The organism is Plantibacter sp. VKM Ac-2880, from assembly GCF_015351235.1.
Taxonomy (GTDB): Bacteria; Actinomycetota; Actinomycetes; order Actinomycetales; family Microbacteriaceae; genus Plantibacter.
On sequence record NZ_JADKSJ010000003.1, the window covers coordinates 54,280 to 107,898 of the forward strand.

A 53,619-nucleotide genomic window follows, 5' to 3' on the forward strand; every position below is an offset into this window, starting at 1 on the left:
AGAGGACATCTGACATGGGGAACGCCGTCTACGAAGAGCGAAGCAACGACCGGTGGGCTGGCTACGGCGTGCCGGCCGTATGCGACCTCGACGGATGCACCACGGGAATCGACCGCGGGCTCGGCTACAAGTGCGAAGCTGGCCACGCGGATGAAGACGCCTGGCTCGAACTGCCCGAGGACCAGCGCGATCCCGAGTTCGAGGACTCGGGATGCGGCTTGTTCTTCTGCACGGAGCACCTGTACCGCGCCAAGCTCCACGCCGACGCGACGGCGAAACCGGACACCGCAGAGTGGAACGCGCACATGCTCACCGACGAGAGCTGGCGCCAGTGGCGAGAAGAGAATCCCGCACGGGTCGAAGCGCTACAGCTGGCGGCCGGATCAGGCACTGCCGACCTCGTGTCCGGCTCATGAGCGCCAAGATCACCACCCTGCGTCCATGGGGTCCGCGTGAAGCGCACAGCCCGAACGGTGGCTACGGTCCGACCTGCGACTGGGGCGGCTGTGATGACTACACCGAAGCTGTCGTGCTCGTCGACGGGCAGTGGATCTCGATGTGCGCCCCGCACAGCGTCGAGCAGCTCGGAGGACGTGCTCCGCTCCAAGACAACCCGGAATCGCGGCTGGAGTGCGTCGCAGACGCCAGCCCGTCGAAGCCCGCACCGGTGAGAGCGGCAGTCCAGTGGGTACCTTCCGGCAACCCGCTGGACGGCATCCCCGCCGAGGTGGTCCGCCTGCTCGCCGCCGACGACGGACGAACGTTCGGCTACGGCTACGGACCAGGCCGGTCGATGATCTTCCGTCACGAACACGGGGAGGTATCGCTGCTCCCCGGACAACGGATCGCCAAGGGACAGGGAGCTGCCCACCTCCGCACCAACACGGACAGGCCATCGATCAGCTCTCTGCGGCTGGTCCAGCAAGACCCCATGATCCTCGAGGCCCTCGCCTCAGCCAGGGACGCAGGACTCATCGTGGAGATCAAGCCAAGCGCCAACGGCCGCGACGTCACCGTCCTCATCCGCTCGCGTGCCGCCGAGACGCGCGCCGGCGCAGTCGCGTCCTAAGTCGGCGACCGCGCCTTGAGCCGCGGCACCGCAGTAGACGAGTGCGCGGCGCCGTCCTGGCTCTAGGCTGGCCGGATGTGCGGACGTTTCGTCGTGACCGAATCCAGCTCGGCCCTGCTCGCGGACCTCGTGACCGACTTCGAGCCCCCTCGGCCGAACTACAACGTCGCCCCCACAACATCGGTGACGGTCGCGCGAACCTGGGAAGGTGAGCGCACCGCGCCGGCGGTCCGGTGGGGGTTCGTGCCGAGCTGGGCGAAGAACTTCACCAAGCATCGGCCACAACCGATCAACGCACGACTGGAGACTGCGTCAAAATCGCCGTTGTTCCGCAAGGCGTTTGCAGTTGGCCGGGCCCTGGTGCCTGCCGCCGGGTACTACGAATGGACCGTCACCGAGACGGGCAAACAACCGCACTTCATCCACGACGAGAGTGCGCCGCAGGCCATGGCCGGCCTCGTGAGCGCCTGGCCGGATCCCGCGAAGGACGAGGACGACCCCGACAAGTGGCGGTTGTCTATGGCCATCATCACCCGCGACTCGCATGTGGCGCCGGGGGAGGTGCACGACCGCATGCCGGCATGTCTGACGCCGGACGCGTACGACGACTGGCTGGGCGATCACCTCTCCGTCGACGAGCTCCTGCAGCTGCTCGACCGGGAGTCGTACGCCGTCGCGCACGACCTCACCCACTACGAGGTCACCCGCGACGTGAACAGCGTCCGCAACAACGGGCCCCACCTGATCGAGCCGCTGCCGTGACGCACGAGATCACCTACAAACGAGGCTCGGCACCGGAGGGAGAGCCGCACGACGCGCTGGTGCAGTTCGGCGCTGCTCAGCTCCGCGCAAACGCGGTGGAGGGCGGTCTGTATCTTGCGCATGTCGAGACTCCAGAGGAGCTGCAGCGCACTGGCATCGCCTCTGCGTTGTTCGCACGGCTCCACCAGGAACAACCGACGGTGATCGAGTTCTGGACTCACGCCGCCAGCCTCGACATGGATCACTTCCTCCGCCATCTGCGCTCGACCTACTCGTCCCTGACGTTCCACGCCATCGGAGACGACGACGACGACCTCGCCGATGTCGAGTACGGCTCGTAGGCTTGAGCGGTGAAGATCCTCGCTACCGTACGTGACCGCGCCGCCATTGAGGTCGAGGTGTCCGCACCCGATGTCGCTGGCATGCGATCCACGGTGCTCGCCGAGCGAACAGATGGCCATGAGCTCGCAGCGCTGCGTGGCAGAGGCCGCGTCGATGGGAACCTCGGGGGCACCGCGGTGTCCCGTCTCAGTGTGCCGGCGGGGAGTAGTACGGCCTAGCCGTGGAGCCGTTGACGATCAATCTCTGTGCGCTGTTGACGCTGCGCATCCACTGGTCTTGTAGGGGCATGGGCTGGGGCGTGCGTCAGGGTCGAGCGCGCGCACGGTGATTTCCGCTGATGCCTGGTAGGGAGGGTGTGTGGTTCACACGCTGCCGATGGGCGAGGGGCTCTTCCCCCGCGTGGATGCGGCCTTGGCTGGGCGACGCTGGCGGGGTCGTCCGGCGGTCAGCATCATGATCACTCCCGTTGCGCCGAGCGCGCTGGTGAGAGCTGTCAGGGTTATCCATAGGTCCATTGGTCATCGAACGGTGCTCGTCCGCCTCCTTCACTGGAGGGACGCCGGTCGGGGCTGATCGTGACGTGATTTGCCGAATGAAAGCGCTCTAGGGGTTCATGAGCAGCCATGCGAGGGTGGCGAGGAAGATGAGGCTGAGCACGGCACCCACGATCGGCCCGACGGCTGACCATCTGGCCAGATGGCACCGGGTTGCCGGCTCATCCTGATGCCCTGTGCTGCGAGCAGTAGCGGTACTCAGCAGGCGAGCACTGAGCAGGTCCACGTTCCTCTATCTCGCGCAGCTGATGCGATGAGGGAGTTAGAGACCGCAGCGATAACGATACTGAGGATTGCGCAAGCCCGCTCCGAGAATGGTTCGTTCTTCGCGCCCATGGTCATGCGTTAGCGACTGACCTTCGCGAACCGTTCTCCCGAGTCGGAAGTCCACCTGGGGATGAAAGTGTGATGAGGCACCTTGTGGCGGGGGAGCTGATGCGGTTCGGTGAGAACATTCGTTGTGAGCATTTCGGGATCGCGGCGAACGGTGGTCCGCACGTCCGCCGAGGAGCGGGGTTGTCCGGGTGAGTGATACCCCGGATCAACCCCGCTTTCCCGTGACGGCTGCGAACACTCAGCCGAGGCGCCAAGAGTCGGCAACGCGAAGCGCTTGCTCGAGACTATGAACGCCGAGCTTCTTGTACAGGGAAGCGAGATGGCTTTTCGCCGTGTGTGGGGACACATGCAATGCCGCGGCGACTTCCTTGATCGAGCGGTGCTGGTCGAGCACGTCGAGGACTTCGCGCTCCCGTCTGGTGAGTCGGATGGCCTCGGCTCTTGAGTAGACCTCGTCCGGCAGCTCGCACGGTAGTGATACTTTTCGGGCGAGCTCGCTTCGGATGCTCGGATGAGCTTCGACGACTTCGCGGAAGCTGTGTGTTCGGAGGACGGATTCGGCTGCCCGCTCGAGTGATTCGGCGGAAGAGGAGGTGTCACCGAGGATGTGTTCTGCGGCCGCCTTGATGATCAGCAGCGCTGGTGCCGTGCGGTGGCGGCCGCCGTGGAGCTGCTGCGCAGCGGAGACGAGGCTCAGCGCACGTTCTGGTCGCCCGGTGAGGAGAGCGAGGCGTGCTTTCGCTGACCAGACCGCTTCGTGCGCGCTTGTCGCTGCTGGGTCTCGCAGGACGTGTGCTGCAGCTTGATAGTTCTGTGTGGCCATGTAGAGGTTCGCGAGATCCACACGAAGCGTGCTCCCCGCAAGTGTGCCCGCGCTTGTCAAGTCTCGGTGATGGTCCAGCACGTCCTCGAGCACAGCTGCGGCGAATGGTTGTTCAGATCCGGTCAACGCTGCTTTCGCGTGGATGTGGGAGCTGATCCACCAAAACTCGCCCGCGCCAAACTCTTGGTCGCTGCTCTCAACGTCCGTCGTCGCAAAGCTCCCCAGCGCGATGAGTGTTTTGGCGTACTCCGCAACGGTGCAGTAGAACGCATGCATCGGGCCGGTCGCCTGGTCTGAGCGCGGAACCTCCTTGAGGACGAGCTCAGCTTGCGCGAAGTTGCCGAGGAGCGCGTAGGCAAGCGCCGCGAAGTTGCTGACGTGCGGGGCACAGGGGTGGCCCGTGGCCTCGGCGCGTCGGGTCCCCTCCATGAAGATTCCGATAGTGTCGCGTAAGTTGCCGCGGAGCAATTTGACCAGCCCTATTCTGATGAACACGGACGGGAGAATGTCGTCGAACCCGTCGGTGTCCTTCGACTCGGCTATCAACCGCAGCGAAGCGTCCGCTTCTTCGTCGGCGTCTGCGATTCGGCCGGCGGCGATGAGGGCGCGCAGCTGGGTCTGCATGACCCCGAGACGGTCCCGGGCCGCTGGGACATCTTGCTCCTCAACCCAAGCAGCGAAGCGGTCGAATATGGCGGCGGGAATGAGTGCGTATGGGTTCGTTGCCGCCTGGGCAATGGCTCCAGCCATGAGGTACCGGGGGTTCTCCCACAACCACACCTCCGGAGCTGCGGCGAAGCCCTCCAGCAGCGCTTCGGGTTCAACGAGCAGACGTGCGAAGAAGCTGGTGTCGACGGCAGCAGCGAATGCGGCCCAGTCCTGCGATTGCGCCATTGCGCTCATACTCAGCCTAGGCATGGAGTCCCCTCTGGACGCAGAGAGGTCGCCGGGGCAATCTCATCGCAGACAGGGTCCGGGTATGCGTTGTGTGCTCACGGTAGACCCCCTGCTCACTTGCAGGGCCACCCAGTGCCAAGTCGTGACCGTATCCGGGTAGTTCCGGCAGAACTCCCAGTAGTTTCAACAATCGACTGGAGGCGGTCTCCGAGACGAGCGCCTCGCGGGTCTCGTCGGCCACCACGTTCCACCGCATCGACATGCGCGCTTCTCCCTTGATCGCGGCATCCGAACAGGTGAAAACAGCGCGAGGTCACACCGTCCTCGGACACACAAATGAGTTCCGGATTGGTACGACGACCAAGAACACAGATGAGCGTAGGGGCCGAGTAAGGGCTTCCCCTACCATGATGAAACTCATCCCGGTATGAAGTCGAGGTGAAATGGGGGGCATGTTTCCCCCCGTTCCTAGGAAAAAACAACACCTGTCAATTTACTGAGAACGCTGGTCGACCCTTGCGTGTTGGTCTTTCGGCGACTCGTGCACTCGTACCGCGACAGGAAGATCCCGACATGAACAGACTCCGCCCAACCTCCGGACCACCCGGAGCTGTCCAACTCGGTCAGGATCTACGCCTCGCCGCATTCAGTACGCCGTTTCGAGGATCAGCGCTGCTGCTAGCGCTCGCAGTGCTCGCCTCTTCGCTCTTCGGCCTCGGGCTGGCTGCGTTCGGCGGTGCCTCCACGGCTAACGCGGCCCCTGGGGATGCGTTTCCGCCCAGCGAGCCGCTCGTTTTCGTTGCACAAGGTAACCCGACAACCCTCTACAAGTCGACGACTAATGCCGCTGGCGATGTGACCTTCGCTGCGGAGGGGCCGACGTCCGCCTCCGTCTACAACGCGATCTCCTACAACACCGCCGATAACTACCTCTACGGCATCATCGTGCCCGGATCCCCCGGGCCCATCCCCGGGAACTCGTTGATCCGGATCGGTGAGGGCGGCGTCGTCACCCAGGTCGGCACGGCTACCTTCTCCCCAGGCCCTTGGAACGTCGGTGCATTCGGGCCGAACGGGTACCTCTACATCACTAGTTCTGTAGCGGGCACAGATACGACAATGCTCGCAATCGACGTCACCACCGGCACGATTGCGCAAACCATCACGCTTAGCGCCCCCAATACGACTTCGGACCTCACCTTCGCCAACGGGTACTTCTGGGGTGTTACGAACGCTGGCTTGTCAACTCAAGGCATCGTTCGCATCGACCCGGTCTCTGGAGGTCTCTCCACCTTGCCCTTGCCCGCCGGCATGGCGCTGGACTCGCAGGGCTTCGGTGCCGCGTGGACCTTCGGCAACGGAAACCTGGGCTTCTCTGCCAACACCTCCGGTACCGTATACCAGCTCTCTGTCGTAGACCCCGCCGCTTCCGCTCCGACAATCACCCTGGTCTCGACGAAATCTGGACCAGCCAGCGGGAACAACGATGGAGCGGCCTCCCCGGGTCTACCGACCGACCTCGCGATTGTGAAGACAGGGCCCGCGACGTTCACTCCGGACGCAGGAACGTTCACGTACACGCTCACAGTCACGAACAACGGTCCGGGCAATTCCAGCGGGTACGTGGTGGACGACTCTGTGCCGGCACCGCTAACCAATGTCGCATCACCGGACGCTGCGTGCACGGTTACGGGCAACGACGTGCAGTGCACCGGTGGTACCCTCGCTGTCGGCGCCTCTGCCAGCTTCACAATCACCGCAGCGATTCCCGCGGGCGTTACCTCCCCCATCCAGAACACAGCGACCGTGACCGCGAACGAGGCCGACCCGGTCGCAGAGAACAACACGTCGTCCACGACGGCCGTCCCCAGCAGCATCACGGTCCTGAAGTCCGCCGGCACGCCGGAGGACGTCAACGGTAATGGGCTCACCGACGTCGGCGACACTATTCAATACAGCTTCCTGGTCACCAACACTGGACAAGTTGCACTGTCATCGATCACTGTCAACGATGCGAAGGCTGGGGCGGTGACATGTCCCGAGGCCACGCTGGTTCCTGGCGCTGACGAAACGTGTGAAGCAGCCGCGGTATACACGGTTACTGCTGATGATGAGGCTGCTGGTTCGGTCGATAACACGGCGACCGCGTCTGGTACGCCGCCAGGGTCGACGACCCCGATTACGTCGACCCCGTCGACCACGACCACACCGGTTGAGGCTGCGGATCCGTCGTTGACGGTGGACAAGTCCGCGTCGCCTGATGGCGCGTCGACGTTCACGGTGGGGCGGACGATCACGTACTCGTTCCTCGTGACGAACACCGGCAATGTGCCGCTTGACGACATCTCGATCGATGAGACTGCGTTCGATGGTTCCGGTCAGATCTCTGAGGCAGTCTGCCCGCCGGCTCGTCTGGCTGTTGCTGACACGGTGACTTGTACCGCGTCGTACACGGTGACGCAGGCCGATGTTGACAACGGTGGCATCACGAACACTGCGATCGCGAACGGAACCCCTCCGGGTTCTGCGACTCCCGTGCCGTCGAACCCGGACACGGTGGTTGTGCCAGCACCCAACTCTCCGTCGATGACCATTGTGAAGTCCGCGGACCCGGCCTCGGCCGGGAAGGTCGGTGACACCATCACGTACACGTTCGTGCTGACCAACACCGGCAACGTCACCTTGACGGATGTCACCGTGAACGAGGGCGAGTTCTCTGGAACCGGTGAGCTTTCTGAGATCAGCTACCCCACGAGGACGCTGGCGCCAGGAGAGTCCACTTCCGCGACGGCGACGTATGTGTTGACGCAGGCGGATGTTGACGCTGGCGCGGTCACGAACTCGGCGACGGGAACTGGGACTCCGCCCAGCGGTCCGCCGCTGGATCCGACCCCGCCGTCGGAGACGACCGTGCTCATCGAGCCGGACCCGTCGCTTGCGATTGTGAAGTCGGCTGACCCGACGACGGTCGCTGCTGCAGGTGATGTGGTGACGTACTCCTTCGTGGTCACGAACACCGGCAACGTCACCCTCACTGGCGTCACGGTCGCTGAGACTGCGTTTTCCGGGACCGGCACCGCACCGATGATCACGTGCCCTGTTGGCCTTGCTTCGATGGCACCCGGTGCGGTGGAAACCTGCACCGCAACGTATACCGCCACGCAGGCTGATGTTGACGCCGGCTCGATCACGAACAGTGCAACCGCGACAGGCACCCCGCCCACAGGTCCGGCAATCACCACGTCGCCGTCGTCCGCGACCGTCACTGCCGGCCCGACCCCGGGACTCACGATTGTGAAGTCCGCGGACCCGGCCTCGGCCGGGAAGGTCGGTGACACCATCACGTACACGTTCGTGCTGACCAACACCGGCAACGTCACCTTGACGGATGTCACCGTGAACGAGGGCGAGTTCTCTGGAACCGGTGAGCTTTCTGAGATCAGCTACCCCACGAGGACGCTGGCGCCAGGAGAGTCCACTTCCGCGACGGCGACGTATGTGTTGACGCAGGCGGATGTTGACGCTGGCGCGGTCACGAACTCGGCGACGGGAACTGGGACTCCGCCCAGCGGTCCGCCGCTGGATCCGACCCCGCCGTCGGAGACGACCGTGCTCATCGAGCCGGACCCGTCGATGACCATCGTGAAGTCGGTGTCTCCTGGCGATGCTACGAACTTCAAGGTCGGTCAGGAACTTACGTACTCGTTCGTGGTCACCAACACCGGTAACACGACGCTGACGAACGTCACCGTCAACGAGGGCGAGTTCACCGGATCCGGGACGCTGTCGGAGATCACCTACCCCAAGCGCACTCTGGTGCCGGGGGAGGCGCTCACCGCGACGGCCACGTATGTGCTCACGCAGGCAGACGTGGACAACGGGCAGGTCCGGAACACGGCAACGGCAACAGCGACCCCGCCGGACCCGAACACCCCGCCGCCGACAACACCACCGTCGGAGGTGAACGTTCCTTTGGACCCCAAGCCCAGCGTCACCATCGTGAAGTCCGCGAACCGTGATGCGGTGACCGCTGCCGGCCAGGTCGTGCAGTACTCGTTCCTGATCACCAACACCGGCAATGTCACCCTGCGCGACGTCACCGTTGCTGAGGGTACCTTCACCGGCACCGGACAGCTGTCCGCGGTGAGCTACTCGACACGGGTCCTGGTGCCGGGCGAGTCGACTGTTGCGACGGCCAGCTATACCGTCACCGCGGCCGATCTGCTGAACGGCCCGATCAAGAACACCGCGACCGCGACCGGCACCCCGCCCGGAGGAACCCCGATCGATTCGCCGCCGTCGAGCGTGTCGATCTCGGTGCCACCGAAGCCGCCGCTGGCCTCGACCGGTGTCGAAGGAACCAGCCTCCTCATCGGCGGCTCTCTCGTGCTGCTGCTCCTTGGAGGTGCGCTGGTGATCCGGAACCGCCGACACAGCAGCATGCGCTAACCACCAGCCGCCGTCCGCTCACCACGCGGACGGAGGCCCGCATCACGAACTGGTGGTAGCTCCGGAACGCTCAGGGCTGCCACCAGTTTCGTCTCACCCGGAAGCCGACCCCTCATGCGTCGCACCACCACCAGCAAGATGTTCCTCGCCTCAACCATCCTGCTCGCCGGCACCCTGACTGGGTGCACCAACAACACCCCTGACAACCGCTCGAGCGCAACACCCGCCGTGACCAGTACACCGCTGTACTCCGCCGAGGGGCTCCCGCCCGGAGCGGTCGGCGCGACCGAGATCCCAACCGATGTCCCCAACGACCCCAAAGCCCGCAAGAACGTCTCGACCACCAGTTGCACAGCAACGGACGACGGCTGGACCATGACTGGGACCATCGCCAACACCACCAAGAACGACACCAGTTACACCCTCACGGTGTTCTTCACCACCGCCACCGCCACCATCCTCGCCACAACGACGACGGTCGTGGACGTTCCTGCCGGAGAAATCAGGTACTGGGACGGGACTGCGGCCTTCGCCGCGCCCGACGGCACCAAATGTGTTCTCCGCGGCGTCGCAGCTTCCTGATCGTTATGAGCGCGAATACCGCCCCCGTTCCCGTGGCATCGAGGCGACTCGTTTCGAGGGTCACCTGGCGTCATGACGCGCGTCAACGTAAGACGCAAGCCTCCCTCGAACACACCATCCTGACGTTCGCGGCTGAGCGACCATCGACCAAGCTGTCGGTTACCGAGATCACCGACAACGCCGGCATCAACCGCTCCACGTTCTACGCGCATACCCCCAACCCGACCGCGTTCCTCCGTGCAGCCATGCGGCGTCGTTTGGAGTGGACCTCACGGGAACAGATCTCAGGCCCTCTTTCGGTTCATGAGCTGATCGAGCAACTGCTCGACCATGTGCGGCATCACCAGCAGGTCTACGTGACCGCGCAACAAGATCCTGCGGCACACGCGGCGCTGCGAGATGGTCTGGCCGACTTCACCCAAATGCGGCTGATCGGAACACCGTTCCGGCTTCCTGCACCTGTGGCCTCCCTGATCGCCGTGACCATCACTCACGCCATCTATCCGGAATCGCCCGCGGGCACCGGCTACACCGCCGAAGCCAGTGTCGGCCTCATGCGAGAAGGAGCTCGCACCGTCACCCACCTGCTCGAGCAGGAACCGATGGTGGAGCTCGACGAGCAAACGCGATCGGCATCAAAACCTGCACCTCGGGAGGTAACGCCGCGACGAGCTGAGATTCAGAAGGTGCCGACTACGCCCGCGCCACAGAGAAGCGCTCCAAGCGTACTCACCACCACGGCACTGCACAGAGCAAAGGAGAGAGTCATGCCGCCACGACGCGACGACAGCCCTTGGGTGCGACTTCGAGCAGCTATCGAGGCTGACTTCGTTGATGGTCTTCAGCGCCCCCTCACAATGAATCATCTCGGGGTCCGCCTGCACATGAGCAACACCTCGATCACACGCCGCATCGTGAGCGGCGTATTCACTGCCCAGCTGGTCGACAAAGTGTGGGTCATTGACGTTGAAGCAAGTCGAGCAGCGATCGGCGCTGCGATGTGGACTATCACCGAACGGCGGAAGGACAGACACCGCAACGAACTAGTTCACTAGGCCAGGAAATGGCTTTTGCCCGCTGTGATGAGTGCTCTCTGCTTCCGCACATCTCATTAGCCGCGCACACGCCTATCCACGGACAATGGCATTGTGGACGAGGTTCATTGCGATCTGTGCGATGAGCGTCGGGGACCCAAACGCACGGGTGGTGTAGCCGCTGGTCGAGATGGAGATGTCCCGGTGCTCGGCCAGGGGGAGGAGCGTCTCGGTGACCTCCTCTGTGACGAGGGAAGAGGTCGACTGGCTCTGAAAGGAAGACTCTCCGCTCGGCTCGGCTGAAGAGAAGAAGTGCTTCAGCCAGAGCGATTGCTCGATCGTTTACTGCTTCGAGTTGGTTGAAGACAGCGGTGGCGTCTCGGTCGGGGGCTGCAAGTGCTACCTCGAGAACTGTCCGCGTGATACTGAGGGGCGTTCTGAGCTCGTGGGAGGTGTTGGCTGCGAAGCGTTGTCCTTCTGCGACTTACCGATGGTCTCCGAATCTCATCGGCGCGAGCAGACGCGGAAACCGTGAGCGGTGCTCATCCAGTGGTGGAATCCCAACGCGAGTGCGAGGTGTGTCACCAGCAAAAGGGGTAGTGCCCCTGAGTCGGGAACCGTGGAGTTCAGCTAGCGGTGTAGCCAGGCGCTGAAGCCCTGAGGTGTGTTCGTCCACTGTCGGAATCCTGACGCGAGCGCGAAGTACGGCAGAAGAAGGGCTGCGGCCACCGCGAGCAGCCAGACCGGATGCCCGAGCACGATGACAACGATCCCAGCGGCAACGGCTGCGGCGACCCAGATGGCCACGGCGGTTCGCTTCCGTCGGAATCGGGTTTCAGGACTATTACGCATCTCATCTCCCATGGCGCGAGGTTAGGCTTCGGAACAGGAGTTCGCCTGTGAAAAAGTGAGTGGTGAGGATCTCGCGCACTACCGGGGGCTCCCTGATCATCCAGCGCGCCAGAGGGGTAACCCAGGATCGACGCTGAGGCCTGCCGCGCGCTCCGTTGGAACGACGGGGAGATGCGCCTTTTCACGCGCGGTGGGTGGTCAGCAGGCGGATGGAGGGTGTCGGAACACCGACTGCCACGGTGCGCGCGCGTACGACGGACAGCCGCTGGCTTCGGTAGCAGCGTCACGCGTCAACAACCTCCTGGCCAGCAACAGCTAGGGTGTGTCTGACAATACTGGCCGTTCTGTCCAAGGTCACCTGATGCTTGGTTCGCAGGTCGGGTGCATGGCACCTCAACTCGGCTGAAGCGGATCGGTTGCGCGGGTGTTGTAACGGTGGGCGGTCTCGGGGCATGTACTGGGTATGAGACCTCTTGCTCGAGATCCTGACCGCGAGCGGCGATTCGCCGTCCTCTACAACACCGCGTACACGGACGTGTTGCGTTTCGTACGCCGCCGTTCGCCTCTAGATGTGGCCGAGGACCTCGCTCACGACGCATTCTTGATCGCGTGGCACCGCTTCGACCAGGTGCCGCGAGATCCCGACGGGGCCCGGGCATGGCTGTTCACGACAGCCCGCAACTGCATCTTGGCCAATTATCGTACGCGACAACGCTACGAGCAGCTCGGCATCCGCATCGCCGATTCCACACCTCACATTTCTGGGGAAGACGCCTCGTCCGCGGCGTTCCGCCTCGACCTGATCGCCGCGTGGAAGACACTTCCGCCCGCGCAGCAAGAAGTGCTCGCGTTGGCGCTGTGGGAACAACTGCCCGCGAAGGCATCCGGACAGGTGCTCGGCATCAGCGCCGCAGCCTACCGGGTCCGGCTCCACCGCGCCCGGACGGCGCTGCGCGCAGCGCTCGGCGGGGAACCCAGCCTCTCACCCACAGCTATCGCCCCTCAAACGGCGGTTGCGACTCGACCTTCTGCGACGACCACGGAGATGACCGCATGAACCAGCACGACCTCAACAACACCCTCCACGCTCTCGACGCCGCGCCCGAACCGGTACTGGATGACACGGCTCGTCGCCGCGTAGCGAACGGTCTGGACCAGATCCTGGCCTCCACACCGGAGCACGTCGACACTGGACGCCGGCCCCTTCGACGCTGGGCGCTGCCTCTCGTCGGCCTTGCCGCAGCGACCGTGACCGGCATGGCGCTTATCAGCACGATCACTCCCACTCCCGCCTATGCGTCCTGGACCCCGACCCCCGTCACCCTGACGGCAGCTGAACTCGCAATCGCCGGGCCAGCCTGCACGAGCGCCGGCGGGCGCCCGGACGCGGACGTTGTTCTCGCGGAACGGCGTGGCGAGTGGGTCGCAATCGCGGCGCTGACCGACGAACCTGGCACGATCTCGTGCCTGCTGTATCTCCCCGAAGGCGCGATGCAAGCGGAGCATGTCAGCGCCGGCTTTGGGGGCGGCCAAGGCGCGATCCCGACCGCAGGACAGTTCACAGGAGGCTCTATCGCGCAGTTCTCCGAGACGGGGTTTCTTGGGATCGCGGTTGTACCCACGGTCGCGATCGTCGTCGGTGACGTCGGCCCGGACGTGACAGCGGTGGACATTACCATCACCACGGGAGATGTCGTCACTGCGACCGTCGCCGACGGTCACTACATTGCTTGGTGGCCAGGCAGCGCGTTCGGTGATGGCACCGAGGGCAACGGCGGTCCTCGCCCGGACTTGCGTTACCGCCTCACACTGGTCGACGGACGCACCATTGACAACGCGCAGGCAACCCTCCCGCAGTGATGGACAGGACGAGGCCAACCTGGGTGCTTTGTCCTCGGCAGCAGCGTTGGTGACGCTTCGGGTCTTGTGTCAGGAGGAGGCCTCGTTCGGACCAGCTTTGCTGTGTGACTACGGCAGCCTGTCGAGGTCGAAGGGCTGCTCGGGCGTCCGGCTTCCCGAGAGCTGTCTACTCGCTGGCGCTCGAGCGTACCGCGGAGGAAATGATCGCTCTCCGGGTGGCGATGGTACCAATAGTAAGGGCGGTCACGAGCGCGCTGAAACTGACCAACGCGGCCCCTGCCGCCCAGATCGTGAATTCGCCGGGCGTCCCTGCGTCGGTGGCCTGGAACTGCGCGCCGGTGAGGATGGCGGCGATGACGAGAGCCCAAAGAGCGGTTAGTGTCGCACCGTATGCGAGCCACGGCAGGCGCTTGGAGCCGACCCGATCGGCAACAGTATTCGCCGCATGATTGGCGAGGCTGAGCACCCCGACGGTCGAGACGATTGATGCGAGGGCGCCCACAACGTGGATGACTGGATCCCAGGGTCCGGAGGGCGGAACGTTCGAAACGAGCAGCAGTCCCATCGCAAGCATGGGAACACCCAGGGCGAGTTGGGCTGCGATCCTAGCCGGGGTCAGGCGCATTCTGGTGATCATTGTGTCTCCTCGTTTGGATACTTCCAGAGTGCACCCAACCCAGCGTCCGCGCGTCCGGCTTCAGGATGATCCCGATCATCCCGCGAGACGAGGTGGTGATTCTTGAAAGGATCGCTCGATGCTCCGACGACATCACCGCGGGACGAAGGACGCGGCTCCGTCGAGACAGAGATCGCTTGAGACGCCAAAACGGCGTGCGCGACTGCTAGCTCGAGATTGGCTTGCTTGCGACGGTGACGTGAGGGTAGAACAGGACGCAGGGCGACGAATTCGTGCGATCGTGCAGCTTCGAGGGCCTCGTCGCCGGCGCTCCTGGGACAGAGGTATCAGGGCGCTTGGGTCTTTTCCAAGGGCAATCCTCTCGCTGAGGCGATGATGTTGCCTGGGCTTATTGGGTGTCGGGGCTAACGGTGGGTGGTTCCTGGGAGCGATGGCCCGGGGTTGGCGCCAGGGAGGATGACCGACACTTTGAGTCCTCCGGAGGGCTGTGGCGATATGGTTAGGCGTCCATCATGTGCATGCACGATGCTCTTTACGATCGCGAGGCCCAGGCCCGTGCCGTTGTGTCCGCCTCGGATGCGATCCGTGCCTCGTCTAAAGGGTTCTGTCAGCGTCATCGCGAGTTCAGGCGATGCCGGTGCGCCTGTGTTTTCAACGGACAATGTCGCTAGGTCTGGGCCGTTGCTTGAGGAGATTAGTGTGGTTGTAACGTGGACTGTGGCGCCCTGAACATTGTGGACAATGGCAATGTGGACGAGGTTCATTGCGATCTGTGCGATGAGCGTCGGGGACCCGAACGCACGGGTGGTATAGCCGCCGGTCGAGATGGAGATGTCCCGGTGCTCGGCCAGGGGGAGGAGCGTCTCGGTGACCTCCTCTGCGACGAGAGAGGTCGACTGCCTCTGAGAGAAAGACTCTCCGCTCGGCTCGGCTGAAGAGAAGAAGCGCTTCAGTCAGAGCGATTGCTCGATCGTTTACTGCTTCGAGTTGGTTGAAGGCAGCGGTAGCGTCTCGGTCGGGGTCTGCACGTGCCACCTCGAGAACTGTCCGCGTGATACTGAGGGGCGTTCTGAGTTCGTGGGAGGCGTTGGCTGCAAAGCGTTGTCCTTCTGCGACTTGAGCTTCGACGCGTTCGAGCATGACATCGAAGGCGTCGGCAAGTTCGCGGAACTCGTCCGTTCGACCTTTGAGGTGTATCCGGTGCGAGAGATGCCCGGATGTTGCTTTGCTCGTTGCGTCGCGGATGCGGGTCAGCGGAGCGAGCATGACGCCGGCGAGGAGCCAGCCGCCCACGAGTCCGACGAGAAGGATTACGGCCATGAGCGCTCCGGCTCGCGGGAAAAACGCTTTGATGAGCGCGATCCATGGAGGCGTCCGAGTCGGGCATCAAAGCGGTGGTTCCCGCTGCTGATGATCAGAAGCCCACCGGAGATACCGTGGATCACGTGGCGGAAGGCAGGAGGTCTCGACGTTCCCGGATACAAGGGCTGAGTACGTCAACCTGAACCCGCCCCACTCGGTGTGATGCCCGCCCAGGTTGTTGATTCTGCTGATGGGCGGGCCGCTGATTGCGGAGTGGAACCTGTGGTGATTATCCCGCCCTGCCATCATTTCGGGCGATCTCTCTCGATACCGTCGAGGGCGACCGGTCGATGCTCGTCGCGATCGTCCGGGCCGTTGCTCCCGCGGCTGACCTCTTCCCTCTCCTGCGAGCTCAGCTGTCGTTGGTTACGGCGTCGCTTCGGGGGCGGATGCCACCGTGGAAAGCCAGTACTGCCCGCACTGACGACGGACTCGCGCCCAGAGCACGGCCGATCAGCCAGCCCGGCTCACCCCGCCGCTACCTATCCCACAGCGCATCCTCTTGCCCGCTCGTGAACCTCACACGCACCTCCGGACCAATCATCTCGGGTGGTATGTTGACCAGTTGAGACCGCCACCGTTAACGGGTCGGCTTCGTCCACACGAGCGCATACCTCCACAGGGGCAGCCGTCGCCAGTTCGCTCCCGGCAGGACTCGGGCGGCGCTCCTTCGCACGTCGGCGTACGTGTGCAGTGGTGGCGCCGTCGGTGCGGAGTGTTCCCAGACGCCGAAACGTCGAGCGAGACGTCGATGCTGAATGAGTCCCGCAATGTCGTAGGCATGGTCGAGCAGTCGGGATGATCGGGCCAGACCGATGACAGCGACGGTGCCACCCGGGGTGGCGAGTTCGGCGAGTCGAGTCAGCGTTCTATCGAGGTCGGGCAGGTGGTGGATCGTCGCGACGGAAGCCACCACGTCGAACGAGGCAGGCATGAGCGGATAGGTCATGACGTCGCCCTCGACCCAGGTGACGTCCGGCTGCTGGCGACGAGCTGATTCGAGTACGTGAGCGTCAGGATCAATTCCGGTCACCTGAGGCACGAGCTCGCGCAGCTCCATCGCCAGGAGCCCGTCTCCGGTACCGGCGTCGAGCGCGGTGCGTGCTCCGGCCGGCACGACGTCGAGGATGTGCCGGTGGTAGTGGATGTTGTGGTTCCAGCGGACCGCCGGTGCATCTTCCATCGGTCAAGTCTGCCTGGTCTCCAGCGACGGCTGCAATCGGTCGTTTACGGTGGGAGCCGTGTATGGGTCGGATGACGAACGGGAAGCGCTGACGGCGGCCGAGCGGTGCGGCATGTGCGCAGACACGCGCTTGGCGAACGAGCCCAGTGCCCTCGTCGCAGCGACCGGCACGAGCTGCGTACGGCTCGCTCGGAATCAACACCCTGCCGAATACAGCCTTGTCATCTTTGAGAACCGGTGATCGACATGTCGGGACTCCCTCCAGACGAATTCGCGAGGCTATAGGCAGATGTGCAACGAGCGGCGTGCGTCATCGTTGAAGTCTTCCGAGTGTCAGAACTGCTGTCCGCGAAACTGTCCGGGATCGAGATCCGGCCCGCGCTCTTGAAAGCGAAAAGTCCTGAACACCGTTTTGAACGGTGTGGAAATTGTCCGAGAACGGCCAGTATTTGCCGCGCGTAGCCACCCCGCTCCCGTCGGCCTGATGTGGAACCTACGAATGATGGTGATTTTCATCACAACTGCATCTATCTCGATGATGCGCCGTCCGGAAGCGTCTCGCTCACCTTCACCTCGATGAGCTTCCGGAGCGAGGAGGTCTCGGTCGTGAGTGCTTCGATGTGCGCACTGGTGATCGCTTCGGTTACGGCCTCCTTTTGCTCGACGCGCTCGACGATCCATGAGGCGAGAGTGGCAGCGACGACGCCGATGAGGGCGATCCCGCCGATCATGACTCCGACGGCAACCAACTGTCCGGTGTACGTCGCGGGGAAGCCGACGGTGGTGATGGTGGTGATGGCGGCGAATGCCCGCCAGAGGGCTTGGCCGAGTGTCTGGATTGAGCCGTCGCCGCCGCGTTCAGCGTCAAGGACCGCAAGACCCGCGACGTACACCAGGAGGGTGGATGCGCCGGCGGCATAGATGATGACCCGTCCTCGGAAGGCGGCGCCGGCGGTCCGGTTCAGGATCGCCAGGAGCGTGACGAGCCGGAGCAGGCGCAATGGCCGGAGCATCGGGAGGACGACGATCGCGAGGTCGAGAAGGTGTGTGTAGAACCATCGCCATCGTGGTCTCGCGAGCACGAGATTGACGACGTAGTCGGCCGCGAAGGCCACCCACGTCGCCGCGATGATGACCTCGGCGACGCTTCCGCCGGGTTCGGCGATCACCTCGTAGGAGTATGCCGCGAGGAAGACGACTGCAGCGATCGTGAGGGGCCATTCAGTGAGCTTCTGCCAACGTGCCTGAGTCATGCCGCGAGCGTATCTGGAGGAGCCATCCGCGTTAGCGTGGGTGGCGGACTATTCTTGCGCCGTTTGATCGTGCGCACAGAAGGCCTTCGGAGTCATTCCCGCTTGCTCGCTGCGCTGGAATCCGTGCCGTCGGAGCATCAACCATGCATGGTCGCTGCTACTGCGACATACCAGCGGCTGTGCGCGTCGGACGCGACATTGGCCGTTATCACACTCGTCTGGATGTGATTCGGGGTGACAACACCTGCTCATCCCGCGCGACCCGCGGAAACCTCCGAGCCAGCGGCATCAAAGCTGTGATCCCCGAGCCCGACGATCAGAAAGACCACCGAAAACGCTGCGGATCGCCCGACGGAAGACCATTGGGTATGGTCGTTGCCGGTTCCAAGGCCCGAACCTGATCGAACGCCTCTTCTGCGATATCAAGCAGTGGCGCTGTCTTGCCACCCGCTACCATAAGCAGTTCCCGACCTACGGCGCTGCCATCCTCCTCAACACCGCTTGGACGAAGGAACTGTTAGCGCTTCTAAAGATCAAAGCGATGCGGGATGACGCCATCTTTCTCTCCGTAGGGGATGAAGCCCATGGCCGAGTAGTAGGCCAGCGCGCCCACGTTGTCGGCGCCGATACTTGCGTCGACATGTCGCAACCCGGCGGCCTTCGCGGCAGACAACGAGATGGCGAAAAGGCGTCGCCCTACGCCGCTCCGCCCAACACCGGGGTGAATATGCGTGCCGATGATTCCCCACCCCGATGGTACGCCGTAGGGGTTGCCCGGCCACGCGCGTTTGAGCGACTGGAAACCGACGATGCGGCCGTCCTGATCAGCAACCGTGCACGCGACAGTGCGCTCAACGTCAAGGTAACGTTCCCTGATCAGCGTGACATCCACAGGATTCGCCCGGAGCCCAGCGCGATAGATCGCATTCTGCACCTCTGCCATGTCCTCGGCGTCAGTAGGGTCGGCATTCCGAAACTCAATCACAGGTCAAGCTTCTCATCTCTTCTGAAGCTCCTGCTGTCGGACTGCACAACTGCTCCCTCGCTCAGTAGTTCGGCCACGGCAACGTCGGTCAGACACGCCCTAAGTATGATGTCCCCGAGGAGTACGGGAACTTCGGCGATCAACAACATCTATGTGAGCTGCTTTACCTCCTAGGTTCGCGCGCGGCCCACGTCTGTCATCGGTTCATGGTCCGGCCACTGCTCTCGTCTCCTGGCCAGGAGATGTTCTTGATGGTTGCTGGCACTCCGTGCGCGGCCATCGCTCGAGCTGGTGACCGCTCCCTTTCAACCAGGCAGGCAGGCGGGGATCTGCCCAACCGGGGCCGATCTGCGCTCACCACACAAACGAGTGTCTGGGCCGGGCCAGCGATGTGCGTGTCATTCGGCGCACGCGGCCGTTGCCGGGGCATGAGCATGTGCCCTGCACAATGGGCATATGACGATAACAATGCGAGTGGCTACGGTCGCAGACGAAGGGTGGCTCTTCCAGCTCCACGAGGATGCCCACCGAGATCTAGTTGAGGCGGCCTACGGGCCGTGGGTCACGGCGCAGCAGGAGGAATTCTTTCGCCCGCTTATCGATGACCATGAGGTGTTCGTTATTGAGCAGGGAGGAGTTGCCGTCGGTGCGGCGTATCTGGGTATCCGAGGCGGTGACACCTGGCTCGAACTCATCGAGGTGACTCCGTCTCGTCAGGGTGAGGGGATCGGTGCTGCCGTCCTCAGCTGGGTCGTTGAGAGGTCCGAGCTAGCAGGGCGAGGGACGCTGCTTCAGGTCCATAAGCTCAATGCACGAGCGAGGCGCCTGTATGAACGGGAAGGTTTCACGGTCAATGGTGCGACGGACACGCACCATCTGTTCCGTCACGCATAGTCCTGGCGCGGACCGTTGGCAAGTGGCACGACGGGGGGATCCTGGTACTGGGCCTCGACGAGATTCTCGTGCTCGCCGACGAAATCGTTGGGCTGCGGGTTAGGCCAGTTCGACTCGCGCCGCTCGAGCCGCATCTCCGGTCTCCGATGGCCCCAAGCCACGCCGGTAGCGTGAGGCAGTTGAGCCGAGGGGGCTACCTATGGATACGGTCCGTTGTGGTGCTGCCGTCGGCGTGGATTGCGTATCGCGCATGGCGGCGCGTCAGGCAGCATCACGGACGTTCTCCGAACCGTGGCGACAAAGCCCATCGTTGTCGCGACGCTCCTTCTCCTCGCCTCGCGGCTTTCGCCCCCTTGCCACGATTCTCCTGAACCCAGTAATCGCGGCTGGATCCGCTACTCTAACGATCTACATCTCACACACCGTGGCGAGTGTCCCGACTACCTTCCTCATCATGGCCGAAAAAGACCCCGCAACGATTCCATGGTGAGGGCTGGTGCCCGGGGCATATGCCCTCCAAATCGCCACTGTTCTGCTCTTCGGGCCGCTCCTTAGTCGGCTGCGCCGACGAGGACCTGGCGAGATCGCTATGAGCTCTCTCGCGTATCTCGGTGCGAAGCGGCGCCGCTGATGATTTCAGCGCGCGTCCGCTGGCACGGCGAGGCCGTTGCGCGTGATCAGGCAATGCCGGGTGACGGGCTTGAGTTCGGCCGCCGCCGTTCGTCGTTCGTCGCCGCTCAGCTCTTGTCGCCCGGATTCACCGTCGGTGGCGAAACAGATGACCCGCTGCTCAACGCTGAAGGGCCGGTCACATGGTGCAGGAACGGAGAGTCTTGCCCCCACTGTCTCTCCGGACCCTAGCCATCCGATGCAGGCTCTCGTCGGGTGATGACCTGCCCACAGCATAGACCCCGCGAACACCCCGCGTCCGGTCGGATGCGCGAACAGTGCCGCAGGGGAGTCGCCTCGCTGATCGGTGCTGCGCCCGGCGGGTGGGCGCGCGTATGGTGTGGCGCACGACGCACGCCTAGACCCTGCCTGCGAAGAAAATGTCATCTCGCCCCAGGGTTCGGGAGTTCCCGTGTCCAGTTCGTCGACTCCACCGATCAGTTTTCATATCGTCAGCAGCACCGGCAGAGCGTACCTGTTCCAGCGCCTGCTTTTCTTCGTCGAGCGGTGGAGCACTGAGGACATCGACGGGAAACAGTGGACTATCTGGCGAGCGGCGGACGAATGGTGGTCTATCGACGCTCCGACGAGCGTCGGAATCACTCCGGTATCGAAGGATCCATACCAGCTTGCGACGTGGCTGGTCGGCACCTTAGAGGCTCAGCGTCGGGACGCTTAGAGCCGCGAGTACGGCCGAAGTGGTCGCGAAGGCGACGCACTGGGATCCCCTTCGGGCTTGCGCGGGATGAGCCTGCAGCGCGACCCAGCGGGGTAGTCACACATCGGGACTACCAACGAGGGATCGTCAGGGAGCCGGACGAGGGATTGTCGAGAAGTCGGATGACGGGCCAGGTGGCGCGGACTGGATCGGAGTAACGGTGCCAGCGTGTCGGTTGTGCACAGCCGTGCGGTCGTCGCCAGGGATGGCGGCGTCGAGGAAGGCGGCTCAGTGGCGCAGGATGTTTCTGCTTCGTAGGGGTCGGGGCTCAGGATTGCAGAGGTTGGATGGATTCACGGGGTGCTTTCTATTTGGAAACTACATGCTAAACTGAATGCATGGCTACTTCCTCTGATCCTTCTCGCGACCTCGCTCTGGCATCCTCCCTCGCTCAGCAAGCTCGTCGCAGCTTCGTTATGCCCAGGTGGTACGCAATCTGGAGCACGGTTGCGTTCTTGTTCGGCGCTGGGCTGATGGCTCTTGGTATCGCCGTCGGATGGTTTCTCCCATTCCTAGGCGCGATGATCCTGATGGCCAACGTCATCGCGTTTCCGCTTCTGCTCGTGTCGTGGCGAGCTCAAGGCGTTGTGCCTCGCGCAGGGCGTCTGGCCAGCAGCAGATACTGGCGCGTGGCACCGATCATCGTTCCTCTTTCGCTCATACTCGGATTCCTAGCCTTCGCCCTTCCGAACCCGCTGGTCTGGGTGATGGCTGCGGTGGTGATTCCGATGGCTGGGGAGCATGTCTATCGACTGCGCGCATGGGCAAGCCGATGAAGCCAGAGAGGAGCGCATCGAATCCCCGTGACGTGAATGAGGCCTTCGGCACCCTGCCGCGGCTCAAGGTGACAGCGTTCCTATCGGGATGCGACGAAGCCGAATTCGCAGTCATCGCCGCAGCCACAGGTGTGGCGGCGTCCGCGCTCTCAAAGGCCTCGTCTCACCTTGAAGAACTCGGGTACCTCAAAGCGAAAAAAGGACACGTGGGCAAGCGCCCCCGGACGTGGTTGCGACTGACCGACAACGGCCGCGAGGCCTTCGAAAGGCACCTGCGGGCTCTCGAAGCGCTGACTGCAATCGCCGGCCGTGCAAGTGAACCCGCGCAGCCTGCCGACTCGTAGACGGTGCGCTGATGATCGTTCCACCCAGCACAGGTTCTCCGAGAAACCGGAGGTCGCTCACTGACCTCGGTAAAAGTAATGGAGACCGTTCGAGCAGAAGTGATGGCCGGAACGCTACCGCTCTTCTCTCCGAAAATCTGTGTCTCTGTTGCCACCGCATCAAACACCCGCGTTGGGCCGGTGGACATCATCGAGCTGTCAACAGGTCGGGGCCATCGCACACGCAGCAACTATTGGCCGGGTCAGATCTCCGAGACAAACTGAGACACGGACCGCGTGACCACTGCTTGTTCGACTATCAGGATGAAATTGCATCTTTTGGTTAGGTCGGTCGGCCCGCATGGAGCGGGATGACCTCGGTGGTCAGATTGACCCTGATGCTGATGATCCGCGTGGTTCCAGGCTGGGAGAACCTGAGATAGACGGGATCTGTTGCGCTGCGCGACTTCTCGATCTGTCGTTGCGCAAAGCGCGCGAGCGCGGGAGAGGGAAGGCGGTGGACCGCGCCATTGTGGATCACTGCCCAGCCTCCGTCCATCACATGTCCTGTTGCGTTGCGTGGTGGCGGTTGTTCCGCTGTTTGGTGGGGAAGGGACGGGTGGTGCGGATGGTATCTCCGCACCACCCGCGGAGCCACCCGAGGCTCCACGACAGGGATTTCTCCCTGCCGTATTGGTGCCGAACCCGATTCGACACCAATCGTGGGGGAGCAGGCCTGTCTCGGCGTGCTCCTGGTTTGAGGTCTGTGCTGCCGAGGTTCGGGTCAGTCATTGCTGAGTCCCGTGTGTTCGGCGATATCTGCGGCGGCGGCTCTGGAGGTCACGTTCAGCTTGCGGTAGAGCCGACGGAGGGCACCTTTCACGGTATTGGTGCTCACGAACAGTTCGTCGGCGATCTGGGCGATGGTTTTCCCTGTCGGGAGTTGCGACAAGATCTCGCGCTCGCGTTTCGACAGTGAGGAAACGATCGGGGGGAGGCCGACGATCGCAGATCTTCCGACGCGGAGCTGTCCTTCGGGAGCGAGGCCCTGGGTGAGTTCCTGGAAGTGCTCTGGCGTGATGTGGTCGTAAGCGGAGTAGAGCCGTTCCTGGTCAATGAGCACGCGTGCGATGCCGAACTGGTGCGCTGCAACGGCGGGTCGCCGCAGACCGAGGGCCGCAGCGGCGGTGATGGTGAGGGCTACCGCTCGAGGTCGTGGAGGGGCCTCGAAGTGAGTTGCGGCCTTCGCGACTTCAGTGGCGTCGCGGAAGTTCCCGCGTCGATACTCGAAGCTCGCGGCAAGGGCATGTTCGCCCGGACGGCCGGGGATCATGTTGTCGATGGGATACCCCAGCCGGAGTCGCGCGGCTCGGAGCGCGAAGCGATGCAATCCGCCACTGGAGAGCGCGGCGGGCCGCCGGTCGAGTTCGGCGGCGATCTCAGCCTCGAGCAGGGTTCGCTCTGCCGTGGTACTGGCATGCCAGGATCTCACCCAGAGTGCAGCGGACCAGTATTCGCCAATTGGGTAGGCGCTCATTCTCGCCAGCTCGACTGAAGACTTGAGGACCTCCCGGCGGTCCAAGTGGATCAGCGCCGCCGCAAGGTGACTCACAGCTTCGTAGCGCGGGTCTGGGGTGCCGATCGTCCAAGCGCGTTGGAGCCACTGCTCGGCAGTGGTCAGCCAACCGCACCGAGAGTGATGCCAGGCCAGCTGCCCTGCAGAGCGTCGAGCTATCTGGGGTTGCTTCGACGCCATCCCAAGTCGGTAGGCCTCTTCATATTCGAACTGGACATCGAGCCCGACCTCGTCGGCGATCTCCAGCGAACTTCCCCACTGCAGGGCCAGATGGGGGAGGTCCATACGGATCGCCGCGACCTCGGCGCTTGGCGCGTTCGTGAGCCTCCGGCGAGCTTCCGTTGCGGTATCGACGGCCCGGCGGAAGTCTCCCGAAGTGCGCGCGGTCGCCGACGTCGACGTCAGGACTGCCAGCTGTTGCTGTAAGGACCCGCTTCGCAGTGCCTGGTTTACGATCGTGGGATCAGTGACGAACCGGTCCGGGTCCTCGCCATCGATGAGATGTTGGAGATACTCCGCAGCAAGAATAAAGGCGGCGTCATCGAGAAACACCTCGCCAGGGAGAGCCCGCATGGCTGCCAACAGATGGGCAGGTTCGCTCGATGAGTACCGATCCCAGTGCTGCTGAACAATCGTCAACGCAGTCTGTGTGTCGCCCTGATTTATCTCCCGCTGAACGGCCTCGCGAAGCTGCGCCGCTGGCACACGCCCCACCGCATTCGTATTTCCAATCGACATTGTTCGTCTCCAGGATTCGGACCGAGAGACCCCAGAGGACAGATATGGCTCACGCATGGCACGACGCACGGCCGGGTGAACTTGGTGCCAAAGGAAGCGGGGGCTGGGGTTCCTTCGAGACGTCGAGACGCTTGCTGCACAAGCTAAACGACGCCTGAGTATGCGCCGCGTCCTACCCGTTGCGCTACCACCATTCACTCCACCACCCCGAAAACCGACGATATTGGGGGGCATCGAGGGGCCAGTGGGTACAAGTAGGGGTTCATTTTCCCGGATGCGGTTGCTGCTGGGAGCCGGCTTGGAGATGCTCAAAGCGCTTTGCAATCACAGCGCCCTGGTATATGCCACGCGCTCAGCCACTAAGGGGGACCTCCATGCGCATACGAATCGGGGAACGAGGTCGCTCACGCCGCCGCGTTCCCGGTACACGACGGCTGGTGCTTGGAACGAGTAGTCCGCGCCGCGGACTACTCGCGGCCGTCACGAGCATTGGACTGCTCGCCAGTGGTCTCACGGCGGTGTCCTTGCTTGCAGCGCCGACCGCTCCTGCCAGCGCGGCGCCCCCAACGGTGACCTGTACCACCGACGCGAACATCTTCAACACGGCCTACAACTCGACGACGGGCGGCACGCAGACAGTTGGCTCCAACGATGCTCACTGGGAGTCTTCAGGACCAACCGTTGTTCCCACTGGGGTGAACTACGGAGCACAGCTGCCACCCGCGACGACTGTGTTTAACCCCGCCGTAGTGGTCGGCCAAGTCACCGGCCCATCGCCGACAGATCCGAATGGTGGCGATGGTAGTCACTGGGCGCAGAGCCCGTACGGCAACGCCGACTGGATCGCTGAAACGGCCGGCGCCAATGGTGTAAACCAAGGATCCTTCCAAGGCGTTTGGTACTACCGGTACCAGTTCATCCTTGACCCGGCGGTGGACCCGGCGGCGTTCGCACTCCAGATGGACTTCCTTGCCGACAACTCCGTGCAGGGGGTCTTCGTCAACAACGTTGATCAGGGCTACCATCAGGCACCGTACGAACCGGCACCTCCCTTGGGTGCTAGCCAGTCGAACGAATTTGGTTACCTCGGATTCACGCAAGTCAACGCTGCGAGTACCTCGCTCAGCCAGAACTGGCAGGCGGGGTTGAACACCATCACCATCCAGGTCAACAGCGGTCCGGCCTACGAAGGGTTCCTGGCCCAGGTCCGACCGAGTGCCGTCTGCCCGACGCTGTCGGCAACGAAGACACTGGACTCGGATCGCGTGGTTGACACGGACCAGTTCACGATGCAGATCCGCGCCGGCAGCGTCACCGGCCCCATCGTAAACGACACGCTCGCCTCGACCACGACTGGGACCGGCTCGACCGTCACCCCAGGAACCGGAACGACTGGCGGCTATTCCTTCACCCCGGGCACGGAGTACTTCATCACAGAGGACCCTGCCGGGACCACGAATCTTGCGCAGTACGCAGCGACCGTCACCTGTACAGATAGCGCGGGCATTCAGCCGAACCTCCCCACAGACGCATCGCTGGGAGCCGGATTGGCGATCACACCCGTACGCGGCTCGAACGTGAGTTGTACGGTGACCAATGCTTTCGCGCCAGCTCCCGCATATACGGTCGCGAAGTCGGCCTCAGTTCCACGGGCGAACCCCGGTGATGTTGTCACGTACACGGTGACGGTGACGAACACCGGCAACGTCGACTACACGGCAGCAAGCCCAGCAGCCTTCACTGACGACCTGACCGCTGTCCTGGATGACGCGACCTACAACGGTGATGCCGCTGGTGGTGCCACGGTGAGCGGTTCGACATTGTCTTGGTCAGGGCCGCTCGCGCTTGGAGAGACAAAGACCGTCACCTATTCGGTGACGGTGGACAACCCGGACAACGGTGACCACAACCTCGGTAACACGGTTACGCCCGCCGGTCCAGGTGGTAGCTGTGACCCGGCTGGTGCGTGTGTCACGAATACGCCGATCCAGTCGTACTCGACGACGAAGACGGCGGACCGGACCGAGGTTGTGCCCGGCGACACGATCACGTACACGATCACGGTGACCAACACGGGCCAGGCGGAGTACACCGCTGACGCGCCCGCGACGTTCACCGACGATTTGTCCGGTGTGCTCGACGACGCGACGTACAACGACGACGCGAGCAGTGGTGCCAACTACACGGCGCCGACACTGTCGTGGTCCGGGCCGTTGGCTGTGGGAGCAACCGTCACGGTCACCTACTCGGTGACGGTCAACGATCCCGACACGGGTGACAAGATCCTCCCGAACGCCGTTGTGACGAGCACCGGTGGGAACTGCCCGCCTGGGTCCACGGACCCGGCGTGCATCGTGGAGATCCCTGCGCGGGCGTACACGGTGGCGAAGTCGGTCGATCAGACCACGGTCGATCAGAACGGAACGATCACCTACACCGTCACGGTGACCAACACCGGCAAGGTGGCCTACACGGACGAACGGCCGGCATCGTTCGATGACGACCTCTCGGGCGTGCTCGATGACGCCACGTACAACGATGACGCCAGCAATGGTGCCACCGTTGATGGTGTGACGCTGTCGTGGTCCGGTCCGCTGGATGTCGGGGCTACGGTGAACGTCGCCTATTCGGTCACGGTCAACAATCCCGACACCGGCGACAAGGTGCTGAACAACTTCGTGCGTCCCACCGTCCCGGGCGGAACTTGCGCGACTGAGGGCGGCTGCGCCACGAGCACCCCGGTGCGCTCCCTCGAGGTCAGCAAGACGGTCGACAGCACGAACACCGCACCGGGGAAGAAGCTGACGTACACGATCACGATCACGAACACGGGTGCTGCGGACTACACCACCGCATCACCGGCTACGTTCACCGACGACCTGTCGGCGGTGCTCGACGATGCCAGCTACAACGGTGACGCGAACGGCGGCGCCACCTACGCCACCCCAGTGGTCTCTTGGCGGGGTGCGCTCGCCGTCGGGGCAGCTCAGGTTGTGACGTACTCGGTGACCGTCAACAACCCGGACACCGGTGACCACGTGCTCCGTAACGCGGTCGTCTCCCCGGGGAGCAACTGCCTCGTGGGTTCCTCGGATCCCGCCTGCTCGGTGACCACGAAGGTGCCCAAGCAGCCGCTGGCGTCCACCGGTGTCGGTGCCTGGCTCGGTGTTGCGGGGATCGGCGCGCTCATCGCGATCCTGATGGGTCTTGGAGCGACGTTCATCCGTCGCCGTGAGATCACCGAATAACCGATCACCGAAGCGATACCGGACGGGCCAGCGGACATTCGCCGCTGGCCCGTCCTGCTCCCCAGAGAACCCCATGAACACTCGCACCAGAGCCGCGTTCGCCGCCGCGCTCATCACCCTCGTGCCCGGGACTTCATCCCTGGCCGTTGCACCCTCCCCACCCATACCGGTAACCCTCATCAGCGAATGGGTCGCCGATTCCGGCGACACGATCACCGACATCGATGATCGCCCAGGTAGGCCCAGCACTGACGATCCAATGCGAACACCCACCACTCCATCCGTATTGCCCTGGACCTTCGGTCTCGCCGGCCTGATCATGGCCGCCAGCACCGCGGGGGTCCTTCTTGGCCGGCTCCGGCGCCGGTATGCACCAGCAACGACCCCAGCAGCAACCTTGAGGACAGAAACGGACGACGAATGACGCTCCACGACACCCCCGACCTCACCACGCTGGACTCCACGCTCGCCCGAGAACTCGTCATCGATGTACTGCGCGCTGCGGGACGACACGAGGAGCAGTCACATGGCGCAGCCCGGCGGGTCGCATTCCGGACCACTCGGTACCTCATCGAGGGCGCCACCCGTGCGGGCCTGCCGGCGAACGCGATCGCTGACGCGCTCGACGTGAAGCCGGGCACCCTTCGCACCCGCCTCGGAGTAGATGGGCTCGTCGAACCCAGCTTGTTCGCCAAGTTCGCGCACGTCACCGTCCGCGAGCTCGAGTTGTGGCGGACGTCAGGACAGATCGAACTTGCCGGCCCTGATCCTGGCGGAGTAATCGGCTACCACGCGTCAGAGTTGATCGCTGCCCTGGTCCGGTACTCGCTCCTCACCAAACCAACCCGGACTGCTTCCGAGGACCTCGCCGCGGCCGCGCTGTTCAAACCAAGCCGAGACGACCCGCCCACGATCAGACACGTCAGCGGACTGTGACTATGCCCGCCGAATCTCCACTGAGACGCATGAAGGACCCCCGGTTCACGGCGCTGCCACGCACCCATGCCCGATACTGGCGAACCGCAGCCAATCTCTCAGCAGCAGCGGTTCATCTCGCCTCTGAAACACCTTCCACGCACATCACCGTCGGCGACATCGTCAAACGGGCAGGTGTCAACCGCTCCACCTTTTACGCCCACACCGAAAACCCGACCACCCTCCTGAACGCGGCGATGACCGCAGCCCTATCCAGAACCGAGGAAACCGGAGGTGCCAGCGCAAGCTCGACGAGGGATGCACTCCAACGGGCGGTTGTCTCGGCCATCGGCCACGTCAACACCCACCTCCTCGTGTATCGGACCGCGCTCACCGATCCCGCCGCCTCCGGCGCACTCTTCCACAGTCTTGGGGAGTACCTCACCTCGAGAATCAGAACAGCACACCCTCCGACACGTGCCGAAGCCGCCGCCGCCATAGCGGCAGTGGTGTGCGACGTCATCCGACGAGAAGTGACACGAAGCGAAGTGGACCTACAGGCCACGATGGCGGTACTCGATGCAGTACTCAACCTCAACCCGACGCAGCAAACGATCGAAACGCGCGAGCCTTCCGATAACGAGTAAAGAAAGACAATATGTGTCGGATTTGTAAGTTTGCGGAAGTGGCAAGTGTTGCTCGGATCCGCGTCATGAATCGCATATCGGAAGCTCTCTTAGGTAGACGTCTCAGCCCCCGCCCCACCTGGAGAACTACCGTGTCATCAACTCCGCCATCGATGCTGTCAGCAATACCTCACTTCGAAATACTGCCCACGAAACGTACAGCGGGCATTGTTCGCTTGCGGTGCTGGTGCAACATCGACGCCAACCATTCCTACGCCGAATGGCTCGATTCCGGCCGACCGTGCGTCTATGGGAAGGTCCTCTCCGTTGACTGACCTGCATCGATCGGCGATGGATCGGAATCCGCATCGCATGATGGCGTTCTGGAGATCTGCAGTTGATCATCTGCTGATACGGCCGTTCGCGCTTATCGGGGTGCTTATCGGTGGTGTCTTTGCAGTGATCATGATCGCAGTCACCGGAGGCTTCGCTCTTCTTGTACTCTTCGCCGTGGCGGGACTTACCTTGGTGGGGCTTGTCGAATGATGCGCATACCGAACTCATTGAACACAAGTCTGTGGAATGCTCCGTCTCCACGCGCACTGCTCGTGGTGCAGGCTCGCCTGCTTTGGAGGTGGGTAGGCTCGGCGGTGAACGTAATGCCGACCCGAACATGATGATCTGTGCGCTGTCGGTGGTCATTGGGGTGATGGCTCTTGTCGGGACGCTGATGATGGTTGCGGCTCGCCCGCGCACGTGGCGAGCTACTCGGCTGCCGATCGGGCACGCGAGAGTTGACAGAGATGTGCACACGAGTCGACCCGCAGCGGGGACGGACCGTCCTGAGCGGGAGATTTGCAGCTGAAACTCTCAACAACGAAAGCCGTCCCCGATGTGCAGGAATGCAAGGCCGGCGATCGTTTCCGTCCGATCACACTCGCGCCTCCCTCGTGCGAAGGGAGCTTTCGTCCGGTCAGCTGTTCTATCCGTCTCACCGAAGGGGAGCGATGACTTCCACAGCACGACAACGTTCCCGAGATGCCGCGAGGCGTGCGCTTCGAGTCGCGGTGGAACAAGACTTCCTCGACAGCTTCGAGGCGCCGGTTGGAACGCTACAGCTTGCGCGGCGATTGGGCGTGAGACTCACCTCCATTCAATCCAGTATTCGCCGAGGCCAGCTGATCGCTGAGCTCGTCGGCGGACGCTGGCAGATCGACGTGGAGACAAACCGGGACTACATTCTCGACCACATGCCTAAAAGGCCACAGCGCCCGGGCGCGCCCGAACAGGCCGCGGAACGCCCCCCGACGTGGTCTTCTCCGTCACGCTCACCCCGACCTCCTCGAAGCTCCTCGAACGGGCCGGTGTTTCCGCGCTGGAAGCCCCACAACTGATCGAAGACAGCCTCCGGACCGCCCTCTAGACGCCGACGCGGAGGGCTTCGACGGGGTTCATTCGCGCCGCCTTCACAGCTGGGTAGGTGCCGAAGAAGACTCCGATAAAGATTGACAGTCCGGCGGCGAGCGCGACGGTGCGCCCGTCGACGATTGGCATGACGCCGTTGATGGGGAACAGGCTCGCGAGGAGTGCGACTCCGATTCCGAGTACACCGCCGACGATGCTGAGTCCCATTGCTTCGAGGACGAACTGGCCTGCGAGGGAGGCGGGTTGGGCGCCGAGTGCCTTTCTGATCCCGATCTCGCGGGTGCGTTCTCGGACGGTTAGGAGCATGACGTTCGTGACGCCGATTCCGCCGACGAGCAGGCTGATGGATGCGATGCTGGAAAGGAGACTATTGAGGCTCTCTTGGGCTCCGCCGAGCATCTCGCGGAGCTCGTCTGACGATGAGAAGTATGGTTCGGGTTTGTTGCGGGCGGCAAGGATGGCTGTTGCTTGTGCTTTGGCCGTATTGACTGTTTGAGGGCTGGTCGCGCTCATGGCGATCGTTCCGAGGTCGTTGTAGCCGGTGAGGCTGGCTTGCACGCGGCTGATCGGTGCGTAGATGGCTCCGTCACCTCCTGCGAACTGCGTGTCGGCTGCGGTGGGTGCGAGGACTCCGACGATGCGTAGTGGGATGTCGGCTGCGATGATGGTCCTGCCCAGAGCAGATGTCCCGTCGGGGAAGAGTTTGGTTTGCAGTGTCGCGTCGATGACGGCCACGTCCGCTGGGTCGGAGTTTGTGAAGAGGCGGCCTCCGGTGAGGTGGGCGTTGGTGATGGTGAAGTAGTCGGGTGTGGTGCCGGTCATTAGCGGTGAGGCCGATGCTGTGCCTGCGACGGCTTTCGTTTCGGCGTTCACTGTCGGGGCTACGAGGTTGATGTCGGAGCCGAGCGGGTCGGAGGCGAGGGCGTCGGCATCGGCCTGTGTGAGGGGTGAGGTCGTTGTGCCTTGTTCGTCGGACGCCGGGTAGAGCGAGATGGCGCTGGCCCCGAGTGATGCAATCTGTGCGTTGACTTGGGCGGTTGTTCCGTTGCCGACGGCGACGAGGGTGATGACCGAGCCGACGCCGATGACGACCATGAGCACGGTCAGGACGGATCGGGTGAGGTTGCCGCGCAGACTGCGAAGAGCTGCGGCGGTGAGGTCGAGGGGCCTCATGCGATCGCTGTTTCGTTGCTGTAGGACCGTTCGATACGTCCGTCTCGCATGACGATGACTCGTTGTGCGCGGGCCGCCACTTCGTCTTCGTGGGTGATCACGACGACGGTTGCACCTGCGCGGTGTAGCTCATCGAAGATGGTCAGTACTTCGTGGGTCGCGTGCGAGTCGAGGTTGCCGGTGGGTTCGTCGGCCAGGATGAAGGTCGGGCGGTTCACGATGGCTCGAGCCACGGCGACTCGCTGCTGCTGGCCGCCCGAGAGTTGGTTGGGTCGGTGGTTCTCCCTGCCATGCAGGCCGACTCGGTGGAGCGCCTCGCGAGCGCGTTTCCGTCGCTCGAGGCGGCCAGCCCCGGCGTACGCCAGGGGGAGCTCGACGTTTCCCAGCGCAGTGAGCGAGGGAATCAGATTGAACGATTGGAAGACGAACCCGATCTCGGCGTTTCGTATGGACGATATCTCCCGTTCACGCAGCTCGGACACCCGTCGTCCCGCGATCCACAGGGAACCGGAGCTCGGCTGATCGAGGCACCCGAGAATGTTAAGCAAGCTGGACTTACCAGCACCGGATGGTCCGATAACAGCGACATATTCACCGGTTGCGACGACCAGGTTGACGCCGTCCAGGGCGGCTACCGAGCTGCTGGCTGTTCCATGGACTCGTCGGACCTGATCCAGCTCGATCGCGGGAGAAGACACGCTCATTCGAAGCTGCTCCCGTCAGTCATGCCGCCCGTATCGTCGGCTGGAGGCATCGTGAGCTGGACGACGTCGCCGTCTTTCAGCCCGTCGGTGATCTCGATAACGCCGCCTCCCGAGAGCCCCACCTTGACCGGTATCGTCTTGCCGGCCGTTCCGGCCGTCTTCGGAGCCAACAGGACCGTCCCGGTTCCCGGAGCCGTGACGGTCACGGCGGTAGCCGGGAGCGTCGGGACGTCAGCCGAGCTGGCTGTCACGATACTGACGAATGCGGTCTGTCCCAGCTTCACTGTCGGGGGAGGACCCGCAAGTTGGATCACCGCGGCGTAGCTGACGACGCCTGCTGCGTTGGTCTGCGGTGTTGGTGCGATGGATACGACCGTTCCATCGAGGACGACAGATGCGTCACTTGCAAGCGTCACCTTCGCGGCCTGAGTGAGCGCGACCTGCCCGATATCTGCTTCGGCAACGGAGGCCGATACGAAGAGTGAAGACACATCAGAGATGGTGATCAAGCCGCTCGGCGCAGCGGATACGCTCGACCCTGATCCCTCGGCAGGATCGGCAGCCGTAGAGCTGCTGCTGCTCCCGCCGCCGGCCGTGACTGAACCGACCGTCGCGTTGATCGCAGTGACGACACCGGCGATGGGCGCCTTCAACACTGTCTTGTCCCGCTCTGCCTTCGCTGCCTCGACCTCCCGTGCCGCATCGTCTCGAACCATCACTGCATTGACGACTTCGGTGTCCTTCAGGGGCAGAGCGCTTTCCTGATCACGAAGAGATGCGGCGTTCGCTGCGTACTCTGGCGCATCAGCCGGAGTGCTGGCGAGCACTGCGCGAGCGTCGTCGAGAGCGTTGCTCGCCGCGGAATACGAAGCGCGAACATTGCTGAGCGCCGTTTCCGCGGCGCTCAAAGCGCTCTGCGCCTTCTGCAACGCCCGGTCAGCGTCTGCGGGATCGACTGTCGCAAGTTCTTGTCCTGCCGCCACCGTTTGCCCGATGGACACAGCGATGCCGGTGATGGTGCCAGGGTTTGCGAACGCGACGTTTGATGTTGAGGCCGCAGTGATTGAGCCCTTCGCTTCGACCGTTGTCGTGACCGTCCCGGTCGTGACCGTTGCGGTCGCAACCTGCTCCTCGGGTGCACGAGCGAACGGGTTGAAGAACACCGCGACCAAGCTCACGACGATGAGCACCACGGCAGCCGAGCTGGCGACGAGCCAAGACTTACGCCGACGGTTGGCGCCGTCGAGAGAGGACGCTGCGTGATCCTCGCCGCTTGCGACATCGTGATCGATATCGTCCAGGAGGCCAGGCACCTGTTCAGGGTCAGACGACGTAATAGAAGGCATGATCGCACGTTACGAGCCTCGCCGCCGAAGGACATCCTCCGAGGGTCTACTACAGGTCAAGCGTGAGGATGATGCGGAAGTAGCGAAGGCGGGGGTGCCTCCCCGCCAGCTGGCTGGCTATGCGCCCGAAGCAGCTAGAGCGCTGCCGGGGTCTGTCCAGAGTATCTGTGTCACCGGCCGGATCGTTGTGGACGCTCTCGCCGTGAAGAGACCGATTCGTCTAGAGCTAATCCGGCGCGATCCGCGACAAGTGCGGCTTCCAACCGGGACGCCACATCGAGCTTCCGAAGTATCGCGCCGACATGATCTTTCACCGTGGCACGACTGAGATGCAACAGGTCGCCGATCTCGTGGTTCGACGCACCGGTGTTCAACAGTGCTAGCACCTCGACCTCTCGCGGCGTGAGACCTGATATCCGCCGGACAGCATCCTCGGACCCTCTCCGGGAGATTCGCCCGAGGAGGGTCCGAGACACCTGTGGGGAGAGGACAATGCCTCCGGCGGCGAGTGCGCGCAGGAGCACCGGGAGACGCTCCGGGTCGGTGTCTTTCACGAGGAACCCGGAAGCGCCGTCTTGTAATGCGCGGGCAATGTACTCGTCTGAGTCGAACGTGGTCAGGATCGCCACCACCGGAGGAATGTCAAACCCCATCAGCTCATCGAGCACCTCGAGACCATTGCGTCCGGGCATTCGCACGTCGAGCAGCACCAGATCAGGCCTGGTGCGCCTCAGAGCATCAACGGCATGTGTGCCGTCGACCGAGGCGACAACCTCAATGTCAGGCACCGACCCGAGCATCAATTCGAAGCCGACGCGCACGAGTGCCTCGTCGTCCACAATGGCCAGTCTGATCATGAGGCTGCACAGCACGAGGGGGAGACGCCCTGATTCAGGGCTCCTGCTTGCGCTCCCAGCGACGCGTCCTCTGTCCGCGGTGCGTCAACGGACGCCCTGAGAGCGCCAATCAAGATCAAGCCGGCTGAGGGATGTCGAGTGGAGCTGGAATGCATAGAGAGTCCTTGTGGTGGGGGCTGCGCGCCACGAGGCCGCGCGGGGTCGGCGCTGCATCTGGATCGTGTCGCGCGCTCAAGCAACCACGGCGCGCTGTTGCGTGCGCTGCGAAGATGCTGGATGGGGTGGTGCATCGACCAGGACGGCTTGCCTTTTTGTGCACAGGTGAGAGATCCTCTGATCCTGAGACGGGTGTGCGGGTGGGGAGAGCAACGCTGCGAGGCCGGATCGTGCGTGGGTAGGGTCTCCCTCGGCACGCTGCGACGGTGCACACGACTGTGGGGATTCGCGGTTGGTTGTTTGAAGTATCGAGGACATCGGCGAGGGCGTCACAGATCGTTGCCGCAGCTGGGCGGCTGTCAGTCCGTCGCACTGGTCGCTGGCCTTCCTGAAGGGGCGGGCCCTCCAACCGCAGCCCATTCCTCGTAGGTGTGTGAGCGCCCGATGAGGCACCAGCAGGGCACGCGGATGCTGTCGCCCGATCGTTTCGGGGTGGATATCTCGAAGTGGAGGGTCCCACAGAGGGTTTGATGGATGTTCTGGTACCTACTGGGCTGGGGTTGGGGCACTACTAGGAGACCCAAGATCCGGCGGTTCATGACGCAACGAGCTCGCCGTTGTAAGTTGTGGTTCCATCGGCGACGGTGACGAGGCCCGTGTCTTGCAGGGCCGATGCCGCGGTGGTGCTTGCCCTGGGTGAGCCGGCGAATGGGGCGTTCGGGGTGGCGAGAACGGCGACGCCGACGCGAGCCTTGAATCGTTTGCGCGGGGCCGTAGCGATAATCCACTCGTTGGAAAGCGACACGGCTGCGCGGGAGAGGTGGCGATGTTGCGTTGGCGATGCATCTCGGGGCTCGACGAGGACTCGACGAGCTGTGGCTGCTGATGGGCGCGAGAAAACACCCGCCCCAGAGGAGAAACTGTCAAACCTACCCGCTCGGGGGCCGGGTGCAAAGCCTCAGTTCTGAGGCGAGGGTCGAGCGTCACCCGCCGGGGCGCTCTCGCGCGCTCCGGGAATAGCGCGTCATGGTCTGGTCGCCGCGCCCTCTTCTTACTTGGGGCACTCTGAACTCAACCAAATCCGAGATCTCGACTATGCCCTCCCCGAGGACTTCTCCTCTTCGCAAACATTCGTTCCGATCCGAGGTATCGCTTCATGAAGATTCGCCGATTTTTCACCCTCTCAGCACTCCTCGTTGCGGCGTGCGTGCTCAGTGCGTGCGCAGCAGAACCCACTACGTCGACATCAACTGCCGCGCCGGTAACCACGCCCTCGGGCGTCCGTGGAGCCGTTCACCTCGACGACGGGTACGTAGAGCTCGGCTCAGGCCCCAAAGTCGTCGACCTCTTCATCGACCCGCTCTGCCCATTCTGCAAACTCTTCGAGGAGACCTCGGGCCCGATGCTCTTCGCCGAAGCCACGGCCGGCCGCGCAACCCTGCGTGTGCACCCCTTAGCGGTGCTGAACAGGCTCTCACAGGGCACTAGCTACTCCACACGAGCTTCCGCCATGTTCGTCGCAGTTGCGGCACAATCGCCGGACGACGCCCAGAACTTCCTGATCGCCCTCTACGCGCAACAACCCGCCGAAAACTCCACCGGGCTGACGGACACGCAGCTCCAACAGATGGCCGTCGATGCGGGATCCTCGCCTGTCTCCGCTGAGGACACCGCCCAATACCAAGTTTGGGTTGACGAGCACACCCGTCTGGCGCTGACCGGCCCACTCACCGCCACAGACAGCATCATGGCCATCACCCAAGTGCCAACCGTCCTCGTCAACCGCACCGTCTTCACCGGCAACAGCGACGAGACCCTCGCCTTTGCCGCCTTCTATCGAGATCGCTAACGGCCACTGATGGCAGCGTGACTGCGCCGCCACATTGGGATCGAGGTGTCGGCACCTGATGTCGCCGGCATGCGATCCACGGTGCTTGTCGAGGAGCCGGAAGGCTATGAGCTCGCAGCGCTGCGTGGCAGAGGCCGCGTCGACGGGAACCTCGTGGGCACCGCGGTGTTCCGTCCCACTGCAACCAGCACGGTCGAGGCCGAAGGGCGCGACTACTTGTCCGCTCGAGCAACACTCGACGGTCTCGTGACAGCCGATCAGATCGTGCTTTCGCTCCGCGTCGTCGACTGACGAGTCGTTGTACACAACCTTGGAACAGTTTCCCGGGAGGATCTGCAGCTACGTTCCGGCGCTCAGACGTTGAGCGCCGACGGCAGCACAAGGCCGCTTCCGCTCCAGCGCTACGAAGTCGGACGAACCCACGGACCGATGCGCGCGATATCCGGCCGGGTAAGCCGGCCGATACCGGACGATCTGCCTGGTTAGCTGCCCGAGCCGTCTGCGAGAATAGAGAGACGGGCCGATCATGCAGTCAGGGTGGCCGGTTCCGGGCAAGAAAAAAGCGCAGATTGCAGTCTGCGCTTGATCTTGCTTCCGGTGAAGAAAGCTTGGGAATCGAGTGGTGATTTCCCGGTTAGAACTACGGAAATCCTACGTGTTCGCAGGTTTCAACGCAACTCCACACGGGTTCGCACGAGCTCTCACGAGCCCGCACGGGCACAGGTGGAACCGCCGCGAGTCGACGAACAGTGCACCGAGCAGAACCACCATCCTCGTCGCCTGACTTTGACGAAGGGGTATGCAAATGGGAGCCAAGTGCGCTCATTGCGGTGCTGACTCTCGCGCTCGATGGATGATCGGACTGACCGTTTCGACGGTCGTCCCGATCTTGATCGCAGTCGTGAGGTTCATGGTGCTGGGAGTGTAGTCACTCCGCAGCGGTCCTCGGCTTCGGTCGGGGGCCGCTGTCTCCACGCGTTCAGACTCTGAACGCTCCAGCCGAGCAGTCCTAGGATTCGGGCATGTACCGTAACGCCTCAGCTGCCATCGCTACCGCCTTCGTCGCCCTGGCCCTTGCTGGCTGCGCGTCCACGCTGGCTGCGCTCGATGAGTGTAAGAGCGCGATCGCGGAACACACCGGCACCATGGAGAGCAACACGGCCGTCACCGAGACGACGGAGAGCCCAACTGGTGCATACGACTGGAGGGGCACCTACGACGGTGGGGAGTTCGCCTGTGCCAGCCCAGACGGCAAGCTACTGACGACCGCGCTGGTCTCAAAGCCGACGGCATCGTCGAGACGGTCGTCGTTCGCCCCTCCTGAGGGGCCGCGTGATGGCGCGCAGAACAGGTAGGGTCGTGATCTTCGGCGAGCGCCGGAGTCCCCCTCGAGGTCGGCCATGCGCAACTTCACCGTTTCCACCACTCAAGATGGCGGCTGGTGGGTGTTCGTCATCCACGAGCTCGGCTGTGTCGGGCAGATGAAGTACCGGTCGGAGGTCCGTTCCGAGGCCCGGTTGCTCGCTGCGCTTTGGCTCGATGTTCAGCCGGGTGAGATCAACATCGGGCGTGTGCGGTACATGCGTGCTCACTGGTCCAAGGTGTTGCCCTGAGCCTGGTGGTGCAGGTCAGTCGGGTTGTGTGAACGTTCCTGGCTGGTAGGTCCCGTCGTCGGCGACGTCGACGGGTGCCATCCGGTGAGGCTGCAGCTCGTGGATGCGGGCGAAGAACGGGCCGCTGTGGTCGTTGAGGTGGCTGTTGTGCCATCTCGTGTCTGGGTAGGTGTCGAACAGCGCCAGGACCATGGCTGTGGCGATTCCCTGCCGGTGGTGCTCTTGCGGTACTCGGATGGAGTTGAAGCGCCCGTAGCCGTCGTTCCAGCGGACGAAGGTGAGTTCGGCTTCGGTCCGGATGGTGTGACCGGTGAAGTCTTGGGAGGTGCCGACGATGCGGGGCCGCGGCGTCAGGGTTCCTTCGACGTACGGCACCGACGTCGGGACGGTGTGCTCGAGGTAGAACCGCCGGCCACCATGGCGGATGGTCCGGTGCGCGCGGCCAGGTCGGCGACCGGCGAGTGGTCGCCACAGCGTGGTTACGCTACGCACGGGTCATCCCTGCACCGCGCGTCGCATGCGGGCCTGGAGGATCTGCTCCTCCTTCGCGTTGGCTGGCCAGTCTCGGAGGTGCGCCGAGACGACGTCGCCCTCGTTGAGCGTCTGCACGCTGCGGCCGAGCTCGCGCGCTGCAGCTCGTGCGGGCGATCGCCATTCGGGCGCCGACACGGCAACGTCGGCGAGGACGGCGCGGGCGCTGCCAGTGTGCTGCAGCTGCTCGCGGATCCCCGCGCGTAGCTCAGTGAAAATGTCGGCCATGCAACCCCCCCCGGTTGCCGTCAGCCTATGCGCGATCACCGCTCGGGGGTGTTGTTACTGCTCCGTCGAAGTCCTGCGCTTACGAGCTCGGAACATGCCGATGAGCATCTTCACAATGTACGCAAAGAGGCCAGCCGTGATCGCGACGAAAGCCCACTGCAGCACGGTTGTAGCCGTGATCGCGCTGATCACCATGTTGCCCAGGATGCCCAGCGTCGCCACGGTTAGGCCAGCGGTCGCAAGGGACGGGCGACGCATCATCCGTGCCAGGACGACGCCGACGGCCGCGAAGCCGACGCCGACGAGGAGGAAGATCCACGCGAGATCGGAGAGGACCATGCCGTCAGTCTGCCAGCTCGACCCGGCGAGCGCCGTGGGTGCTACTGCTTGTCGTTGTCATCGAAGTTCTCCTGGACGATGGCGTGGAACGCTTGGCGGTCTGCGAGCTGTTGGTAGGCCTCCGCGGAGTGGTGGCGAGAGGCGCGCTTGTAGCTGATTGTCTGGATGAGCTCGCTGAGGAAGATGACGACCAGGAGCAGCAAGATCCCGCCCCCGAGGACCATCGGTAGCGGATTCCCGGTGAGGAGCGCTGCGAGGTCGATATCCCATTCGCTCATGTGCTGATCCTTTCACCAGCCACCGTCGCTGGGATGGCTGATCCGTTCGTGGGGGTGGCGTTGCCGGTCGATGATGGGGGCCGCGCTGAGCGGGGGCCTATGTCTTTCGTCAAGTCGAGACCGATTCGGATGGTTGACTTGTGGTGTGGAACTTGAGCAGTGCCGGATGGCTGACGTCGAGGCCCTGACGGCGTTCTTGGGCGAGGTCGATCTCACGCTGAGCGGTCTGGACGCGCCGAGCGTGCGACTGTGGATCGAGCGTGACGAAAGTGGCACGATCGTGGGCAGCACCGGGTACGAGATCAGCACTGACGGTCGCCATGTGTTGATCCGGAGCGTGGCGGTCAGCCCGACGCAGCGCTCACGTGGCCGAGGCAGTGCTCTTGCGAGCTTCGCGCTTGAGCGTGCGGTCGAGGAGGGCGCGATGAGGGCGTGGCTATTCAGCCGCCGGTCGGGACCGTTCTGGCAGAGCTTGGGTTTCGAGTCCGCCGATCGTGACGAGCTAGCTGAGGCGCTGGCTGACACGCATCAGGTGCGTCTGTTCCAGCAGACCGGGCAGCTGGGCCGCGAAGTAGCCTGGTCGCGTCCGCTCGCCGCGTCCTGACCGAACTCAGACCGCGACCGCGTGGCAGAGGCTCCGAGGAACATCGTGAGGAGTCCGAGGTACAGCATTCCGGTGGGGGCGATCGAGGTTCGTTCGTCTTGAGCGCTGGTGGGGCGCTCGCCGGGTGTGCAGGCGCCGGCGGTGTCTACCCGTCGAGGAGGTGTATCAGGTGGGGGCTCATGATCAGGACGACGCCGGTCAGGATCAGGGACGTCGCTGTTCCGAGACTGGGGCTGCTGGTTCCTCGGGGCCTGTCGATGATGTGTCTGCTGATGGCGGAGGATTCGATGAACATCGTAAGGAGTCCGAGGTAGAGCATTCCGGTTTCGAGGGGGAGGATGTTTGCCCTCTGCGTCGACCCATAGCGGCATGTGGAGTCCGTCCGTTCGATGGTGGCTTGGAAGTTGTCGGGTGTGTGCGGGATGCACGCTGAGCGGGGGGGGGCCTATGGTTCTTGTCAAGCGGCAAGCGCTAGGGGTGGCTGGTAGATGGTGCCGTCTCGGAGCATTGCGTAGAGAACGTCGCAGCGTCGTCTCGCGAGAGCGATGAGGGCTTGGTTGTGGCGCTTGCCCTGCGCGCGCTTCCGGTCGTAGTACGACCTCGAAACCGGGTCTCTGAGTGCTGCGAAGGCTGACAGGAACAGGGCCCGTTTCAGGATCTTGTTCCCGCGCCGGGAGGCGTGCTCGCCCCGGATCGAGGATCCCGAGCGTCTCGTCACGGGCGCGAGCCCGGCGTAAGACGCGAGGTGGCCGGCTGACGCGAACGACTTCCCGGCGACCTCGGTGAGGAGCCTCGCTGCGGTCCTGACGCCGACTCCCGGCATGCTCGTCAGGACCGGCGATGCGGGTGCGCGTCAACGAGCCGCTCGACCTCGACCGCGATCTCCGCCCGCTGCGTGCGGAGGTCCTCGAGCTGCTTCGCGAGGCGCGGCAGGACGACGCTCGCGGCGTTCGTGCCGACAACCACGACCGTCTGCTCAGAGAGCGCCTGCATGATCGCGGCCGCGAGGCGCTTGCCCAGGCGCGGCGCGAGCTTCACGAGCCGATTGGCGAGACGAGTCAGGCCAAGCTTCGCGAGATCGGCTGGCGTGGGATGACGCTGCAGGAGATCAACGACCGCGGGGTGATCGAGATGCGGACCCAGGGCCCTCTCGAGTGCTGGATGGATCTGCGTGAGCAGGCCCCGAATGCGGTTGCTGGTCGCGGTGACTTGCCCCGCGAGATCGTCATCGAAGCCGCAGAGCATGCTCAGTTCCGCGACCTGCTCGTCCGCGAGCTGAATCGACCGGAGCGCGTGCGGGAGCGAGCGAGCAGCCTCCGCGATGATGGTCGCGTCTCTCGCGTCCGTTTTGGCTTCTCCCGCATTAAGGTCCGCGATGCGGCGCATCGCGAGCCCCGGCAAGTAGCCGACCAGGACCCCAGCGGCTTGCGCGACCGCGATCGGGAGCGCCCCGATCGTGGCCGGCTGATCGACCACGAACAGCAGCGTCCCGTGGCGCTTCAAACTGTCGATGAGCGAGCGCAGCTTGCTCTCGTCGTTGGGCAGCGCCTTGTCGAACAAGCGCTTCCCGGCGCGGTCGATCGCGACCGCGTGATGCTCGCCTTTGCCGACATCGACACCGATGAACACGTCGACGCTGTCGTGCCCGATGATGCTTGTTTCCATCAGCCCTTCCCCTTCCGAACTCGGTTGCAGTGTTGGCCGAACCAAGAAGCGGCGGAGCTCGACATCCACGATACGAACGACACTCGGACGAGTCCAGGCCCTGTCCCTATCAGCGATTCCCCTGCCGCCAAACCAGGCTCGGTGACAACACCCCCAGATCATCAACGACAGGGGGCAGGAATCATGCCGAGCCCGGGATGGCCAACACCCTCCAAGGATCCCTCCTCAACCGGGTAGGAAGAAAGTAACGGGGGGAGATCGATCGAGGTTCGTTCGTCGATCGAGCGGCGCTCGAGGCACTCGCCGGGTGTGCGGCGAGCGCCCGTGGTGGTCAGCTGCGGTCGAGGTGGTGGCCGAGGGTGTCGAGGACGTCGTATGCGGTGTCGGGGGCGTCGGTGAAGTCTTCTCCTCGGTTGCCGACGAGGAGGACGTTGCCGACGATGCCTTGGACGGGGATGTCGAACAGGCGGGGGATGAGGGTGCCGTAGTAGTTGAAGGGTCGGCGGGTGAGGAGGCCTTCTTCGTCGGCGATGAGGTCGAGGCCGTCGGCGAGGTTGACGACTTCGATGTGGCCGCCGATGGCGTGCTGGAGTTCGGTGAGTCGGTCGGGTCCGTCGGTGATGGTGATGGTTTCGATGGTGTCGTCGGTGTTGATGCGGATAGCGCGCATGGGGTGTTCTCCCTCGTGATTGGTAAATCTGACGTTTATAACTATACCAACTCGGGGTGATGGGTGCAACCCGCGCGCGCTGCACGATGGTGAAGCTGAGCGATCCATACTGGAATGCGATGAAGATCAGCTTCGAGACGGGGAAGGGCGAGACGTGACCCAATTGGTCTGGTGTTTCCCGTGAGGAGCAGCGGAACACGCCGAGCGGGTCTCTGTCTCGCGGCAGCCGTCTGCCTCCTCCCGTGGACACTTGCCGGGTGCAGCCAAGAAAGCTCCGATCCACAGCCGTCAACCAGTGCCGCCAGATCCGTCCCGTCCCTGGCTGCTTACTGCGATGTCCAGGTGCTGCGGCACCTGATCGCTGACGGTGCGCTGTCTCGGTCGGCCTTGCCTGAATGGGCCGATATGACCGAAGTGAACGGTACGCCGCTGATCATCGACTTCACGGAACAGCCGGACGAATCCACCACCGTGCTGGTCGGTCGTTTGCTCGCGTCCGAGGGCCTGCAACAGGTCGAGCTCGATGATAACGAGCGGCGCAACTGCATCGATACAACGACGGACGAGGACATCGAGCTGTCTCAGGGAGGCAAAGGGTATCTTCAGTCCCCTGCGGAATAGGGTCGCGGGGTGCCGATGGTGCGGTCACGGGGTGTGGGCTTCGTGATGATGCAGGCGAACTTTGGCCGCTGAACGGCCCCGGCGAACAGGAGAAGGGAATCAGGGCTGCGTGAGCGGTGCGAGCTTGGGGTTGTCGACGTAGACCTCCGCGGCGTTCTCACGGGTGGTGAGTGTGGACTCCAGCAGGTTCGTGGAAGGCTCCACTGATGGGCGGCAACCCGCCGGTGCCGGGGAATCAGGCAGGCTGACCCCCGGCCTGGCCCGGCCCGGCCCGGCTGGGCCTCAGTCGGCGGTGTCGGCGACGCTCATCTCGGCGTCGATTCCGTGGAGCCTTGCCCACCGGACGGCGGCCTCGGCGGTCTCCCGCGTCCACGGCTTCCCGGTGGTGGGGTCGTGCTGGGTGTCCTCGCCGGCGCCCTGCCCGGGGACGAAGACCTCGATCGTTTCGGCTGCCATGTGCTGCTCCTCACCTAGTTGTAAACCTGACGTTTATAACTATACCTATGCCGCGGGTTGATCGCAAGATGCGTGTAGGTTCCAGGTGGAGATGGCATTTCCTACGGGTGCGTGGCGGGCAGTTGGCCGTTTTGCCACGTGTCCTGGAATTGTGAATCACGGGTCCGGTCTTTGAATGCGATTGGTCAATTGCGCGTACATGTACATGTCTCGCGGGGAGCCGTCTACGCGTTCCCAAGCTCGGAGGAGTCCTTCGCGGAGATATCCCGCTCGTTCTGCGGCGCGCCACGATCCTTCGTTCCACGGCTCCACGTATAGCTCCACCCGGTCCAGGCTGTCGAGTTGGACGGCCCAGGCGGTGAGGGTCGTCAGGGCGTCCGCTGCGTAGCCGCGCCGCCGCTGTGACGGGCCGATCCAGTACCCAATGCTGGCTCGCGCCCATCGGTCGCCAGCGGGAAAGAGCCCGATGTGGCCGATCGCCCGGTCCTCGGCATCGGCAATCGCAAAGACGTAGCCCTCGCGTGACCGCAGTCGCTCGTGCTGACGCTCGATGAAGGCAAGCGCCTCCGGTTCCCCCGGCGTCTGAGGCACGGTTGTCAGCGCGGTGATCAACTGGTCACCGGACGCCTCCTGAACGATCGCAACGTCCGTTGTCCGCCACGCTCGAAGCGTGATGCGGTCACCGGCGAGGGTCGGAAGCACGAGGAGGTCACGGCTCATGGTTCCTATGGTGGCACGGGCGCAAACCGGCCCGTGGATTGCTGCCGAGTACACCGTGCGTTGGCCATTTGCCGTTCTCAGCGCGGCTGGCACCCTGGGCCAGGGCTCAGTGCGCGATCACTATGCTCGGCGACGACCTCGACCGCCCAATAGGCCCGATAGGCGCGGCTCCGGTGAGACGATCCGGTTGGGTGTCGATAGCCCTAGCCTTGTGCGGAGGCTGAACGGAGGGCCCGCGTCGACCCGCTTGCGCCGGCGTCGTAGGTACCGCCGACTGAGGAACGGCAGGGGCCTCGTGAGAGGATTTCGGCGTGCTCATCGATTACTGGCCTCTTCTGAATCTGCGGTTGACGACGGCGCGCGTCGCCCTCCGTTCCCCGAGCGAAGATGAACTGGTGGCTCTTGCCGGAGTGGCCGCCTCGGGTGTGCATCGGCCGGGTGAGCGTCCGTATCTGATGCCCTGGACGGAGGGGACTGCGCAGGAGCGAGCCGTGCACGTACTCCAACAGCACTGGGCTCGGCGCGGAGAATGGACCCCCGATGAGTGGGCCCTTGAACTGGGTGTTTTCGTTGAAGATCAGCCGGTGGGGATCGTCGCGCTTCGGGCACATGAGTTCCGCGTACGTCGCGAGGTAAAGACCGAGTCATGGCTCGGAATGGCCTACCACCGCCGCGGGTACGGTACTGAGGCGCGTGCGGCACTGCTGCACCTGGCTTTCGAGGAGTTGCAGGCCGAGAGCGCCCTCACTGAGGTTTTCCAGGACAATGCTGGTTCTCAAGGGGTATCTCGTCGTCTCGGGTACCGTCATGATGGGGTCTCGCGAGACGTCCGCGACGGGGAGGTGCTCGTCTCGGATCGTTTGCGCCTCGACCGCGCAGATTGGCTCAGTGCTGACCGGATAGAGGTGGCCGCATCCGGCGTGCAGCCGTGTCTGTCCCACTTCGGGGCGAGCCGCTAGCGTGCGGAAGGTCCGTAACGGCGCCGCTCCGCGAGGCGCCGCGGCCCTGCAGGGAGGTAGGTCAGCGGATGGTGTTAATCCGCTCGCGTTGACGTCGCTGACAGCTCCTCTATGCCACTGATGTTCGAGTGTGTTCTAGGCGACGTCGGTCGCTGAGCGGCCAGATGTGTCTCTGCGCAGGTGTCGTCAGCCGGTGGTGACGATGAAGTCGGCCCGAGCGCGAGCGCCGTCCGTTGGGAAGAAAACGTCCTCCTCGTCCATCCACGCTTTCCAACGGCCGCGGTGCGTCGCGCCGTGACCGTCGCGTTCGAGGCCCCGCCGCAGCCGTTCTTCGGCCGCGGCCTCCACCCAGATGCGGCAGGCAAGGTGATCAGCGGCCGCCTCGCGGGTGCAGGTGACGCCCTCGACCACGACGACGGAGGCCCACGGTACCGTCCGCCACTCGCCGAGCCCGCTCCCGAACTCGTCGCCGGCCCAGTCTCGGCGCTGGTACACGGCGTCATCGCCGGCAAGCAACGGCTCGAGTACCTGCTTTTCAAAGCGCGGCCACCATCCGGAGAAGTCGACCCAGGACACGAAATCGTCGACCTCGATGACGGGCGCGTTTAGGCGTCCCGCAAGGGGACGAGCGAGGGTGCTCTTTCCTGATCCGGACGGCCCGTCCACGCCGATGATGCGGACGCCGGGGACGGGTGCATTAAGCGCGTGCTGCGCGATGGACTCGATAAGGGTCGGATCGGGAGAAGTCATGTTCTCGGCTTCCGGTTGGTGCGGTGGACACATTACTTCGCGTCATAGTCGCCCGATAGCGTATCAACCCTCAGCCGTGTAGGTACGCGTAACTTCGCATGGAATTCTGCCCTGAACGCGCGGCCAACCTCTTTGAAATGGCAGCATTGTCCGCCGCCTCAATCGGGAACCTACAATGCGAGCGAGCCCGGAGACCGTGGCAGCTGCGGCGGATCCCTGGACGATGTCGGCGCGTCTGTCCTACGTATGGGGAGCACTGCCCATCGCTCGGCTGTTGGGCGGTCGGTAGCGTGCGGGTGTTCGACCAATCGGAGGAGTAGCAATGAAGATGAGAAATCGAATCATGTCCCTCGTGCTCGCTGTTGCGTGCACAAGCGGCGTCGGGATCGTCGCGGCGGCACCGGCGCAGGCGTTTCCCTGGACGGGCTACAGCGTCGGGGTCATGAACGAGGACGAATGCGAATACAAGCTCGCCAACGCCATCCGGGAGAAGCAGGACGCCGCGTTCAGAATCAGGAACATCCAGCACTGCGCACCGAGCGACAACGGCTACTGGAACGGGTACTTCCAGTACGGCGACTAGCGAGGAGGCGACCTTCGCGCTCGCGCGTGCGGCTGCGCTATCTGAGCGGCGCGAGAGCTGCTGCCCGCCGGGGGCCGAGTGAGGTGAACTCGGCCCCCGGCGTCGCTCACGCGGCCGGGGGAACCTCGCCGGTCTGCCAGTCCGCGCCGCAGGAGGTGCAGCGCTCGCCGTCGAAGACACGTGAGGCGTTCTCGGCCTGGCACCACGCGACGTCGCCGCGATTCTGCCCCGCAGCGGCCGCAGACGGCTCGCTCGCAGCCTCCGGCTCGTAGATCGACTCATCGTTCAGCGAGATCCGCAGGACCGGCCCTGCGGGCGATTCGAGGTCGCCCTCGGTGTCCACGGTGACGAGCGGCAGGCCGACGCTCGTCGAGGACCATCCGGCCCAGATCGTGAACGGCAACCGGTCACCCTCTGGGGTGGTGAAGGAGACCTCGTCGCCGTCGACGTGCGGGGTGAACATGCCGCCGCCCTCGCCGTCGACGGCCTTCCGCTGGCTCTCGGTCGTGACGGCCAGGTACTGCGCCTCGAGGGCGGCGAGATCCTCCCGCTCCCCGACGAAGTCATCGGGGTGGGGGTTGGACCCGATCGTCTCGCGCAGCTCGATGATCTGCTCGCGCAGTTCGGCGGCGCTCACGCTGCACCCTCCTCGCCCTGTGCGGCCCAGAACTCGACGACGTCGGGGAGGTCGAACGGGTTGGGGCGCGGGGTGAAGTGGAACTGCTCCATGCCCATCCGCTCGTACCGGTCCTCGAAGGTGACGGCCTGCTCGGTCTTCCGGCTGCCGTGGCCATTCGCCCAGGGCAGCGGGTCGGCCTCGGTCTCGTCCTCGGCCTTCCACACGCTGCGGGCGATGTGCTCGGCGACGTCGGGTCGGCCGAGGCTGGCCAACAGGTCGGACAGGATCATTCCCTCGGCGACGTTCATCGTGCCGTAGACGCTGCGGTCCCATTCGAGGAACATGTCGCAAGCCTGGTCGAGGGTGTCGGGGCTGGTGGGCTCGGGGTGGGTGTTGGGCTGGGTCATCGTTGCTCCTCTGATCGGTAAATCTGACGTTTATAACGATACCCCATTGGAGCAGTGCGCGCAAGGCCGGGTGTCCACTCTCGGGTGTCGGAGGGCGCACGTAGAGTGGCTGCCCAACACGTCAGGAGACGACCATGACCAGATACGGCCTCGACACCCTCGGCAGCCTCGAAATCGTCCACGACGACACCCTCGGCTGGACGATGCGGGCCTACTCGACGGCTGGACGAGGTGGGGAGCAGGGTCAGAGTTGCGTGGTGGTGCTCGATGCAGAGCTGGCCTCCGCTGTGCTCGTAAGCGCCCCCACCGTGCTGTCAGCGGATGGGTATCAGGTACTCGGAACGTGGCACATCGACGAGGAGGCTCGAACGGTGTGGGCGAATGTCGGTCTGGCCGGTCCGGACGGCGCAGCCCAGCCCCCGGTCGAGGAGTTCGACAAGATCTACGACACGGAGGCTCGATGGGCGCGGACGGGCCACGGACGCGAGACGGGCCGCCCCTAGGCGTCGTCACGCCGTCTGCGACCCCCCGCGCTGTCAGGCGAGGTTCTTCCGCCCACAGGCATCGCAGGAGCCGTGGGTGACCAGGTGCTCCCCGTCGGGAGTGTCCAGGCAGACCGACATCATCAGCCAGTCGTCGAGGTCCCTGGACGCTGCGACGTGTGAGGCACCGGCGCTCTCGTCGAAGTCGACACCTCGAGCGCTGGCCCAGTGGCGCAGATCGGCGAGGACGTCGGCGAGGCGAGTCGTGTCCTCGTCGACGTCGTCGGCGATCAGGGCCACCGCATGATCTGCACGCCAGACGGCGCGCTCAAGCGTGTCGAGCTCCGGCTCGTCATCGTGCCGCGTCACGTGCGCAGCGGGGTGCTGGGCGGCGCTCACAGGATCGTGTTGACGGAGATCGACAGCGGGCAGTCGGCGAGGTAGAACCCGTCACCGCTGGCGAGCCACTTGTCTTGCCGGATCTCGCCACCTTCGACCCACCCGAGGATGAACGCGTCGACGTGCTCGAACCACGACCAGGTGGACATCGCTTCCGGAGCGATGCGCCCCTGGTGATCGCTCCAGGCGTTCAGGAGCGCTTCCGCTGCGTCGTGCTCCACGACCTGAGCGGCACCGGAGGTGTCCACCGTGTCGAGCACGATCGGGGTCGCGAGCGCCGGGCTGCTGATGATCGCACGCGGGAGATCCTCGTCGATCGCCGGCCCCGTGGTTGCGGGCGTCGTTGTGGTGGTCATGGAGTGTCCAATCGTCGAAGCGTGAGAGATGGTCGGGTGGGGCGGGAAATGCCCCTGAGCGGGCGCAGGGCGCCGTCTGGGGGGTTAGGGCCGGTGAGCGGCCCCATGGGGGCAGGGACGCTCACCGGCGTCGAGGAGGGCCATGGCGTGGCCCAGGCTGGAAGATCCGGCGAGCGCCCCGGCTGGTAGGGCGCTCGCCGCAATTCAGCGAGCGCGGCGGGGTGGGACAAATGCCGGGGTGTCGGCGGTGATGGCCTCGGCCCAGCTCTTCGCGATCGTCAGTGATGGACCGGCGGCGGGGGAGGCGTAGGAGGTGCCATCGATGGTCAGCTGGGCGCGCTCGCCGCTGGGGAGGAAGATCTCCCACCAGGCGGAGCTGGTGCGGGTGGACTTGCGGATGGTGACGCCGTCGGAGCGGAGGTACTCGGAGCGGCCGACCTTCGCCCAGGTGAGGTCGGCGCGGTGGGCCTTGTTCTGGGCGACGGTGGTGTGCTCGTACGGGTGAAGGTTCGGCATGTCTAGCTCCCTGCGGTGTGTAAATCTGACGTTTATAAATATACACGCGCGTTGAGCGTGATGCAACCCGTTCGACGACACCGTCCGAGGCTGCGTCAGCGCGTCGCGCTACGGTGTTGGCTACAGCGCTCTGGTGGGTGAGTGCTGGCGGGGATGCTCTGGCCGGTACGTCGGTACTGGCGGATCCCCGGTCAACGTGACGCAGGGGAGAGTCGACATGAGCGACGACCGAAGCAGGCTTGAGCGTGAGGACGACCAGGACCGCGACGTCGTCGCGCCGGGGCAGTTCGTCTCGGGCGGCTACCGACCGACGGAACGGCTGCCCGCAGACGTTCCGGCGATCGCGGACGTCAAGCGCGACTCGACCTTCCAGGCCGCCGACGGCAGCCTATGGAAAGCGTGCGGCGGCGAGATCCTCAACCACTTCGCATGGCGGCGAGCGCTCATCGTCACGCCAGAGGAACACCGCTCGATGGTCCGCTGGGACTGGGCACTCCTCCTCACGAGTGTGGGGCTCACTGGGCTCGCTGGCGTCGCCACGTTCGGTCTGGGGTTACTGCTCATCGGCAGCCTCATGATCGTGCCCGCACTGCTGGTGTTCTGGCGATGGCACCACGTCCGCCGAACCGTCATCGCGCACGTCGTCGCCCCGGGCATGGAAGACATCTACAGCGAGTAATCGCCGCATTCCGGGGCAGATCAGCCCGCAGCCAACAAGAGCACCAGAAATCACATCGAATTGTTCGGGGGAACAATGTCAGCACCGCAATCGAATCCGCCACAGCCCGCCGCAGAACCGGTGCCAGAGGACACGGATGAATCTCCGCTCACCGATGAGAACTTCAATGCGGCGAAGCGCAGTCTGATAACGCTCGTCGCTGGCGCCGTTTTGGGCGCAGGAGGAGTATGGGCGAAGACCGTTCTTGCCATCGAACCATGGTCCACAGTCGCCATTGTTGTTAGCTTGGCGCTCCTCTTGGCAGCGCTCATTCTCGCCTTTACTGCTGTGGCGAAAGGCTCTTCTACGCCGCAAGTCAAGAAGATTCGGCGGTACAAGTTCTTCGTAGCTTGGGGGTTCTTCTCACCAGTAGCAGCGGCAGCACTGGCCGGTCTACTGGCTGACAGTTTGATGTCAGTCAGGTACATCGCAACACTCGTTGCGGTGGCTATCTTCATCGAAGTCGTGATCCAGGCATTGCTGAAATCTGACGTCAAGGGCCACCGGAGAGATGCGCTCGAACTCGCGTCAGTCGTCGTCGGTGTGACTGCTGCGGTGTGGGTGCTCGTCGGGGCCTTCCTCGCTCCTAGCTGAGCCCCGGAGCCGGAGGCGACTGCTCGACCAGGACCACGCGTAGCGGATCGCCCTCCGCACAGCTCACCCGCTCGAGCGCCCGGATGATCTGCGAGCGCGACTCGGCGACGCTGAGCCCACCGGTGCCCGCCCCGATCAGCGGCATGGTCATCGACCGCGCGCCGTGCTCCGCAGCCATCAGCACGGCGCTACGGGCCGACTCGTGCACGCTTCGGGCACTTGCCCGCCAGTACCAGTGCAACCCGGCCACGTGGATGAGCATGGACACCCGATCGAAGTCGCCCGGGCCGGTCTGCACCGCCTGGCCGACGCGCAGCGTCCCGTGCCGTGCGAGGTCGATCCAGGGGGCCTCACCGGTGCGCTTGCGGAGCTGCCCGCTTACCCCGCCGGGGCGGTAGAGACTCCGGGGCACGTAGTTCCGATTCCACGGGTTCACGAGCGCGTCAGCAGAGATCTCGAACAGGTCACCGACGACGCGTTCGAGAGCCACTCGTGGTGTGCGAACAGCGGAAGAGGTCATGAGATCCATCCTGACGGTGTCGGCGCTCGCCGGAGTTGGTGGGCGGTCGGGGCGTGGCTCTGGTGTCGGGGCTCAGGCCGGTGTCAGATGAGTCCGATCGACCACAGTCGACCGGCGTGGGTGGCGTCCTCGAATCGGGCGAAGCGGTAGCGGGTCACGTCGCCCTCGGCGAACACGGCGAGCACGAAGGGGTGGGCCATCGACGATCCCTCAGGGGTGGAGCGGTAGGCGACCGCGGCCGCGAGTCCGGCGCTCAGCCACTGGTTGCTGGGCGTCGGCTCGAACCGCTCTAGCGGCGACTCGAGGTCGGCGCACCAGGTGGTGACCGCCAGGAAGTCCACGACGTCCTCGTGGAGGCCCGAGTGCATCGGCGGTGAGGCGATCTCGGCCGTCGCAGCGACATGGGCGAGGAAGGTGCGGAGGAGGGCGGGTGAGTGGGTCATGCGGTACTCCAGACGAGAACAGGATGCGGCGAGCGCCGGTAGAGGCCCCGAGTTTCCGGCGCAGCGCGGCCACAGAAACGGGGGGGGGGGGGGGGGGGGAGGTGATCGATCGCGGTTCGTTCGCTGGGCAGAGTGCGCGGCGGCGGTTTCGGGGTCCCCGGCTTGTAGCCGGCCCCAGGGCGCCGTCCGACGCCGGCGGCCCGTCTAGCGGGTGTGGGCCGGGGGGATGGTGTGGTGTGCGGTCATCTTGTGTTCTCCTTAGCTGTAAACCTGACGTTTATAACTATACAGACCCGTGGGAGAGAATGCAACCGCGAATCCGGGGTGTGGCCGGGGCGTTGCGCCCCGGCCACGTCTGGCTAGACCTCCTCGGCACTCCAATCGGTGACCTCGAATTCGGACAGGTTGCCCGCATTGACGGCGTCCCTGATCTCGTAGGTCTCGAGGTTTTCACGGGCCGACTGAGCGGCGGCCTCCTCGTCGTGGCCGGTGGCGTTCACGTAGACCGTCACCGTGGCGGAGACTTCGAGTGACACGGTGAACTCCCTATCGCGTCGCGGCCCGCCCATCTCCTCCGCGATGATGTCGTACTGCTCGCAGAAGCTCCTCGCCGTGGCGATCTCCATCGCCGCTTCCCAGAATGCCGTGAGGCGGCTGTCGCCGCCGTCCGTGATCTGCCCGTACTCGGCCCGGCGGAGGTTGGCGCGCAGCTGCTCGATCTCCGCGCGCTGTGCGTCGATGGTCTCCACAAGTTCGAGGCGACGACGGTCGGTCACGACGGGCGCGGGAGGGGTTGCAAGCGCCGGGGTCGGCGCGGGTCCAACGGTCATCGTCGGGGCGGTGGTGTCGAGTGTCAACGTCATGCGTTTCTCCTTGTTCGAAATGGTAAATCTGACGTTCTTAAAGATACGGGTAGCCACCGACATTCGAACCGGCGCCAGGAGCGCGGGGCGGCACGACGGCCGCCCCGCGCCCGCTGGCCTAGATGGATCGGTCCTGGTTGTACGCCCACGCCGCGAGGTCATCCAGGAACGCCGCGTGAGCCTCCTCCAGCGCCTTCCGCGAGTACCGCGCCCCGGCGGGCACCTCAACCGCCTGCAGGGGCGACGGCTCGTCGAACATGAGGAAGCGCTCCACGCCGCGCAGCTCCTCAGTGACCCGGATGGTCTTGCTCCGGTAGACGCGCCGGTTCCGGTCGTGGGACGTGTAGATGTGGACCGCCAGCCGTGCGGCGTCCCCGCGCTCGGTCGTGAACTCCGAGCCCCCCAGCGCCCACGCCGTCGTCTTGCTCCGGTGCACGCTGTTGAACCGCTCCGGCGCGGGTTGGGTCTTGATGAGGATCGTCTTGCCGTCGAAGGCGGGGGCGATGGTCGTGGACATGGTGTCTCCTTCGTTGCGTTGGTAGATCTGACGTTCATAACGTTATGCGCACCCTCTGACACTGGAGCGCTGCGCTGTGTCGGCTGCCCCGCCGCTCTCGTCGTGCTCTCTGGTCTTTCGGACCTGCCGCCGTTTTTTTGGTTCGTTCACTTCTGTTTTTGGGGTTGCTTTTACTTCTGTTTCGGGTGTTGGGTT

General features: G+C 64.1%; 60 protein-coding genes and 2 pseudogenes (1 of these 62 only partly in view). 28 read left to right on the forward strand and 34 right to left on the reverse strand.

Annotated features, from left to right (window positions below):
• The 5 genes from ITJ57_RS18880 to ITJ57_RS18900 form a co-directional block, all read left to right on the forward strand.
• A protein-coding gene (locus tag ITJ57_RS18880) for a hypothetical protein (RefSeq protein ID WP_194671599.1) crosses the window boundary here: on the forward strand, positions 1-13 show its 3' portion. The gene continues 479 nt to the left of window position 1, outside the view; only the last 13 of its 492 coding nucleotides appear in the window; the start codon falls outside the window, past its left edge; the stop codon is at positions 11-13.
• Between the two features lies 1 nt (position 14).
• Positions 15-416, forward strand: a complete 402-nt coding sequence (locus ITJ57_RS18885) for a hypothetical protein (RefSeq protein WP_194671600.1) — start codon at positions 15-17, stop codon at positions 414-416.
• Positions 413-1,069 (forward strand): hypothetical protein, encoded by a 657-nt coding sequence (locus tag ITJ57_RS18890; protein WP_194671601.1) that lies wholly within the window; start codon positions 413-415, stop codon positions 1,067-1,069. The genes ITJ57_RS18885 and ITJ57_RS18890 overlap by 4 nt, the downstream gene beginning before the upstream one ends.
• 75 nt (positions 1,070-1,144) lie before the next feature.
• Entirely contained in the window at positions 1,145-1,831 is a 687-nt protein-coding gene (locus ITJ57_RS18895; RefSeq protein ID WP_194671602.1) for an SOS response-associated peptidase, read from the forward strand.
• Positions 1,828-2,172 (forward strand): hypothetical protein, encoded by a 345-nt coding sequence (locus ITJ57_RS18900; RefSeq protein ID WP_194671603.1) that lies wholly within the window; start codon positions 1,828-1,830, stop codon positions 2,170-2,172. Before ITJ57_RS18895 ends, ITJ57_RS18900 begins: the two co-directional genes overlap by 4 nt.
• A 1,129-nt stretch (positions 2,173-3,301) precedes the next feature.
• Here the strand turns inward: ITJ57_RS18900 and ITJ57_RS18905 are convergent.
• The gene (locus tag ITJ57_RS18905) at positions 3,302-4,780 is read right to left on the reverse strand and encodes a LuxR C-terminal-related transcriptional regulator (RefSeq protein ID WP_194671604.1); all 1,479 of its coding nucleotides are present in this window, start codon (positions 4,778-4,780) and stop codon (positions 3,302-3,304) included.
• 576 nt (positions 4,781-5,356) lie between these two features.
• Between ITJ57_RS18905 and ITJ57_RS18910 the strand changes: the two genes are divergently transcribed.
• From ITJ57_RS18910 to ITJ57_RS18920, 3 genes are all read left to right on the forward strand, one after another.
• The gene (locus ITJ57_RS18910; RefSeq protein ID WP_194671605.1) at positions 5,357-9,232 is read left to right on the forward strand and encodes a DUF11 domain-containing protein; all 3,876 of its coding nucleotides are present in this window, start codon (positions 5,357-5,359) and stop codon (positions 9,230-9,232) included.
• Positions 9,233-9,346: 114 nt separating this feature from the next.
• On the forward strand, positions 9,347-9,814 hold the full coding sequence (locus ITJ57_RS18915) for a hypothetical protein (protein ID WP_194671606.1): 468 nt from the start codon (positions 9,347-9,349) through the stop codon (positions 9,812-9,814).
• 5 nt (positions 9,815-9,819) lie between these two features.
• The gene (locus ITJ57_RS18920) at positions 9,820-10,869 is read left to right on the forward strand and encodes a TetR/AcrR family transcriptional regulator (protein WP_194671607.1); all 1,050 of its coding nucleotides are present in this window, start codon (positions 9,820-9,822) and stop codon (positions 10,867-10,869) included.
• Here the strand turns inward: ITJ57_RS18920 and ITJ57_RS18925 are convergent.
• Both ITJ57_RS18925 and ITJ57_RS18930 read right to left on the reverse strand, forming a co-directional pair.
• Positions 10,823-11,272 (reverse strand): hypothetical protein, encoded by a 450-nt coding sequence (locus tag ITJ57_RS18925; protein ID WP_370582509.1) that lies wholly within the window; start codon positions 11,270-11,272, stop codon positions 10,823-10,825. The two genes, ITJ57_RS18920 and ITJ57_RS18925, sit on opposite strands and share 47 nt — an antisense overlap.
• A 206-nt stretch (positions 11,273-11,478) precedes the next feature.
• Complete coding sequence (locus ITJ57_RS18930) at positions 11,479-11,655, reverse strand: hypothetical protein (protein WP_194671608.1); 177 nt, start codon at positions 11,653-11,655, stop codon at positions 11,479-11,481.
• 508 nt (positions 11,656-12,163) lie between these two features.
• Between ITJ57_RS18930 and ITJ57_RS18935 the strand changes: the two genes are divergently transcribed.
• Together ITJ57_RS18935 and ITJ57_RS18940 are read left to right on the forward strand one after the other, a co-directional pair.
• On the forward strand, positions 12,164-12,757 hold the full coding sequence (locus ITJ57_RS18935) for an RNA polymerase sigma factor (protein ID WP_194671609.1): 594 nt from the start codon (positions 12,164-12,166) through the stop codon (positions 12,755-12,757).
• Positions 12,754-13,560: a hypothetical protein gene (locus ITJ57_RS18940; protein ID WP_194671610.1), complete on the forward strand. Its 807-nt coding sequence runs from the start codon at positions 12,754-12,756 to the stop codon at positions 13,558-13,560. Before ITJ57_RS18935 ends, ITJ57_RS18940 begins: the two co-directional genes overlap by 4 nt.
• A gap of 166 nt (positions 13,561-13,726) precedes the next feature.
• Here ITJ57_RS18940 and ITJ57_RS18945 read toward each other — a convergent pair whose 3' ends face one another.
• From ITJ57_RS18945 to ITJ57_RS18975, 8 genes and pseudogenes are all read right to left on the reverse strand, one after another.
• Positions 13,727-14,197 carry a hypothetical protein gene (locus ITJ57_RS18945; RefSeq protein ID WP_194671611.1) on the reverse strand — a complete coding sequence of 157 codons (471 nt, stop codon included), beginning with the start codon at positions 14,195-14,197 and terminating at the stop codon, positions 13,727-13,729.
• A 404-nt stretch (positions 14,198-14,601) separates the two neighbouring features.
• Positions 14,602-14,961: a HAMP domain-containing sensor histidine kinase gene (locus ITJ57_RS19560; protein WP_228507589.1), complete on the reverse strand. Its 360-nt coding sequence runs from the start codon at positions 14,959-14,961 to the stop codon at positions 14,602-14,604.
• Entirely contained in the window at positions 14,849-15,517 is a 669-nt protein-coding gene (locus tag ITJ57_RS18950) for a HAMP domain-containing sensor histidine kinase (RefSeq protein WP_228507590.1), read from the reverse strand. Before ITJ57_RS18950 ends, ITJ57_RS19560 begins: the two co-directional genes overlap by 113 nt.
• Positions 15,518-15,788: 271 nt before the next feature.
• Positions 15,789-15,878: pseudogene (locus ITJ57_RS19910) on the reverse strand (helix-turn-helix domain-containing protein); the annotation flags it as partial.
• 261 nt (positions 15,879-16,139) lie between these two features.
• Positions 16,140-16,742 (reverse strand): bifunctional 2-polyprenyl-6-hydroxyphenol methylase/3-demethylubiquinol 3-O-methyltransferase UbiG, encoded by a 603-nt coding sequence (locus ITJ57_RS18960; RefSeq protein WP_194671612.1) that lies wholly within the window; start codon positions 16,740-16,742, stop codon positions 16,140-16,142.
• Positions 16,743-17,269: 527 nt separating this feature from the next.
• Positions 17,270-17,995 carry a potassium channel family protein gene (locus ITJ57_RS18965; RefSeq protein WP_194671613.1) on the reverse strand — a complete coding sequence of 242 codons (726 nt, stop codon included), beginning with the start codon at positions 17,993-17,995 and terminating at the stop codon, positions 17,270-17,272.
• Between the two features lie 526 nt (positions 17,996-18,521).
• Positions 18,522-18,938, reverse strand: a complete 417-nt coding sequence (locus ITJ57_RS18970; RefSeq protein WP_194671614.1) for a GNAT family N-acetyltransferase — start codon at positions 18,936-18,938, stop codon at positions 18,522-18,524.
• Between the two features lie 38 nt (positions 18,939-18,976).
• Complete coding sequence (locus tag ITJ57_RS18975; RefSeq protein ID WP_194671615.1) at positions 18,977-19,129, reverse strand: hypothetical protein; 153 nt, start codon at positions 19,127-19,129, stop codon at positions 18,977-18,979.
• Positions 19,130-19,436: 307 nt separating this feature from the next.
• Between ITJ57_RS18975 and ITJ57_RS18980 the strand changes: the two genes are divergently transcribed.
• The 3 genes from ITJ57_RS18980 (at position 19,437) to ITJ57_RS18990 (ending at position 22,381) form a co-directional block, all read left to right on the forward strand.
• Complete coding sequence (locus ITJ57_RS18980) at positions 19,437-19,874, forward strand: GNAT family N-acetyltransferase (protein WP_194671616.1); 438 nt, start codon at positions 19,437-19,439, stop codon at positions 19,872-19,874.
• Between the two features lie 1,725 nt (positions 19,875-21,599).
• Positions 21,600-22,037 (forward strand): hypothetical protein, encoded by a 438-nt coding sequence (locus ITJ57_RS18985; protein WP_194671617.1) that lies wholly within the window; start codon positions 21,600-21,602, stop codon positions 22,035-22,037.
• Positions 22,022-22,381: a transcriptional regulator gene (locus ITJ57_RS18990; RefSeq protein WP_228507591.1), complete on the forward strand. Its 360-nt coding sequence runs from the start codon at positions 22,022-22,024 to the stop codon at positions 22,379-22,381. Before ITJ57_RS18985 ends, ITJ57_RS18990 begins: the two co-directional genes overlap by 16 nt.
• Before the next feature lie 763 nt (positions 22,382-23,144).
• Here ITJ57_RS18990 and ITJ57_RS18995 read toward each other — a convergent pair.
• Complete coding sequence (locus tag ITJ57_RS18995; protein WP_194671618.1) at positions 23,145-24,674, reverse strand: LuxR C-terminal-related transcriptional regulator; 1,530 nt, start codon at positions 24,672-24,674, stop codon at positions 23,145-23,147.
• Positions 24,675-25,243: 569 nt separating this feature from the next.
• Here ITJ57_RS18995 and ITJ57_RS19000 point away from each other — a divergent pair.
• The 4 genes from ITJ57_RS19000 to ITJ57_RS19015 all read left to right on the forward strand — a co-directional run bounded on the left by ITJ57_RS19000 (position 25,244) and on the right by ITJ57_RS19015 (position 30,009).
• Entirely contained in the window at positions 25,244-27,922 is a 2,679-nt protein-coding gene (locus ITJ57_RS19000) for a DUF11 domain-containing protein (protein ID WP_194671619.1), read from the forward strand.
• 420 nt (positions 27,923-28,342) lie between these two features.
• Positions 28,343-28,858 (forward strand): hypothetical protein, encoded by a 516-nt coding sequence (locus ITJ57_RS19005; protein ID WP_194671620.1) that lies wholly within the window; start codon positions 28,343-28,345, stop codon positions 28,856-28,858.
• A gap of 29 nt (positions 28,859-28,887) precedes the next feature.
• The gene (locus ITJ57_RS19010; protein ID WP_194671621.1) at positions 28,888-29,484 is read left to right on the forward strand and encodes a TetR/AcrR family transcriptional regulator; all 597 of its coding nucleotides are present in this window, start codon (positions 28,888-28,890) and stop codon (positions 29,482-29,484) included.
• Between the two features lie 306 nt (positions 29,485-29,790).
• Positions 29,791-30,009, forward strand: coding sequence for a hypothetical protein (locus tag ITJ57_RS19015; RefSeq protein WP_194671622.1), 219 nt, complete (start codon positions 29,791-29,793; stop codon positions 30,007-30,009).
• 873 nt (positions 30,010-30,882) lie between these two features.
• On the opposite strand, the gene ITJ57_RS19020 is transcribed toward ITJ57_RS19015, so the two are convergent.
• The 4 genes from ITJ57_RS19020 to ITJ57_RS19035 all read right to left on the reverse strand — a co-directional run bounded on the left by ITJ57_RS19020 (position 30,883) and on the right by ITJ57_RS19035 (position 34,950).
• On the reverse strand, positions 30,883-32,061 hold the full coding sequence (locus ITJ57_RS19020; protein WP_194671623.1) for an ABC transporter permease: 1,179 nt from the start codon (positions 32,059-32,061) through the stop codon (positions 30,883-30,885).
• Positions 32,058-32,765 (reverse strand): ABC transporter ATP-binding protein, encoded by a 708-nt coding sequence (locus ITJ57_RS19025; protein ID WP_228507592.1) that lies wholly within the window; start codon positions 32,763-32,765, stop codon positions 32,058-32,060. The genes ITJ57_RS19020 and ITJ57_RS19025 overlap by 4 nt, the downstream gene beginning before the upstream one ends.
• A complete protein-coding gene (locus ITJ57_RS19030; RefSeq protein ID WP_194671624.1) occupies positions 32,762-34,111 on the reverse strand; it encodes an efflux RND transporter periplasmic adaptor subunit in 1,350 nt (449 codons plus the stop codon). Before ITJ57_RS19030 ends, ITJ57_RS19025 begins: the two co-directional genes overlap by 4 nt.
• Before the next feature lie 170 nt (positions 34,112-34,281).
• Positions 34,282-34,950: a response regulator gene (locus ITJ57_RS19035; protein WP_370582508.1), complete on the reverse strand. Its 669-nt coding sequence runs from the start codon at positions 34,948-34,950 to the stop codon at positions 34,282-34,284.
• A gap of 1,330 nt (positions 34,951-36,280) precedes the next feature.
• Here ITJ57_RS19035 and ITJ57_RS19040 point away from each other — a divergent pair.
• The 4 genes from ITJ57_RS19040 to ITJ57_RS19055 all read left to right on the forward strand — a co-directional run bounded on the left by ITJ57_RS19040 (position 36,281) and on the right by ITJ57_RS19055 (position 38,586).
• Positions 36,281-36,973 (forward strand): DsbA family protein, encoded by a 693-nt coding sequence (locus tag ITJ57_RS19040; RefSeq protein ID WP_194671626.1) that lies wholly within the window; start codon positions 36,281-36,283, stop codon positions 36,971-36,973.
• Between the two features lie 45 nt (positions 36,974-37,018).
• Entirely contained in the window at positions 37,019-37,264 is a 246-nt protein-coding gene (locus tag ITJ57_RS19045; protein WP_194671627.1) for a hypothetical protein, read from the forward strand.
• Positions 37,265-37,995: 731 nt separating this feature from the next.
• On the forward strand, positions 37,996-38,328 hold the full coding sequence (locus ITJ57_RS19050; RefSeq protein WP_194671628.1) for a hypothetical protein: 333 nt from the start codon (positions 37,996-37,998) through the stop codon (positions 38,326-38,328).
• Between the two features lie 45 nt (positions 38,329-38,373).
• Complete coding sequence (locus ITJ57_RS19055) at positions 38,374-38,586, forward strand: hypothetical protein (RefSeq protein ID WP_194671629.1); 213 nt, start codon at positions 38,374-38,376, stop codon at positions 38,584-38,586.
• Positions 38,587-38,601: 15 nt separating this feature from the next.
• On the opposite strand, the gene ITJ57_RS19060 is transcribed toward ITJ57_RS19055, so the two are convergent.
• From ITJ57_RS19060 to ITJ57_RS19075, 4 genes are read right to left on the reverse strand one after another with little or no spacing between them, the layout of a single operon-like run.
• Complete coding sequence (locus tag ITJ57_RS19060) at positions 38,602-39,078, reverse strand: hypothetical protein (protein ID WP_194671630.1); 477 nt, start codon at positions 39,076-39,078, stop codon at positions 38,602-38,604.
• Between the two features lie 3 nt (positions 39,079-39,081).
• Positions 39,082-39,345 carry a hypothetical protein gene (locus ITJ57_RS19065; protein WP_194671631.1) on the reverse strand — a complete coding sequence of 88 codons (264 nt, stop codon included), beginning with the start codon at positions 39,343-39,345 and terminating at the stop codon, positions 39,082-39,084.
• Positions 39,346-39,399: 54 nt separating this feature from the next.
• Entirely contained in the window at positions 39,400-39,684 is a 285-nt protein-coding gene (locus ITJ57_RS19070) for a hypothetical protein (RefSeq protein ID WP_194671632.1), read from the reverse strand.
• Positions 39,685-39,725: 41 nt separating this feature from the next.
• Complete coding sequence (locus ITJ57_RS19075; protein WP_194671633.1) at positions 39,726-39,962, reverse strand: hypothetical protein; 237 nt, start codon at positions 39,960-39,962, stop codon at positions 39,726-39,728.
• Between the two features lie 166 nt (positions 39,963-40,128).
• Here ITJ57_RS19075 and ITJ57_RS19080 point away from each other — a divergent pair, with 166 nt between their 5' ends.
• Positions 40,129-40,566, forward strand: a complete 438-nt coding sequence (locus ITJ57_RS19080; protein ID WP_194671634.1) for a GNAT family N-acetyltransferase — start codon at positions 40,129-40,131, stop codon at positions 40,564-40,566.
• Between the two features lie 457 nt (positions 40,567-41,023).
• On the opposite strand, the pseudogene ITJ57_RS19085 reads toward ITJ57_RS19080, so the two are convergent.
• Positions 41,024-42,231: pseudogene (locus tag ITJ57_RS19085) on the reverse strand (IS110 family transposase).
• Between the two features lie 331 nt (positions 42,232-42,562).
• Positions 42,563-42,901, reverse strand: a complete 339-nt coding sequence (locus tag ITJ57_RS19090; RefSeq protein WP_194671635.1) for a DUF3846 domain-containing protein — start codon at positions 42,899-42,901, stop codon at positions 42,563-42,565.
• A 342-nt stretch (positions 42,902-43,243) separates the two neighbouring features.
• Between ITJ57_RS19090 and ITJ57_RS19095 the strand changes: the two genes are divergently transcribed.
• Positions 43,244-43,522, forward strand: coding sequence for a hypothetical protein (locus tag ITJ57_RS19095; protein WP_194671636.1), 279 nt, complete (start codon positions 43,244-43,246; stop codon positions 43,520-43,522).
• Between the two features lie 282 nt (positions 43,523-43,804).
• Here ITJ57_RS19095 and ITJ57_RS19100 read toward each other — a convergent pair whose 3' ends face one another.
• Positions 43,805-43,978, reverse strand: coding sequence for a hypothetical protein (locus ITJ57_RS19100; protein WP_194671637.1), 174 nt, complete (start codon positions 43,976-43,978; stop codon positions 43,805-43,807).
• Positions 43,979-44,134: 156 nt separating this feature from the next.
• Entirely contained in the window at positions 44,135-44,698 is a 564-nt protein-coding gene (locus ITJ57_RS19105; protein ID WP_194671638.1) for a GNAT family N-acetyltransferase, read from the reverse strand.
• A 311-nt stretch (positions 44,699-45,009) separates the two neighbouring features.
• Here ITJ57_RS19105 and ITJ57_RS19110 point away from each other — a divergent pair, with 311 nt between their 5' ends.
• Complete coding sequence (locus ITJ57_RS19110; protein ID WP_194671639.1) at positions 45,010-45,657, forward strand: GNAT family N-acetyltransferase; 648 nt, start codon at positions 45,010-45,012, stop codon at positions 45,655-45,657.
• A 186-nt stretch (positions 45,658-45,843) separates the two neighbouring features.
• Here the strand turns inward: ITJ57_RS19110 and ITJ57_RS19115 are convergent, their stop codons facing one another.
• Complete coding sequence (locus ITJ57_RS19115; RefSeq protein WP_194671640.1) at positions 45,844-46,407, reverse strand: uridine kinase; 564 nt, start codon at positions 46,405-46,407, stop codon at positions 45,844-45,846.
• Between the two features lie 328 nt (positions 46,408-46,735).
• On the opposite strand from ITJ57_RS19115, the gene ITJ57_RS19120 reads away from it, so the two are divergent.
• Positions 46,736-46,990, forward strand: a complete 255-nt coding sequence (locus ITJ57_RS19120; RefSeq protein ID WP_194671641.1) for a hypothetical protein — start codon at positions 46,736-46,738, stop codon at positions 46,988-46,990.
• A gap of 106 nt (positions 46,991-47,096) precedes the next feature.
• Here ITJ57_RS19120 and ITJ57_RS19125 read toward each other — a convergent pair whose 3' ends face one another.
• Both ITJ57_RS19125 and ITJ57_RS19130 read right to left on the reverse strand, forming a co-directional pair.
• On the reverse strand, positions 47,097-47,627 hold the full coding sequence (locus tag ITJ57_RS19125) for a hypothetical protein (RefSeq protein ID WP_194671642.1): 531 nt from the start codon (positions 47,625-47,627) through the stop codon (positions 47,097-47,099).
• The gene (locus tag ITJ57_RS19130) at positions 47,624-48,016 is read right to left on the reverse strand and encodes a hypothetical protein (protein WP_194671643.1); all 393 of its coding nucleotides are present in this window, start codon (positions 48,014-48,016) and stop codon (positions 47,624-47,626) included. The genes ITJ57_RS19125 and ITJ57_RS19130 overlap by 4 nt, the downstream gene beginning before the upstream one ends.
• Before the next feature lie 134 nt (positions 48,017-48,150).
• On the opposite strand from ITJ57_RS19130, the gene ITJ57_RS19135 reads away from it, so the two are divergent.
• Positions 48,151-48,519: a hypothetical protein gene (locus ITJ57_RS19135; protein ID WP_194671644.1), complete on the forward strand. Its 369-nt coding sequence runs from the start codon at positions 48,151-48,153 to the stop codon at positions 48,517-48,519.
• Between the two features lie 33 nt (positions 48,520-48,552).
• Here the strand turns inward: ITJ57_RS19135 and ITJ57_RS19140 are convergent, their stop codons facing one another.
• From ITJ57_RS19140 to ITJ57_RS19150, 3 genes are all read right to left on the reverse strand, one after another.
• Positions 48,553-48,867, reverse strand: coding sequence for a hypothetical protein (locus ITJ57_RS19140; RefSeq protein WP_194671645.1), 315 nt, complete (start codon positions 48,865-48,867; stop codon positions 48,553-48,555).
• A gap of 26 nt (positions 48,868-48,893) precedes the next feature.
• A complete protein-coding gene (locus ITJ57_RS19145; RefSeq protein WP_194671646.1) occupies positions 48,894-49,253 on the reverse strand; it encodes a hypothetical protein in 360 nt (119 codons plus the stop codon).
• A 204-nt stretch (positions 49,254-49,457) separates the two neighbouring features.
• Positions 49,458-49,769 carry a hypothetical protein gene (locus ITJ57_RS19150; RefSeq protein WP_194671647.1) on the reverse strand — a complete coding sequence of 104 codons (312 nt, stop codon included), beginning with the start codon at positions 49,767-49,769 and terminating at the stop codon, positions 49,458-49,460.
• A 217-nt stretch (positions 49,770-49,986) separates the two neighbouring features.
• On the opposite strand from ITJ57_RS19150, the gene ITJ57_RS19155 reads away from it, so the two are divergent.
• Positions 49,987-50,448 (forward strand): hypothetical protein, encoded by a 462-nt coding sequence (locus tag ITJ57_RS19155; protein WP_194671648.1) that lies wholly within the window; start codon positions 49,987-49,989, stop codon positions 50,446-50,448.
• Positions 50,449-50,568: 120 nt separating this feature from the next.
• Positions 50,569-51,081 carry a hypothetical protein gene (locus tag ITJ57_RS19160; protein ID WP_194671649.1) on the forward strand — a complete coding sequence of 171 codons (513 nt, stop codon included), beginning with the start codon at positions 50,569-50,571 and terminating at the stop codon, positions 51,079-51,081.
• Here ITJ57_RS19160 and ITJ57_RS19165 read toward each other — a convergent pair.
• The 4 genes from ITJ57_RS19165 to ITJ57_RS19180 all read right to left on the reverse strand — a co-directional run bounded on the left by ITJ57_RS19165 (position 51,074) and on the right by ITJ57_RS19180 (position 53,424).
• Positions 51,074-51,601: a macro domain-containing protein gene (locus ITJ57_RS19165; protein WP_194671650.1), complete on the reverse strand. Its 528-nt coding sequence runs from the start codon at positions 51,599-51,601 to the stop codon at positions 51,074-51,076. The genes ITJ57_RS19160 and ITJ57_RS19165 overlap by 8 nt on opposite strands.
• An 83-nt stretch (positions 51,602-51,684) precedes the next feature.
• Positions 51,685-52,044, reverse strand: a complete 360-nt coding sequence (locus ITJ57_RS19170; RefSeq protein WP_194671651.1) for a hypothetical protein — start codon at positions 52,042-52,044, stop codon at positions 51,685-51,687.
• A gap of 359 nt (positions 52,045-52,403) precedes the next feature.
• Positions 52,404-52,907 (reverse strand): hypothetical protein, encoded by a 504-nt coding sequence (locus ITJ57_RS19175; RefSeq protein ID WP_194671652.1) that lies wholly within the window; start codon positions 52,905-52,907, stop codon positions 52,404-52,406.
• A 118-nt stretch (positions 52,908-53,025) separates the two neighbouring features.
• Positions 53,026-53,424 carry a hypothetical protein gene (locus ITJ57_RS19180; protein ID WP_194671653.1) on the reverse strand — a complete coding sequence of 133 codons (399 nt, stop codon included), beginning with the start codon at positions 53,422-53,424 and terminating at the stop codon, positions 53,026-53,028.
• Between the last annotated feature and the right edge of the window lie 195 nt (positions 53,425-53,619).

Excerpts from the sequence above, each read along its gene's own strand:
- ITJ57_RS18885 (WP_194671600.1), top strand. The coding sequence starts at position 15 with ATGGGGAACGCCGTCTACGAAGAGCGAAGCAACGACCGGTGGGCTGGC.
- ITJ57_RS18890 (WP_194671601.1), top strand. The coding sequence starts at position 413 with ATGAGCGCCAAGATCACCACCCTGCGTCCATGGGGTCCGCGTGAAGCG.
- ITJ57_RS18895 (WP_194671602.1), top strand. The coding sequence starts at position 1,145 with ATGTGCGGACGTTTCGTCGTGACCGAATCCAGCTCGGCCCTGCTCGCG.
- ITJ57_RS18905 (WP_194671604.1), bottom strand. The coding sequence starts at position 4,780 with ATGGCGCAATCGCAGGACTGGGCCGCATTCGCTGCTGCCGTCGACACC.
- ITJ57_RS18910 (WP_194671605.1), top strand. The coding sequence starts at position 5,357 with ATGAACAGACTCCGCCCAACCTCCGGACCACCCGGAGCTGTCCAACTC.
- ITJ57_RS18915 (WP_194671606.1), top strand. The coding sequence starts at position 9,347 with ATGCGTCGCACCACCACCAGCAAGATGTTCCTCGCCTCAACCATCCTG.
- ITJ57_RS18920 (WP_194671607.1), top strand. The coding sequence starts at position 9,820 with ATGAGCGCGAATACCGCCCCCGTTCCCGTGGCATCGAGGCGACTCGTT.
- ITJ57_RS18935 (WP_194671609.1), top strand. The coding sequence starts at position 12,164 with ATGAGACCTCTTGCTCGAGATCCTGACCGCGAGCGGCGATTCGCCGTC.
- ITJ57_RS18940 (WP_194671610.1), top strand. The coding sequence starts at position 12,754 with ATGAACCAGCACGACCTCAACAACACCCTCCACGCTCTCGACGCCGCG.
- ITJ57_RS18945 (WP_194671611.1), bottom strand. The coding sequence starts at position 14,197 with ATGATCACCAGAATGCGCCTGACCCCGGCTAGGATCGCAGCCCAACTC.
- ITJ57_RS19560 (WP_228507589.1), bottom strand. The coding sequence starts at position 14,961 with ATGAACCTCGTCCACATTGCCATTGTCCACAATGTTCAGGGCGCCACA.
- ITJ57_RS18950 (WP_228507590.1), bottom strand. The coding sequence starts at position 15,517 with ATGGCCGTAATCCTTCTCGTCGGACTCGTGGGCGGCTGGCTCCTCGCC.
- ITJ57_RS18960 (WP_194671612.1), bottom strand. The coding sequence starts at position 16,742 with ATGGAAGATGCACCGGCGGTCCGCTGGAACCACAACATCCACTACCAC.
- ITJ57_RS18965 (WP_194671613.1), bottom strand. The coding sequence starts at position 17,995 with ATGACTCAGGCACGTTGGCAGAAGCTCACTGAATGGCCCCTCACGATC.
- ITJ57_RS18970 (WP_194671614.1), bottom strand. The coding sequence starts at position 18,938 with ATGGCAGAGGTGCAGAATGCGATCTATCGCGCTGGGCTCCGGGCGAAT.
- ITJ57_RS18975 (WP_194671615.1), bottom strand. The coding sequence starts at position 19,129 with ATGTTGTTGATCGCCGAAGTTCCCGTACTCCTCGGGGACATCATACTT.
- ITJ57_RS18980 (WP_194671616.1), top strand. The coding sequence starts at position 19,437 with ATGACGATAACAATGCGAGTGGCTACGGTCGCAGACGAAGGGTGGCTC.
- ITJ57_RS18985 (WP_194671617.1), top strand. The coding sequence starts at position 21,600 with ATGGCTACTTCCTCTGATCCTTCTCGCGACCTCGCTCTGGCATCCTCC.
- ITJ57_RS18990 (WP_228507591.1), top strand. The coding sequence starts at position 22,022 with ATGGGCAAGCCGATGAAGCCAGAGAGGAGCGCATCGAATCCCCGTGAC.
- ITJ57_RS18995 (WP_194671618.1), bottom strand. The coding sequence starts at position 24,674 with ATGTCGATTGGAAATACGAATGCGGTGGGGCGTGTGCCAGCGGCGCAG.
- ITJ57_RS19005 (WP_194671620.1), top strand. The coding sequence starts at position 28,343 with ATGACGCTCCACGACACCCCCGACCTCACCACGCTGGACTCCACGCTC.
- ITJ57_RS19010 (WP_194671621.1), top strand. The coding sequence starts at position 28,888 with ATGAAGGACCCCCGGTTCACGGCGCTGCCACGCACCCATGCCCGATAC.
- ITJ57_RS19020 (WP_194671623.1), bottom strand. The coding sequence starts at position 32,061 with ATGAGGCCCCTCGACCTCACCGCCGCAGCTCTTCGCAGTCTGCGCGGC.
- ITJ57_RS19025 (WP_228507592.1), bottom strand. The coding sequence starts at position 32,765 with ATGAGCGTGTCTTCTCCCGCGATCGAGCTGGATCAGGTCCGACGAGTC.
- ITJ57_RS19030 (WP_194671624.1), bottom strand. The coding sequence starts at position 34,111 with ATGCCTTCTATTACGTCGTCTGACCCTGAACAGGTGCCTGGCCTCCTG.
- ITJ57_RS19040 (WP_194671626.1), top strand. The coding sequence starts at position 36,281 with ATGAAGATTCGCCGATTTTTCACCCTCTCAGCACTCCTCGTTGCGGCG.
- ITJ57_RS19050 (WP_194671628.1), top strand. The coding sequence starts at position 37,996 with ATGTACCGTAACGCCTCAGCTGCCATCGCTACCGCCTTCGTCGCCCTG.
- ITJ57_RS19055 (WP_194671629.1), top strand. The coding sequence starts at position 38,374 with ATGCGCAACTTCACCGTTTCCACCACTCAAGATGGCGGCTGGTGGGTG.
- ITJ57_RS19065 (WP_194671631.1), bottom strand. The coding sequence starts at position 39,345 with ATGGCCGACATTTTCACTGAGCTACGCGCGGGGATCCGCGAGCAGCTG.
- ITJ57_RS19070 (WP_194671632.1), bottom strand. The coding sequence starts at position 39,684 with ATGGTCCTCTCCGATCTCGCGTGGATCTTCCTCCTCGTCGGCGTCGGC.
- ITJ57_RS19075 (WP_194671633.1), bottom strand. The coding sequence starts at position 39,962 with ATGAGCGAATGGGATATCGACCTCGCAGCGCTCCTCACCGGGAATCCG.
- ITJ57_RS19080 (WP_194671634.1), top strand. The coding sequence starts at position 40,129 with ATGGCTGACGTCGAGGCCCTGACGGCGTTCTTGGGCGAGGTCGATCTC.
- ITJ57_RS19090 (WP_194671635.1), bottom strand. The coding sequence starts at position 42,901 with ATGCGCGCTATCCGCATCAACACCGACGACACCATCGAAACCATCACC.
- ITJ57_RS19100 (WP_194671637.1), bottom strand. The coding sequence starts at position 43,978 with ATGGCAGCCGAAACGATCGAGGTCTTCGTCCCCGGGCAGGGCGCCGGC.
- ITJ57_RS19105 (WP_194671638.1), bottom strand. The coding sequence starts at position 44,698 with ATGAGCCGTGACCTCCTCGTGCTTCCGACCCTCGCCGGTGACCGCATC.
- ITJ57_RS19115 (WP_194671640.1), bottom strand. The coding sequence starts at position 46,407 with ATGACTTCTCCCGATCCGACCCTTATCGAGTCCATCGCGCAGCACGCG.
- ITJ57_RS19120 (WP_194671641.1), top strand. The coding sequence starts at position 46,736 with ATGAGAAATCGAATCATGTCCCTCGTGCTCGCTGTTGCGTGCACAAGC.
- ITJ57_RS19130 (WP_194671643.1), bottom strand. The coding sequence starts at position 48,016 with ATGACCCAGCCCAACACCCACCCCGAGCCCACCAGCCCCGACACCCTC.
- ITJ57_RS19135 (WP_194671644.1), top strand. The coding sequence starts at position 48,151 with ATGACCAGATACGGCCTCGACACCCTCGGCAGCCTCGAAATCGTCCAC.
- ITJ57_RS19145 (WP_194671646.1), bottom strand. The coding sequence starts at position 49,253 with ATGACCACCACAACGACGCCCGCAACCACGGGGCCGGCGATCGACGAG.
- ITJ57_RS19150 (WP_194671647.1), bottom strand. The coding sequence starts at position 49,769 with ATGCCGAACCTTCACCCGTACGAGCACACCACCGTCGCCCAGAACAAG.
- ITJ57_RS19155 (WP_194671648.1), top strand. The coding sequence starts at position 49,987 with ATGAGCGACGACCGAAGCAGGCTTGAGCGTGAGGACGACCAGGACCGC.
- ITJ57_RS19165 (WP_194671650.1), bottom strand. The coding sequence starts at position 51,601 with ATGACCTCTTCCGCTGTTCGCACACCACGAGTGGCTCTCGAACGCGTC.
- ITJ57_RS19170 (WP_194671651.1), bottom strand. The coding sequence starts at position 52,044 with ATGACCCACTCACCCGCCCTCCTCCGCACCTTCCTCGCCCATGTCGCT.
- ITJ57_RS19175 (WP_194671652.1), bottom strand. The coding sequence starts at position 52,907 with ATGACGTTGACACTCGACACCACCGCCCCGACGATGACCGTTGGACCC.
- ITJ57_RS19180 (WP_194671653.1), bottom strand. The coding sequence starts at position 53,424 with ATGTCCACGACCATCGCCCCCGCCTTCGACGGCAAGACGATCCTCATC.